The following is a 57,671-nucleotide window of genomic DNA, read 5'->3' as shown; positions in this document are numbered from 1 at the left end:
GTGCGTGCCCATATCCATGCTGTGTCGCCGGGCCTGGTATTCCATGGCCGCATTGCTTTGCAGGGGCGGCAGTTTTTTGGTTTTCCGGTAATCGTTTACAAGACTCAGGATCTCCCGCTCCAGGCCGGGCGCCAGGTTCGCCTGAACAACAGGCGTAGAAGGCGTGACCACCACTTTCTTCCCCGCGCCGGTACTCGCGGTGCCGCGCGAGCCGGCCGTACTGCCTCCTGTGCTGCTGCCGCTTGTACTCGTAGACGTTTTCGTGGAACTGCAAGCTGCTATTGTTAACAATATGTAAATGAAAAACGTATAAATACCGATAATTCTGCCCATATCCCTGTTCATGAAGTGTTAAAACCCCAGCGGTGCCAATACTATACCAGATTACAAGTTTTATACGGATTTACCATTCTTTTTAAGGCATTCATCCAGTTCGTTCATCATACCGCTGCTGCCGATGAACAAGGGGCTGCGCTGGTGCAGTTCTGTAGGCTGCACATCCAGGATCCTCTCTTTTCCATTGGTTGCCCGGCCACCAGCTACTTCTGCAATAAATGCAAAGGGATTGCACTCATATAGTAAACGCAGTTTGCCGTTGGGTTTGTCAACCGTACCGGGATACATGAAAATGCCGCCCTTGATCAGGTTGCGGTGCACATCTGCCACCATACTGCCGATATACCGCTGCGTATACGGACCACCGGTATCCTTGTTCTTTTTCTGGCAAATATTGATGTATTTCTGAACAGCTGCTTCGTACTGAAAGAAATTACCATGATTCACCGAATAGATCTTCCCAAACTCAGGGCATTTGATATTCGGGTGGCTCAAACAGAATTCGCCGATGGAAGGATCGAGGGTAAAGCCATTCACCCCGCGCCGCGTAGCATACACCAGCATGGTAGAGCTTCCATAAACGATATAGCCCGCTGCTACCTGGTTTCTGCCCGGCTGCAAGAAATCTTCCTGTTTGGCAATAGTGCCTTTTTCGGATACCCGGCGATAGACGCTGAAAATAGTTCCTATAGAAACATTCACATCGATATTACCACTGCCATCCAACGGATCGTACAGGCAAACATATTTGGAGTTCTTACTTACCGCATCATCAAAGGCAACATATTCATCCAACTCTTCACTCGCAATACCAGCGCAGCTGATGCCATGCTGCAACACGCCGGTGAACTGGTTATTGGCGAATACATCCAGTTTTTTCACATCCTCACCCTGTACATTAATGGTGCCTGCATCGCCGAGGATATCTACCAGTCCGGCTTTATTCACTTCCACATTTACCCGTTTGGCTGCCAGTCCAATATCGCGTAACAGGCCGCTTAATTCACCGGTTGCATGGGGAAATTCTCTTAACTGTTGAATAGTAAACTCATCAAGGGTTAATACATTTCTGTTGATAGTGGTCATATTTTGAATCCGTTGTTTGGTTAACAGTTGTTAGCTGGCGAAGGTAGGGAAAACAGCAGCAATTTCTGATTTTGCGATTTGGTGATTTTGCGATCTGACCAGCTTCGAAACATCCAAAAAATTGGTTGATGCCCTAAGCCCGGGATCTTGCAATGCCGAAATCTCAAAATCTCAAAATCCTGAAATCTCAAGACCCTGCAAGCGCAAAATCTCAAAATCTCCTCCCTTAGTTTCATTATTTTGCACCCTTATCAGAAAAGTTAACACAATACCTAACCATGAAAGTCTTCAAATTCGGCGGCGCCAGTGTAAACAGTACGGAAAGGATCCAGCAGGTAGGGGCTATACTAAAATCATACCACGGCGAGCAACTGCTCATTGTTATCTCGGCGATGGGTAAAACCACCAATGCGCTCGAAAAAGTCGTGGAAGCGTTTTATGATAATAAGAAAGAAGAGGCGCTGCGACTGTTTGAAGCCATAAAACAAAGTCACCTCACCACCGCCAAATATCTTTTGGTGAAAACATACAATCCGGCGCTCGAACAGCTCAGCAATTTTTTTACCGAAGTAGAATGGTTGCTGCACGATAAACCGGTACAGGGTTTCGATTATTATTACGACCAGGTGGTATGTATCGGCGAACTGCTGTCTACCGTTATTGTAAGTGCATACCTCAACGAAATTGGGTTTACCAATCACTGGATCGATGTACGGGATATTATTCGTACTGATGATAATTTCCGTGATGCCAATATCGACTGGTTCTATTCGAGCAATAAAGTGGAAAATGTGGTATTGCCATTATTGAAAGAGCACAATGTGATCGTAACGCAGGGTTTTATCGGTTCTACCGATGAAAATGAAAGTACCACGCTGGGCCGTGAAGGAAGCGATTATACCGCCGCGGTATTTGCGAATCTGTTGAACGCAGAAGGACAATATATCTGGAAAGATGTGGAAGGTGTGATGAATGCCGACCCCAAATTGTTCCCCGATGCGCAGTTAATGAGCGAACTGAACTACGATGAGGTCATAGAGATGGCTTATTATGGCGCACAGGTGATTCACCCCAAGACCATAAAGCCGCTGCAGAATAAAGGCATTCCGCTTTATGTAAAATGTTTTCTTAATAAAGACCTGCCCGGGACTGTCATTCATTCGAAACAGCTGAAGGGGCTGCCGCCGATCGTTGTGCTCAAAGAGAACCAGGCCTTGATACAACTGCATTCTAAAGATTTTTCTTTCGTGGGTGAAAAGCCGGTGGCCGATCTGTATCAATTGCTGGCCGATACTAAAATTAAACCCAATCTCATGCAAACCGGTGCGGTTACGATCCAGGTCTGCCTGGATAATCAAACCGAAAAGATCGAGAAGCTGGCCCTTGCTGCCGCCAGTATTTTTGAGGTGCAGGTAGAAAAAGGACTTACCATGCTCACCATAAGGCACTATAATGAAGAATTGTTGCAGAAAATGATCGCAGGCCGTTCCGTAGAATTAATGCAGCGAACGCCCAGTACCGTGCAGGTTGTTTTAAAGTAGTTGCCGGTTACCGGTTAGCGGTTCCCGGTTTCCGGCGAAAAGAATCGCAAACGGTGACTAACACAAAACTGATCGATGCATAAGAACTGGACGTCTGGTAACCCGTAACAGGGATCTATTTGAGATCTTCCAGATCATTTTTCTTAAACCTTGTCTCTCGCAAATTGCGTTTTACTATGGCGATAACCATTGCTTTTTACGAAGAAAAAGTGCAGTTCTATAATAATGCATTGAGGCGGATAAAACCCCTTACCACCGGCGTGGCGCTTTTGCGGCTGGCCTGTTTTCTGCTCTTTGCCTGGGCAGTTTACCAGTGGGTCGCCGGTAGCAGCACCTGGATGGTCATCAGCCTCCTGATGGCAGCCGCTTTTGCCATACTCGTGCGGGTGGCCTGGCGCTTGAACGACCGCAAAGCCCTGCTTGAAAAACTGCTCTTCATCAATAACAACGAGCTGGCGGTATTGCGGCAGCAAGCCAATCAGTTCAGTGATGGTGCTTCTTTTTTAGCCCATGACGGTATTTCGGGTGACCTTGATATTTTCGGCACCGGTTCTTTATATCATTTATTGAACCGTACTACTACCTGGCATGGCACCAGGCAGCTCGCGGCATTTTTACAGGAACCATTGCTTGAAAAAAAGGCAATTGAACAACAACAGCAGGCCGTGCAGGCATTGGCCCCGCAACATGAGTTGCGGCAGCTGTTGACGGCGCATGGACTGCTCAACCAGGAAAAGGAAGGCAACCTGCATAATATCGCCGACTGGCTGCAAATGCCGGCGATCATTCATGGTAAAATGCCCATCAATATCCTGCGCATGCTGAGCTCCCTGTACAGTGCAGTGTTCTTACTCGTTTATCTGTTTACAGGAAATTATGTTCTACTGATACCGGTTGTGTTCCTTAATTGGGGCGTTATAAGCATTTATGCAAAACGCATCCAGGAACAGCATACCATGCTGGGTAAAAAGCAATCCATCTTTCAACAATATGCAACCATCTTGTCGCTGTTCAGCAAGGTGGAAACCGGCCGGTCATCCCTGTTGGAAAAGGAAAAAGCCATGGCGGCGGCGGCCTTTGGTTCTGTTAAACAGTTATCCCGCTTATCGGCCATGTTCGATCAGCGGCTGAACCTGATCGTAAATATATTTCTGAACAGCTTTTTTATGTATGATATCCAGTGCCTGTGGTCATTGGAGAGTTGGAAAAAGGAACATAAAGACCATTTTAACGATTGGATCCATTGTGTTGGCATGATCGAAAGCCTCAATGCACTGGCTACTTTCGCCTATAATTACCCGCAGTACCGGTATCCGGTGGTAAATACCAGCGGGGTGTCTGTTGCAGCAACGCAACTGGCCCATCCGTTGATCGCAGCGGAAGAACGCGTGGCCAATGACTGTACATTCGGCGTGGAAGAAAAGCTGGTGCTGCTCACCGGCTCCAATATGTCGGGCAAAACCACGTTCCTGCGTACACTGGGAGTAAATCTTCTCCTGGCGCAAAGCGGCGCCCCGGTATGTGCTGCATCCTTTGCTTTTACGCCCATGGTCATCCGGAGCTCCATCAGGGTGAGTGATTCCCTGCAGGAGCATACCTCCTACTTTATGGCGGAATTAAAACGGTTGCAGCAGATCATTCATTATCTGCAACAGCAAACCGCGCCAGTGCTTATTCTTATCGATGAGATTTTACGCGGCACCAATTCGGAAGATAAAACGCATGGATCGGAACAATTCATAAAAAAGTTATTGCAGTATAATTGTTTGACCCTGTTTGCCACGCACGACCTGGCCCTTAGCCGGCTGGAAGAGGAATTGCGTGGTAAGGTGAACAATTATTGTTTTGAAAGCATCATCCGTGATGGCGAGCTGCTCTTTGATTATACCCTGCAGCGCGGCGTTGCCAAGAACCGGAATGCCTCTTTTTTAATGGCGAAAATGGAGATAATTTGAATAACGGGTTAATGTCTAATTAATATGCTAATGCAAACTGATTAAATGGAAATTCGTTAAATTTGAGAAAAGCATGATTATGGACTTGCCAATAAAAAAAGAGCTGCATGAACTCATTGATAAATGTGACAATCAGTCAATCCTAGAACAGGTAAAGGCATTGCTGGAGTCAGACAAGGTGGTGGACTGGTGGGATGAATTATATGACGGTGATAAGAAACCGGGAAGGGAATAGAATAGCGCATTTTGATCAGTCCCGTTTTTATCAGCCACCTGAAATTTGCAGAGCAGTTGTCTGCAGTTAATGGAAGCATATACAATTAACCGTTTTAACAACGTACGGTATAGCAAAAGCCCCATGCGGGGCTTTTGCTATGTTAAACAGTTTACTTGGTGTAGAAGTATTTTATCATACCACTAACTAAAGTTCCGCTTACCTCGCATTCAACCGGCAGGCCCGCTGTGTTGTATTGGTAACTATAATTAGTTTTTGATTGCTCTATAAAACCAAGCGTACCAGATAGTGGATATGACCCGAACCTGCTTTCGATGATATTGTTTTTACTGTATCCGGGTGAAACCAGTCCACCTATTCCTCTTAATGCTGTTACAGCACGTATATTTAATGTATTTAACGGGTTGTTTTTATTGTCATATACGTTAATAAAACCGGTCATTCCCAGGCCAATGGGGCCTGTAGTGCCGAATTGTGCGGTAATATTATTATTCGTTATGAAAGATGAATCACTGCTTATGGCAACTCCATTTGATACCGGCAATGCGGTGCTTGTCAGGATCCTGGTATCTGACCAGTTATATCTTGTTAAAGCATAGGTGTTGAGACCAACAGATATGCCAAATATAGAGTCGGTTACTATCCTTCCGTTAGTATCATAACTATAATAAGTTTCTTTGGTGGGATTTGAAGTACTGTCAACACATTTATAAGGTCGTTGTTGATTATTATTATAAAAGTACTTTATGCTTTTAACGGAATCAAAAGCAGACGCTGTGATCTCAATTACCCGGTTCAGGCTATCATAGTAAAATTGGTATATGTTTGTGTATTCGGCGCTGCCCCGGAACGAATAGGTAGTGATTACTTTTGATAATTTGGTGCCGTTTGGATCAAACGCTGAAGTTGTATCTTTTTTGCAGGAAGTTATGGCTGTAATGATCAGTGCCAGGGTAAGGCTAGATAAATATGATCTCACAATTGCCGGATTCATAAATAGGGTTTATTGTTTTTTGGTACTGCAAGATATAAACAGCCGTCTGGAATTGGAAGCAAATGCATTTACTTTCCGCCCGGTTTGCATATAAAGAAAAATCCCCTCCCGATCACTCGAAAGGGGACCTTCGTCTTTTATAATCTCCGTCCTCTTATTTCACTTCTTCGTATTCGGCATCGGTTACATTTTCACCGCCACCGCCGTTATTGCCGCCTTGTTGCTGGCCACCGGTTTGTTGTTGACCACCGGCTTGTGTACCCTGGCTGGCTTTGTACAATTCTTCGCTGGCCGCGGTCCACGCATTGTTCATTTCAGCGGTTGCCGCATCGATGGCGCCAACGTCCTGCGATTTGTGCGCTTCTTTCAATTTGTTCAGCGCTGTTTCAATAGGCGCTTTTTTATCGGCCGGGATCTTATCGCCGTATTCTTTCAATTGTTTTTCGGTTTGGAAGATCAGGCTGTCGGCCTGGTTGATCTTATCCACTTTTTCACGGGCAGCCTTGTCAGTGGCTTCATTGGCCCTGGCTTCGGCTTTCATTTTTTCGATCTCATCTTTGCTGAGACCGCTACCGGCTTCGATCCTTATCTTTTGTTCTTTACCAGTGCCTTTATCTTTAGCGGTAACATGCAGGATACCGTTGGCATCGATATCGAAGGTTACTTCGATCTGCGGAACACCGCGGGGTGCAGGTGGAATGTCGGTCAGCTGGAAGCGGCCGAGGCTCTTGTTCTGGTTGGCCATCGGACGTTCGCCCTGCAGTACATGGATCTCAACACCGGGCTGGTTATCGCTGGCGGTTGAGAACACTTCCGATTTTTTGGTCGGGATCGTCGTATTGGAATCGATCAGGCGGGTCATTACACCACCCATGGTTTCAATACCCAGGCTCAGCGGTGTTACGTCGAGCAAGAGTACGTCTTTTACTTCACCGGTGAGTACGGCGCCCTGGATAGCAGCGCCAACGGCTACCACTTCATCGGGGTTCACCCCTTTATTCGGTTTCCTGCCAAAGAATTTCTCGACAATTTCCTGTACTTTGGGAATACGGGTACTACCACCTACCAGGATCACTTCGTCGATTTGCGAAGCTGATAAGCCGGCATCTTTCAGCGCCTGTTCGCAAGGACGCAGACAGCGCTCAAATAATTTATCGCTTAATTGTTCGAATTTGCTACGGCTCAGCTTTTTGACCAGGTGTTTAGGTACCCCGTCAACAGCTGTGATATAAGGCAGGTTGATCTCTGTTTCGGCAGAAGAAGACAATTCGATCTTTGCTTTTTCAGCCGCTTCTTTCAACCGCTGCAAGGCCATGGGATCTTTGCGCAGGTCAACGGATTCGTCGTTCTTAAATTCGTTGGCCAGCCAGTCCATGATCACTTTATCGAAGTCGTCACCACCCAGGTGGGTATCACCATTGGTTGATTTCACTTCGAAGACACCATCACCCAGTTCCAGTACAGAAATATCGAATGTACCGCCACCGAGGTCAAATACAGCGATCTTCTGGTCGTGTTTGCCTTTATCGAGTCCATAGGCCAGAGCAGCTGCCGTTGGCTCGTTCACGATCCGGCGAACATTCAAACCGGCGATCTCACCAGCCTCTTTGGTAGCCTGACGCTGCGCGTCGTTAAAATAAGCCGGAACGGTAATTACGGCCTCATTAACTTCCTGACCCAGGTAATCTTCAGCCGTTTTCTTCATTTTCTGAAGGATCATGGCAGATAATTCCTGGGGTGTATATAAACGGCCGTCTATGTCAATACGTACCGTATTATTGTCACCTTTTGCCACTTTATAGCTCCAGTGGCTGATCTCTTCTGTCACCTCATCGAACCGGCGGCCCATGAAACGTTTAACGCTCATGATGGTATTGTGCGGGTTCGTGATGGCCTGGCGTTTAGCCGGGTCACCTACTTTACGTTCGCCGTTTTTCAGAAAAGCCACTACAGACGGGGTGGTACGGCGTCCCTCGTCATTGGCAATCACCACCGGTTCATTTCCTTCCATGACTGCAACGCAGCTATTGGTGGTACCGAGGTCAATTCCTATTATCTTTCCCATATATGCTGAATTTAATGTTCCCTTATGGTTATCAATGATTATGCCGTGGGGATATTGGGTGCAAAAATGTCAGTCGGGGTGGCAGAAGGAAACCAATGTGCTGATGTGCTGATGTGCTGATGTGCTGATTTGCTGATGTGATAATTCGATAAGGTGATAATAGGATAATGGAATACAGGTTCCAAAATTCGTGTGAGAACAGAGCAATGAGATTCCAAAAATGAGAGCGATTGAAGCAGAAGCATTATTACATTATTAAAATCCCTAATTAACTGATTTTTAAAATCCGGCATTCCCTTTGAAAGTAAAGCGATTGTCTTAATAATGTCCCTTAAAACAATCCTTATGGTTTTTCAGTTCTGGGCCCTATTCGCAATCCTGACTGCCGGCGTTCTTGTTTGCGACCGAAAATTCAATATGCTGCGGGATCTTAGTAAAGCCAGTCCCCGGCCCTTCAGCTGGTCGAGGGTTCAGCTGGCCTGGTGGTCGGTGATCATTCTCACAGCTTTTACCACCATCATGCTGCAAACCGGCCATGCTCCCAATTTGCATACTTCTACCCTGGTCTTACTCGGCATCAGCGCCGGCACCATGACCGCCGCCCGCGTTATCGACCTGGCAGATCAGCAGGATCCGCTGGTTTTCCGCCACCAGGATATCAAGACCAGCAACTTTTTTCTCGACATCCTTTCCGATCAGAACGGCGTAAGCATTCAACGGTTCCAGGCTGTTGTATTCAATGCGGTATTTGGGATCTGGTTCATTGCATCGGTGCTTGGTAATCTCGGCGATCCTAATTTTTGCGTGGCCGACTTCGCAAAAGGGGATCCCAACCTCGCCCAATGCCTGCTGCATTCTACCGATTTCTTAATTCCCATTGTAAGTGACAATAACCTGATACTGCTGGGTTTGAGCTCGGCTACCTATGCTGCTTTAAAGATCACCGAAAACAAAGGAACCGCTTCAGAAACCCATACTGAAAAAGTGGTGGATGAAGCTTTGAACACACCTGCACAGGGTTAAAACATTTATATGAACATCACATCTGTTTTAAGTCCCAACTTTACCCAGGGAAGAAGAACCTACCGCCCCGAAGCCATTGTCATTCATATTATGGATGGTACATTGGCCGGAACCGATAGCTGGTTCCGCAGCCCCTTGTCGCAGGTTTCGGCGCATTACGGTATTGGCAAAAATGGCGAAGTACACCAATACGTTGAAGAAACCGATACGGCCTGGCATGCCGGCCGTATTCATGACCCAACCTGGCCGCTGATCAAAAAAACATCCGACGGTATGTTCATTAACCCTAACTATTACACGATCGGGGTGAAACACGAAGGCAATGAACTCAGCGACTGGACGGATGCCATGTATGCCACGAGTGCCGAACTGATCAGGAAAATGTGTCAGCGCTGGAGCATTCCTGCCGACCGTTTGCATATCATCGGCCACCATGAAATTTATTCATTGAAGAGTTGTCCGGGTTTTAAAGTAGATCTTGATAAACTGATCGCCCTGGTAAATGGCAGCACCCAGGTGGTGAACGGGCAGATCAGCAAAACCGAAAAATTTGGCAAGGTAACTACCTTAACGCGCCTCAACCTGCGGGCAGGCCCTGGTAAGGTGTATAAGATAACCAATATGGTGAATGCCGGTATTCAACTGGCCTATGACGGCTTTACCATGCAGGGCGAAACCGTGAATGGAAATGGAAAATGGTATTATACCGAAGAAGGGAACTGGTTCTGGAGTGGCGGGGTGAAATAATCACCCACCTTATACCTCCACTTCCTTTTCCTTGCGCATAGGCTCATTGCCTGGCGGAACAGCTTCTTTCGGTGTTTCCGCCGCAGGATCTATCTTAAAAGTAAAATTCTTCTGGCTGATAAAACTGAAGGCCACCACGATGATGGTGGTTAATACTTTTGATAAGGTGGGATACAAGCCACATTGCTCAACAAAAAGTTTGATGAAGATATAGTTGAGCGCAATACAGCTTATTACCAGCAATGAGTACCGGAACAACTGGATGCGGCCCCGCAGCGTTGAGCCGGGAAACACAATCGTGCGGCTCATATAAAAGCCCAATGGAAAGGTAATGGTAAATGAGACCAGGAAAGCGGCGATATATGGACTGATCGAAATTCCGATCGGCGTATGCACCATCTGCTTTCTGAAAAGAAAATTATAACTGAGTGCGTACAGGGTTATATCCAATATTGTATTACCGCCTCCACACGCTGCATACCTGAAAGTTTGCAAAGGCATTAACCGGCGAAAAAAAGGATAAAAAAAGTTTATTACGGCATTGATCAGGTTCTTCACATACGGTATTTTATACCTGACAAAGGTAGTTGAATATCAATAAAGACCGGTGCGGTTATGCAAATCGTGCATATTTTCCCGGGTTTCAACTGTTCCTCCGCGTTTTTCTCCACTGAATTTTGCCAGAATAGCGTTTACATGGGAGGTTTAAGGCCTTTTTCATTGACCTGGGTCAAGAAAATTTAACATTGTTTTTAAGTCTGCCAAAAACCTACATATTTGACACGTTTTAATCCCTAGACAACTAATCAGGAGCTGCCTCACGGGGTGGCTCTTTGAGTTTTATCTGCTCAAACAGCTTTACCTGCTGCGCTTTATCATGCAGCTTGAAGCCGTTTTCTTAACTTTGCAGGCTCAAAATCAATGCATGGCAATAGTTCCTGTTATTCAGAAGGCAGTTAGCGCACAGATCAACCATTTGTACCAGGTAGATATTGAACCGGCCGATATCACCGTGAATGAAACGAAGCCCGAATTTGAGGGCGATTATACTGTGGTGATTTTTGCCCTGCTTAAGACCCTGAAAAAACAACCCGAAGCCCTGGGAAATGAACTGGGTCAGGCTTTGTTGGCCGGAAACACCAGTCTTTTTAGTGGTTTTAATGTGATCAAAGGCTTTCTAAATCTCACCGTGAGCGATAGCTGGTGGCTGCAATTCTTAAAAGATCAGTACAATGAGCCCGATTATGGCAGGCTGCCGCGCAACGGCAAACGGGTAATGGTAGAGTATTCCTCCCCCAACACCAACAAACCCCTGCACCTGGGGCACTTAAGAAATAATTTCCTGGGCTGGAGCGTGGCGGAGATCTATAAAGCGAATGGCTATGAAGTGGTTAAGACCTGTATCGCCAACGACCGGGGTATTCACATCTGCAAAAGCATGATCGCCTGGCAACTGTTTGGCAATGGCGCTACCCCCGAAAGCACCGGCATTAAAGGTGATCACCTCGTAGGTGATTATTATGTGATGTTCGGTACCGAGTTGAAGAAACAAATGGAACCCATAAAGGAAAAGAAACTGGCGGAATTGATAGCATGTGGGAAAACACAGGAAGAGGCGCTCAAATTCATGGATGACAAAAAGGAGGAGTTGGAAAAGGAAGCCCCGATCATGAAAGCCGCCCAGCAAATGCTGGTTGACTGGGAAGCGGGTAAACCCGATGTGGTAGAGCTTTGGCGCACCATGAACAGCTGGGTGTACAAAGGTTTTGATGAAACCTATAAACGCATTGGCAGCGACTTCGATAAAGTGTATTATGAAAGTGAGACGTACCTGTTGGGTAAGAACCTGGTAGAAGAAGGGCTGCGCAGAAAAGTATTCTTCCAGAAAGACGATGGCAGCGTTTGGGTGGATCTTACCAAAGAAGGGCTCGATGAAAAGATCGTTCGCCGCCGCGATGGTACAGCGGTGTACATCACACAGGATATTGGACTGGCTGAAGTCAAACAGAACGAATTCAACTGTGATCTCAGTGTTTATGTAGTGGGCGATGAACAGAATTATCACTTTAAGGTATTGAAGTTGATCTGTCAGAAACTGGGCATCGCCGGGGCTGACGGCATTTTCCATTTAAGCTATGGCATGGTGGAACTGCCTACCGGCAGAATGAAGACCCGGGAAGGTACCGTGGTAGATGCTGATGATATCCTGGAGGAAATGATGAAAGAAGCCGAGCGAAAAACAATTGAGCTTGGTAAAACAGAAGGATTGACGGAAGCAGCAAAAAAGGAATTGTATGAGATCATCGGTACCGGTGGACTGAAGTTCTTCCTGGTGCGCGTGGATCCTAAAAAACGCATGATCTTTAATCCGGAAGAATCGATAGACCTGCATGGTTTTACGGCCACTTTTGTGCAATATGCATATGCACGTATGCAGAGTATGCTTCGGAAAGAAAAACCAACAGGCGGCGACATTGGCACCGATCTTTTACCGCTTGAAAAAGAGATGATCCTTACACTGGAGAGATACAGCACGGTGCTTCAACAGGCCTGTGTGGAAATGAATCCCAGCGTAATTGCCAATTATGTATTCCTGCTGGCTAAGACCTTCAACTCATTTTACGATAAACATTCCGTGCTGAAAGCAGAATCACCGGCTAAAATGGAATTGCGTTTACAAACGACCCAGATGACTGCCCAGGTCCTTAAATCGGGTATGGCGTTGCTGGGGATCCGGGTTCCTGAACGAATGTAAAATAACCAATGGTGTGCGGGTTTCAAACCTTGCCACCGTTAACCGCGGAGCGTTACAAGTTCCAGGTTTCACTGTTCCAGGGGGACGGACAAAGTCATAGTGATCTAAAGCTTAGATGCTACATATAACAGGGAGGCTTTGCGAATGCGGGCCTCCCTGTAACTTGTATCTTGTAACCTGTAACTGTTAAATTGTAATCAGGAGTGCCCGGTAACCGGCGTCCGGTAACGGGTAACAATTAAATACCACCCGGCATTTTCTTCTCCTCTTTCAGTTTCTTTAAAGAGGGATCCATTTCAATGGCTCTGTCACAGAGCTGCTGGCCTTTTTCCTTCTCCCCTTTTTTCTGGTATGATAAACCGATCATGTATAATGAATTGGCGTTTTGTTTATCGATCGCCAGGATCTTGTCCCAGTAACTGATGGCATCGTCATATTTCCCCATCTGGTAATAGGCGTCGGCAACATTGTATAACAGTTCCTGGTCCTGCGGTTTGCGAACCAGCACTTCCTGTAACAGTCCCAATCCTTTTTCGTAATTCTTGATATTCAGGTAAGCATTGGCGAGGTTCTCGATATAATCGTTGCTGCGCGTATATCCTTTGGCGGCAGCCCTTTCGAACCAGTAAATGGCTTTTTTATCGTCGGGAATGGCGTAGTAAACCAGTCCCGCCTCATACATCCAATTGGCTTTGGTGCTGTCGCGTTCGATGGCCTGCTCAAAACAACCGGCTGCTTTTTTGTAATTGCTCATTTCCACCAGGCTGCGGCCGGCGATATAGGGCGTTTCAGCGCGTTTGGGATCATCTTTAAAGGCCAGCTCACAGTATTTCAGGCATTCGCCATAATTCTGCTGTTCGTAATAACTTTTGGCGATAATGAAGTTGGCGGAATTGCCGATCCTGGCTTCCTGCATCTTTTTAGCGTATGTAATGGCATCATTCCACTGGCGGGTATTTAAAGAGATGGTAGCCAGGTTCTCAATCACCTCAGGGTTTTTACTGTCCACGGCATAGGCTGCCTTATATTTTTCGCGGGCTTCCATGTAGCGTTTCTGCTCCAGCAATGCCTGTCCCCAGCCTGCCAGCACTTTGGCATCATTGGGCGAGAACTGTGCGGCTTTGGCAAAATTCTTTTCCGCTTCGCGAAAGCGGCGGGCTTCTTTTTCGGCCGTCGCTTTTTTTAAATAAAGATCGGTGCTGTCGCTTTGTGCATAGGTCATGTTGGAAATAAGTCCCAACATTAAAATCCAATTAATGTTTTTCATAGATATCCTGTTTTCTTTCGTCGGAGATTCCAGTTACTTCAATACTATAGCTCCCAACGGTGGCAGGTGCACATTTATTTCATACATATTATTATTTTTATCGATCAGCGTTGTTGTTATGTCGGGATTGAACACATCTCCGGTTCCCCAATAGCGTTTGTCGTCTGAATTAAAGATCTCGCGCCACTGCGATTTGCCGTACGTATATACCTTCCAGTCGTATCGAACCACCGGCGTAAGGTTTAAAATGATCAGCAGGTCATTGTCCGGGTCTTTTCCTTTGCGGCGGTATACTACTACACATTCCGCAGGATGATTCAGGTCAACCCATTCAAACCCATAAATATTGAACTGATTTTCATACATCGCCGGTTCATTGCGCAATAAAAAGTTGAGGTCTCGTACGCAGTCTTTCAGCAGGCGGTGCGAATCGTATTGCAGCAGGTCCCATTGCAGTTCGCTTTTGTAATTCCATTCATTCGTGTCGCCGAACTCATTGCCCATAAATAAGAGTTTGCCCCCCGGATGCGTAAACATATACGTGTATAGGGTACGCAGGTTTGCGAATTTCTGCCAGTGATCCCCCGGCATTTTAAAGATCATCGGGCTTTTGCCATGTACCACTTCGTCATGACTTAATGGTAGTAAAAAGTTTTCATCATAGTAGTACATCATGCTGAAGGAAAACTTGTTCTGGTAATGCCGCCGGTGAATGGGATCCATTTTGAAGTAGTCGAGGGTGTCGTGCATCCAGCCCATCATCCATTTCATGCCGAAGCCCAGGCCGTTCTGCCAGGTAGGCCGGGAAACGCCGGGCCAGTCCGTCGCTTCTTCGGCAATGGTTTGCACATCATGAAAATCCCGGAATATGGTCTCGTTCAGGTCTTTGATAAAGTTAATGGCTTCAATATTGCCATCCCCGCCGTATTCATTAGGTTCCCACTGACCGTGGGTACGCGAATAATTCAGTTTCAGCATGGAACTTACGGCATCTACGCGAATGCCATCGATATGGTATTTATCGAACCAGAAGCGGGCGCTGCTGATGAGAAAAGATTTTACTTCTCCCCTTTTATAATTGAAAACATAGCTGTTCCAGTCGGGATGAAATCCTTTACGCATGTCGGCATATTCGTAGGTGTTGGTGCCATCGAACATGAAGAGGCCGTGGGCATCGTAAGGAAAATGACTGGGCACCCAGTCGAGGATAACGCCGATGCCTGCCTCATGAAAAGCATTGACGAGCTCCATAAAACTTTGCGGATCGCCAAACCTGGAGGTAGGTGCAAAATAACCGGTTCCCTGGTAACCCCAGCTGCCGTCGAACGGATGTTCCATCACCGGCATGAATTCCACATGGGTGAAGCCCATTTCCTTCACATAAGGCACGAGCAGCTCCCGGAGCTGGTCATACGTATTATACGATTCCTCATCATATTTATTCGGCCGCATCCAGCTGGCCAGGTGCACTTCATATATACTGCAGGGACTTTTCAGTGAATTGTGCCCGCCGCGGTGCTGCATCCAGTCATCATCTTTCCAGGTATAGTTCAGGTCCCAGGTAATAGAGGCGGTATGCGGGCGTTTCTCCCAAAAATTGGCATAGGGGTCGCCTTTGTCGGTTTTAATACCGTTAAATCCGTTGATATGATATTTATACACTTCCCCTTTTGGCAGCTCAGGTATAAAGCCTTCCCAGATCCCTGATCTGTCGAGCCGCACGAACAATGGATGGCTGCCCGGGTTCCAGTCATTGAAATTACCGATCACGGAAACATAGGTGGCATTGGGCGCCCATACGGCAAAGTAATAACCCTTTTTTCCCAATACCTCCATTTCGTGTGAGCCAAACAGCTCGTAGAGGCGATAATGAGTACCATGCTGAAAATTACGGATATCGTCTTCCGTGAAAAGAGAATAGTTCCATACAGGTTTGGTACTGTCTACAAAATGGATCTCTTCATATTTTTTTGTAATATTCATTTGCCTTGCTGTTTGTTTTAGTCCGTTCGTGATAACTATAAGGTTGCTTTAACGATTAATTAAGACATCGATTGGTGAATTACCAAATTCATTACAGAATTTCGTTTAATCCAGAAAGGCATACAGGGATTGATTCCTTAAACATATTAACCAGCTAATATGGCTCTATGCCTTTGTCCTGTATTGACTGCCGTGAAGAAAACAGCCGCCCTCTTCGTTGTTTTGTTCCTCCTTTCCTTTCCCGTATTTTCCCAGCATGCTGCTATTAAAGGTACAGTAATTGACACTTTGGAAAAAAGAAACCTTTCAAATACGGTGATCGCCTTATTGCGGCCAGCCGACTCAGTATTGGTATCTTTTACCCGCAGCAACAAGGATGGTAATTTTTCTATGCAAAATTTATCCCCGGGTAAATTCATTGTTTTGATGACCCGCCCCGCCTATGCCGATTATTACGACCGCATTGAGATAACCGCTGGCGGCACGCTTGATCTTGGTAAAATTTCCATGATCCTGAAAAGCCAGTTATTGCAGGAAGTTGTAGTTCAGCACAAATTAGGCGCTATTCGCATCAAGGGCGATACCACGGAATATATTGCCGATAGCTTCAAGCTGAGCGCCGGTGCTACGGTGGAAGATCTGTTGAAAAAATTACCCGGTATACAGGTAGATAAAGATGGTAAGATAACCGCCCAGGGTGAAACCGTGCAGAAAGTGCTGGTAGATGGCGAAGAGTTCTTCAGCGACGACCCCACGATCGCTACCCGCGGTTTAACAGCCGATGCGGTGGAGAAAGTGCAGAGTTTTGACAAGAAAAGTGATCAGGCCACTTTCACCGGCATCGATGATGGTGAGAAAACCAAGACCATTAACCTGCAGTTGAAAGAAGATAAAAAGCGCGGCTATTTTGGCAAGCTGGAGGCCGGAAGCGATGGGGACCGGTTCTGGAACAATAACCTCATGTTGAATGCATTTAAAGGAAAACGGAAATTATCCGCTTTTGGCATTATGTCGAATACCGGTAAAACGGGGCTCGACTGGCAGGAAGGTATGAACTATGGCGCCAACAATGTGGAAATGGGCGATGATGGTGCGGGTGGTACCTATGTATATATCGACGGCGGTGACGATGAATTTGGCTCCGGCAACTATTGGGGCGAAGGATTGCCTAAAGGCTGGAGTGCCGGCCTGCATTACTCCAATAAATGGAACGCCGATAAGATCCATTTGAACAGCGGTTATCAATATAATAAATTGAATACCGAGGCCCGGGGAAATACCTTCAGCCAGTATATTGTGAACGACAGCACCAATTTATTTGTGAATGAAACAGGCAATAGTTTCCGCAGCCGCGACAGGAACCGCATCAATGGTTTGTATGAGATTAAGATCGATTCTTTTTCGAGCGTGAAAATAACTGCGCAGGGATCCATCGGAAATAATTACAGTCATAATATTTACCGCAAGGAATCTTTGAACGACAATTACGACACCCTGAGCATTATCGACCGCGAAACCACCGTTGATGCGAACAACAAGAATTTCAATTCCTCTTTGTTATGGAAGCAAAGGTTCAAAAAAGCCGGCAGGACCCTGTCGGTATCGGCCCGGCAGCATTATACAGAGAATGCGGCCAGTGGTATCTACGCCTCAGATAACTATTTTTTCTCGAATGGCAGGCTCGATAGTCTTAAAGTGCTGGACCAGCATAAACGTACCGATAACATCACTTCGGCGATCAATGCACGGGCTACGTATACAGAACCGCTGTCGAAAAGGGCCTTGCTGGAATTCAATTACAGCATCGATAACAATCACCGGCAATCGCGCATTTCTACGCGGGAAAAGGCCAATCCGAATCTCAAAGAGTATGACCAGTATATTGATTCGTTAAGCAATGACTATAGCTTTAATGTGCTTACCCAATCGGGCGGTATCAATTACCGGTATGCAAAGCCTAAAAAGATAAGTTTTTCATTCGGGATGAATATTTCCAATGCCGTTTTCACCCGGAAGGACCTGAAAGCAGATTCGGCCATCGATTACAGCTTTACGAATTTCTACCCGCAGGCCAACCTGGTGTGGACCATGGGAAGTAATGGCAATCTGCGCTTCAATTATAACGGAAGCACCCAGGCGCCTTCCATTGACCAGATCCAACCGATTCAGGACATCACCGACCAGTTGAACATTCGCAGCGGTAATCCTGACCTGGAACAGGCTTTCCGGCATAATTTCAGCGTAACGTATAATAGTTACAAATTCCTGTCGGAACGCAGCATTTATGCGAATCTGAACTTTACGGCTATACAAAATGATTTCAGCACCCGGAACTTACTCGATACCAGAACCGGGCGTAACATTGCTATACCGGTGAATGTAGATGGCAATTACCGTGCGAATGGATGGTTTGGTTATTGGCAAAAAATTAAAAAATGGAATATCCGCACAGGCTTTAACGGGCGTTTTAATATTAATCACAATACCAATTTTATAAGAGATCAGGAGAATGAGAACGATAGTTATACGTTCGGCGGTGGTCCCAGGATCGGTTATGATAAAGAAAAGAAATTTGAGCTGTGGATCGGCACCGGTTTCTATCGCAATATCTCTAAAACATCATTGAGCAGCGGCCAGGTTACCCGCTACTGGACGCAGGAGCACAATGTGGACCTGCTGGTATTTCTGCCCTGGAAATTGGAGATCGGTACAAACTGCAATTTCAACTTCCGGCAAAAGACGAGTACGTTCGACAGGAACAATAATTCCATCCGGTGGAATGCCCGGCTCGACCGCAAGCTGTTTAAAAATAATGTAGCCCGGATACGCTTTTCAGCTAATGATATTTTGGATCAGAACATCGGTTTTAACCGGAATATCAACAGCAACTTTATTTCAGAAAGAACATACGACACTATAAGGCGGTATTTCATGCTCACATTCATCTGGAACTTCAGTAAAAACGGAAAACCGGCGGAATGGTAATATTGGTTAGCTAATGTGCTGATTAGCTAATGTGCTAATGAAATACAAATCACAAACTGAACAACTGAATAGTATATAAAAAATGAGAACATTCATATATTTCATAACGTTGTTGCTTCCTGGTATTTTACCTGCGCAGCAACAACAGTTCATAACCCGAGGAAAAATAGAGTATGAACGCAAGACCAATCAGCATGCTTTTATGGAAGAAGGCAGTGTATGGGATGAAGCGGCCAAAAAGAACATGCCCAAATTTGTAACTTATTATTATGACCTCACCTTCAGCGGCCATCGTACCTTGTTTCAAACGGGGCGCGACCCGGAAGTAAAACAGATGAAGTTCTGGGGCCTTTTTGAATCGGATAATACGATTGCCACCCAGCTGGACAGCAATTCCTCTGTGACGCAGCGAACTATTTTTGGCGATATCTACCTGGTGGCTGATTCGCTGCGGCATATAGACTGGAAAATAACCACCGAAATAAGAAAGATAGCGGGCTTCGATTGCCGCAAAGCGGTAGGCCGCGTAATGGACTCTGTTGTGGTGATCGCTTTTTACACGGATGACATCGTTACTCCGGGCGGCCCCGAATCTTTTAATGGATTGCCAGGCATGATCCTTGGCCTGGCTATCCCGAGATTACACACCACCTGGTACGCTACCAAACTGCAATTGGTTGAAGTAACCGATAAAGACCTGGTGGCGCCGAAAAAAGGAAAAAAAATGACCGGTGATAGCTACCGGTCAGAAATTAAAAAAGTATTGAAACAATGGGGCGAAGAAGGCGCCAAGCGCCAATTTCAGTTTTTGCTTTGACTACTTTGCCCATACGTCACTATATATAATGCCTTTCAAGAGTAGGCCGGAAATTTGACATTCGTACATATTTGCCAATCATGTGCCGGTTCTCAAGAAAAACCTGCGTCTGATCGACTTAGGTGGAAGGTCTCCCGCAGGCGGGTCACTTAGTTCTTGGTTTCATTATTATGGCTGCCCAGCACTTCATCGATCATGCCGAATGCCTGGGCTTCTGTTGCTTTCATCCAGTGATCGCGGTCACTGGCATCATGCACTTTCTGATAGGGCTGGCCGCTGTGTTTGGCAATGATGGTATACAATTCCTGCTGTAATTTTTTGATCTCATTCACGGTGATCTCTATATCGGAAGCGTTGCCCTGGATGCCCCCCGATGGTTGATGGATCATGACCCGCGCATGTTGTAATGCGGCACGTTTACCCCTGGCGCCGGCACACAGTAATACCGCACTCATAGACAAAGCGGTGCCTGTACAAATGGTGGCCACATCAGGGGTAATATATTGCATGGTATCGTAAATGCCCAGGCCGGCATATACCGATCCGCCGGGAGAATTGATATATAGCTGAATGTCGCGTTTGGCGTCGGCCGATTGCAGGAAGAGCAACTGCGCCTGAATGATATTGGCGATCTTATCGTCAACGGCATCGCCCAGAAATATGATGCGGTCCATCATGAGGCGGGAGAATACATCCATTTGCGCAACGTTCAATTGCCGTTCTTCGGTAATATAAGGGGTCATGGCCATGGGAATAAAGCGGTTCTGCATACGCGCAATGAAGCCATCTACATGCTGGCTGCCAATGCGGTGGTGGTGTACAGCATAGGCACGAAAATCCTGATGAATACTATTCATAGTTGATGTTTGTTTATTTATTTGAAAGTTCCAGGTTACAAGTTTCAGGCTACAGGGAGCCCCTGTTTCCGGATGCCGGTTTACTGGTTTCAAGCAGCCAACAGTCAGGTGCTTGCAATGAAGCCCTGCAACATGTAACCTGTAACTTGTAACGGTATTTTTTACCTGGCGGCAGAGTCCGCAGGTCAGAACAGTGACATTATTTTCCGGCGGAAAGAACTATGTTCAGGTTCCGTGAACAATTGTTGATGTACCGATTCAATTTCTGCTTTTAACTGGCGGCGGCAGTACTGGCGAATGATGGCGTAGGTTTTCTGCTGCCATAACAATTGCTCTTGCAGGGCGGGTTGCAGGATCAGCCTTGCTTCAAATAGTGCGCGATCTGCTTCACCGGCATATTTCAACAGATAATCGTCTATTTGTTTTATATCATTCAAGGAAGTCCTCATACGTTAATGATTTTTCTTTTACAAGATCTCTTACTTTTTCCAGGCATTTGTATTTCTGAACAGTGGCAGAGCGCTCACTGGAGAAGCCGAACCGGTTGGCAATTTTAGACATTGAGAGTTTGTCGTAATAAAAAGCCCGCAGCAATTCCATGCATTTTTTGCCGGAGCTCTGTAACAGATCGAGTAAGCGGTCGCCCGCTTTCAGATCGCCGGCTTCTTCGATAGCCAAACCCGCCATCGATCCGTCGAGGGCAATATGATGTTCTGTATGTTTTTTGGCCCAGAGATGTTTTGCAATGCCAAGGATATACGACCGTTCGCTGTACGACAATGTCAGATCCGACGTGGTGATCTTTTCATAATAGATCAGCAGCGCATCCTGGAAAAGATCCCTGGCTTCATCAAAGGAGCCGCCGCGGTTGCGCACATACTTTGCGACGAGCGGAAAAGCCTGCTGGTACAGCTGCATAAACAGGGCTCTTCGCTCAGTTGCATGATCTTCTATCACGGTTGATTGGAACATAGGCAAACGCTTTATATATATGTGCCCGTTTTCAGACAGATATCACCCAGAATTTACCAATTTATTTTCAGAAATACGCTAATTACGAACATAAAGAAGCATAAAAAAAGGGGCGCGCCGGCGTCCCCTTTTTATTATTGTATTTTAGATAATAAGAAACTCAGGCTCGTTTCCTCATTTCTTCCTGCAGTAACCTTTCAATTTCATTTCGAAGCCTGGTAAAGTATTTTGGGAAAGTGAATGCCGTGAGGCCATAAGCGCTGCCGGAAAATACTATAAAGATGGCAAGGGCAAATAGAAAAATAGCCCAGTTGAAACTTCCCATGATCCAGAAGCTCAGGCAGATCAATGCAGCGAACAAACCGGCTTTGATCAGCAGCCGCGACATATCTGCCTGCAAGCATACCACATAGTCGTTTTGCGTTTCTTCTATCGTAATTTTCCCAATGAGAAAATTCGAAAATCTATTGGTGAGCTTGTTCTGAAAAAAATTATACGGGTTATTTAAAAAGTATAGCGTGTTGTATTCCCTGGAGATATCGCTGATCTCCTGGTATTCCAGCTCCTGTTTGTAGATATCAATAAGCAAGGGCATGGAAATGTTAGGGAATTGCGCTTTGCTGAAAGTTGTGGTTGTCGTAAACATGGGGCCAGTTTTTGTCTTTTAATAAGACTAAAAAACTTGTGCCCGTGTTTGCTGACCAGGCAATTTTGGCTTTTTGTTATACATTACAAAGCGCCGGCTGCCCCTACTCCATTTTCAAATAGTTATTTACCTGATTGCCTATTTCATTGATCGTTAATAAGACCGCTTCTGTTTGTACCCGGTTGCGGGCTTCGGTAACATCCAGTTCCTCTTTCTTTTTGGCTGCCAGGAAATCGCGGGTAACAATGGTTGAAAAAGGGACCAGTCCCGTTCTTACATCCATTATGATCAGCTGCGTGGTCGCATAGGCTTTTATATTCGGACTCTTAAAGCTCCGGTATTTGGTGTAAATATCACTGTTAATAGCGTAGGCGACCACGATATCGGCCTGCATTCGAACAGCTGATTCCCGTATGGAGGTAAGCGATTGAGGAGATTTGGATACGAGCAGATCCGGGATGGCCATCATTTTAGCGATTCTCGGCGATTGTTTGAACCTGGCCGTAAAAGAATCGAGGAAAGCCTGTTGGCTTCTTAAATAGGCCTCATCACCCCAGGAATTCCAATAATATCTTCTTTGTGAGCTTTCGAGTTTGAGAATGGCTACCCGCAATTGCTGCGGCATTTTATAGGTGCCGTCGAGTATTTTTTGAATATTTTCTTCAGAAATGGTAGATGATTTGTCTGAGAACAGAGATTCCGTAATGGGTGGGCCGCCCGCTTCGTCACGGGAAAGATAACCGGAAGGACTGCAGGAGGAAATGGTAAGCGCAAGTACAATTACCGCCATTATGTTTTTCATGTTATAAGGGTTTGGCGTGTAAAATATAAAAAGGCCCAGGGAAATCAAAGGGTGAAACGAAAATGATTTAATATGAAAGCCAAAGCCTGCCGGAATGGTGGGCTTTGTAACTGCCAATGATATTTGAAAAAGGATTATTCAGCTTTTATCGATAGTGCATGGTAAAAGATATTCAACGGATCCCATTTGGCTTTCACCTGCTGCAGGCGCGGATAATTCTCTTTGTAATAGAACGTAGACCATGGAATGCCTGATTGGTTCCATTGAGCCTCAGTAAGGTCTGTATCGGGATGGTTGATCATGCAGCCATCGGTTTGTTCATTCGGAACGGGTACGCCGCCCCTATCGGCAAAAAGGTCTTTATAAAAATTACGAACCCAGTCAAGGCTGGCTGCTGCCCCTTGCGGACCAAGCCAACCTGTATTACAGGCAACATCCAGGATACTATCGCGTTGCGGAGATGCGGTGGCATCAGGCGCCAGGGAATTCACTTTACCACCATACGTTGCCATTGCCAGCATGCCGCCTATGCTCAGGTCTGCAGTCAGGTATTTCCAGGCAGTAGCAATCTGGCTCTCGGTAAATGGTTGGCGAAAGAAAGCGTCCTTTCCTTTCATGTGCACTTTGTCGAACCCTGTTTGAAACAATTCAGGAAAGGGATTTAACGCAAATTGTAACCAGGCGCTTATCTCAATCTGTTGGGTGTAGGGTAAACCAATGGGGCCTGCGATGTCGGCCAGGTGCTCGGTTATAAGGTGGGTGGCATTGGGTCCGGTAGCAAGTCCTTTGATCTCTATGCTGCCGAGGTTGCGATGATGTAAAAAGATCAGGCTGAACAAGCGCGAGAAAGGAGAATCCGGATGACTGTTCTCTAAAGCCCATGCACCAAAATTTTTCACGAGGTGGGTGAACGATGCTTCATCTATATGCTTCCAGTCCCACGACACGCGGAAGGTGGTAACAGATGTGGGTGCTTTTGGTAATGCAGCTGTTGGCTCAACGCCGGACGCATCGGGAGACCGTAACCAATAACGTGTAACAATGCCGAAGTTACCGCCGCCGCCGCCTGTATGAGCCCACCAAAGCGCACGGTTAGGATCATCTGTTTCCCTGGTAGCCACAACGCTATGGGCTTTGCCAGCGGCATCAACGGTCACCACTTCCACACCATACAGGTGATCTGCCGCCAGGCCATATTCGCGGCATAAAAAACCGAAAGCCCCACCCAAAATATGTCCGCCAACACCTATGCCCGGGTATTCACCGGCGGGGAGCAGCACACCCCAACCCAGGAACAAACGCCGGTAAAGTTCGCCCACCGTAGCGCCGGCTTCTACGGCAAAGGCTGACTTTTCGGTATCATAAGAGATCCGGGTCATCAGCGACATATCGATAAGCACCTGTACGGTTGGATCTGCCACAAAACCTTCGAGGCAATGGCCGCCACTGCGTACAACTGGCCGCCGTTTGGTGTTAACCGCATCCTGTACTGCTTCTATAACTTCATTCGTAGATTGAGGGAGAAAGATATACTCAGGGTTTCCTGCATAGCGTTTATTGAATCTTTTTTCCGCGAGGTCGGGATAACGTATGTCGTCGGGTGTGATCTTTTCCATGTGATAAATTTATAGAAAATCATATCACTATGGACAGGTTTATGCAACGCTCGCAACCGGGATCATTGTAGGAGCCAAATATTTCTACCTCAAGCAAAGCACTGCTTCTTCTATGACAAATGAATCGGCGGAACATTTCTCAGGGAACCGCCTGCCATTTTCTTTGCATTTGCTTCCTGCAGATCAATAGCAGGCTGTATCATTGTCCTGAACCTTTCTACTATTTCTGCCTGGGTTAATTGTGCTGCCAATTCTTTTGAAAAGACCAGCACTTCCACGTAGTTGTTTATGTCTTTCATACAATATAAACGTTTTAAAGAACACAAAGTTTACACTGAGATTCGGGGCAATTGCGTGAGCTACATCACTTTTGCAGGATACGCCATAACGCTAACGTATTATTAACAATTGAACGGAAGATCAACAGGCGATCCTTACTTATTGTAAGGCAATTAATTTAACGGCTCCGCCCAGCCCGGCCGGTTGCACTTTCCAATGGCTGGCATCGAAGTTCTTATAATTGATATTAACAAAGTTTATTTCATGATAATTGCGCCACACCTCCCCTTTGCGATCCATATCGCGGATGCGGTTGGCCATGAGATTACTTACTTCTATACGTAGCGTGTTGCTGCCTTCTTTCAGATAGTTGCCGACGCGCATTTCATAGGGCAGGCTCCAGATCAGTCCGGCGTCCTTGCCGTTGATGATCACCCTGGCTGATTCGTACAGTTTATCTAATTGCAGTAAATAATCAGCTGCTTTCTTTTTAATGGTAAAAGTGGTGGTGTATACACCGGTGCCGGAAAACGCCTGGGTGCTTGAATCGCTGGTGAGATCTGTCCAGGGTTGAATGTTGCTCAGTTCTTTGGGTGCAGGTAATTTCGGGCCGCCTTCTTTAAAATCAAGTGTCCAGCTGTTCTTTTCGAGATCGATGACTTCCCCTGCTGGTCTTTCATATTTATACAAAGGCGCTGATTCTATTTTGTTGCTCAAATTTATGATGATCGATTGTCCTGATTTTAACTGAAGCCTGAGAGCAGTTGTATTCGCTTTTGGCGTATGGGAAAGCCGATTGATGTCCCCGTTCAGGGGATCCATGCGCAACACCGTTCTGGCTGGCGCCTGTAAGGTTAGGGTTTCATCCAGATCATTTGCGGTATTATTCACGATGAAATAAAACTTACCTTCTGCTGATTGCCTGCGGATAAATTTTAAATCGCTGGCGGCCATTGGTTCGGGGGAAATTTGCAGATAGTGTAAAGCGCTGGTAACGTCCCCTACGATCAATTTGCCTTTTCCAACAGTAACTATCTGTGGCTGTGGTTTGGTTTCCGACATTTTCAAGCCGGTTATCAACGCTTTCAGCTCCTGTCTGCCTTTTTCTACTTCATGGAATCCGGGAATATCTTTGGGAAATGCTTCTACGATAACGGAAGCGCCTTCCCCGGCCAGCCGCAGTATATTCCGGAAAGTTGCTACCGGCATTTTTTCGCAGGCAGGAATAAGTAATACTTTGTGTTTGGCGCCTTTGTTCACCACCCTGAGCATGCCATTTTGAGCCTTTGCCTGGCCCAGCATGTTGTCGGAAGCAAAATCCAGGGAATAACCGGCGTTTTGCAAATGCACCACATGTTTGTAAAAATTGGTAGGATGCAGCCAGTGATCTACATCATGCACTTTCAGGGGCATATCCATGCCCTTTGCATCGTGCCAGGCATCGTATACCGGCCAGTAGATCAGGATCTCATTATCGGGTTCGCCCGACTGTAATACAGCCTGACAACGGGCTATATAATCATTCAATCCTTTTATATGTGGCCATAAACTGTTATAAGGCACAAAATTCACGGATGCATAGAATAACCAGCCTGGCCATTTTACATCATCCGGCGTGTATGTAGTTCCATGATAAAATACATGATTGATACCCGATAGAAAAACCTGGTCTACTTCTGGTTTACACTGGCTCCAGGAGGTTTTAAAATGTTCGGTGAGCCAGGTAAAGGTTTCACAGCTCGTCAGGGGTTTGCCATAGGCATGGGCAGCTGAAGAAGCAAACTTCAACATATTAGGATCCGGATCTACATTGCGAATATCGCCGCTGTCCCTTCTTAAACCACGAATCGGAAAGTAGCTGCTGCCAAAGGTTTCTGTCTCGGGAATATCAAAGGCGCCATAGAGGTCGAGCAGGTTGCCGGGCGAACCATGCGCCTGGTTTACGGAAAGGGTATTGCGTTTATTGGTCCATTGTGTAAACACGTTTGAAAAATTCTCCCGCATGAGATCGGCCAGTGTTTCCCGGTAATCTGATTTTAGTCTGGCAGTGGCATCATTCGTTGAATCGCCAGCCAGGAACTGGTTTAGATGATCCCGCAGATCATAACCGCGGCGTTTTAAAAACTCATTAAAGAAGCCGGGCGTCCAATCGGCGTTATACACTTCATAGCTGTCGTTAAAAAATGCTTTAACCCCATGTGATGAGTTGCCGAAGGCGGTATCGAAGATCCTGAAATAATTCGCGGTTGCTTCTGTAGAAAAATGGTCGATGGTATAACCTTCCCCGCCCGGCGCGGCTCTTTTTACCGCCTGCCTGGTTTTACCCGTGAACAATGCATAGAGTTTCAGATCGCCGGTGGTATTGAATTGTAAATTGCCATTGGCATCTACTTTATCGGTTAAGTGAATGGCCTGGCCATTTTTATTGAATCCCACGAGGGCGCTCAGTTTGGCAAAGCCCTGCTGCTTCGGGTCTTTTATACTGATCTTTTCCGCAAAAGGTGTATTGGCTTTCCAGTCGTATTGCTGCACAAATAATTTGGATGCTGCGTCTTCTATGGTAACGTGGCTGCCGCCAATCGGCCAGCCTGACCCTACAGAGATATACACCCCCATGTTCAGGGCATTTGATCGCTGAACGGTGTGGTCGAGCATTTTCATCCATTGCGGCGATAAATATTTTATATAGCGGTCTTCGTATCCTTTGGCGCCATAAATGGGAACGATCTCTACGCCGCCAAAACCTGTTTCGTTCATTTGCTGTAAAGAGGAGCTGATGCTTTTTTCGTCAACAGCGCTGCCCATCCACCACCATCGTGTCCAGGGTTTGGTTTGCTGGTTAATAACAGGCCATTTTGTTTGTGCTGAAAGAGGTGATGCCAGTGCGATCACACAGCAGGCAAGTATCGTATGCTTCAACATCCGGCTAATTTAATGGAATTAGCTGTGCATGCCATCCTATACTGTCGGGTTACACCGGCTTGGAGTCGTTCCTGAATGAATTTAGCGTATGGTACGCTACTTTTTTTAAATTATACATTAGTTTGTTGAAGTTTGGTTGCTTGTTTTTAGCATTTCATCTTACTTTTCTTACTTTTCATGCTCAATTTGTAAAATTAGACATTCCGTTTACCGGGTTCGGGTTTGGCTGGAAGCATTCAGTTTTACTCTTTTGATCTTCGCTGTTCAATTTGTAAGAATGAGTATTCCTATATTAATGTTCGGCTTTTATGGCAGCATTCCATTTGACTTTTTTTATTTTGGCTGCTCCATTGGTTCAATGAAACAATACTATATTCGGATCATACTGTTCTTTAGTAGAATGGTATTACCGTTTTTTATGATCCGGTATATCCATTGACGAATGATGAGCAACTTTTTTTAATGTACGCCGCTCTTTTGTTGAATAGCGGCGCACTTTGCCTTAAGTAAGCCGTCAGTTTGTTGAAGTACGCGCTACTTTGCGTAATTGCATATAGAAACCGGCAAATAAGCTGCTGCATTTGACCATTGATCAAGAGAAAATGAAAAATAATTACTAAACCTGACCAATGTTTAATAGCATCCTGTTAATTAAACAAGGAAATTGAAAAAAGTGCAATAGGATCTGCAAAAAGCACTAGGGAAGAATGAAAAAGCAGCAAGCAACATTAACTAAATAAATTGCAGGTACTCGTTTTCAGAGTATTCCAGAGCGCTGCGGCCGTTTTAATTAGTCGCTTATTTGCCTTTACCGCGGCTTCAGCTCCGCCACCCACAGCGTTTTGCCCGGCACTTTCAGCTTGTTCGTGATATCCTTTTGGGTACTGTCGATTACGCTGCGTGCTTTGGTAAATGGCTTCGTTCTTTCTTCAAACCGGCGCATATCAAGTTCCTTTTCCTGATCAGCGGCATTCATAATACACATGATCGTTTGCTGGGTATCATACCTGAAATATACATACACCCCATCTTCGGGCACATACTGCATCAATTTGCCGGTTTTAAGGGCGCTGGAATTTTTGCGAAAATTAGCGAGTGTTCTTACATAGTGGTGAACGTCGTTTTCTGCGTCTGTTCTGCCGCCTGGCTCAAATTTGTTGGACGCATCGCCCGGCCAGCCACCAGGAAAATCAAGCCGTACGAGGCCATCGGGATTGGCAAAATTCTTCATGAGAATTTCTGTTCCATAATACAATTGCGGAATACCACGAAAAGTAAGCAACCAGGCCAATCCCATTTTTAGTTTGGCAATGTCCTCCCCTACTATGCTGAAGAAACGGCTCAGGTCGTGGTTGTCTAAAAACAACACGTTCTTCATGGCATCGGTATAAACAAAATCATTGGTGGCGGTTAAGTACAGCCGGTTCACCCCTTCCGTCCAGCCAAAGCCCTGGGTCAGGGCCGGCACAATGCCATACAGATTGAGTTGAAAATCGGTTACCCCGGGCAGATTGCTTTTATACGGCATATTGTACCGGTTACGGACAAAGAAACTTTGGTTGGGAATGCCATGCACCCAGGTTTCGCCAAACAGATGCAGTTGCGGATATTCGTCCAGCAAAGCTTTGTTGCAACGGTTCATGAAATCAAGGTCATTATAGGCATAGGTATCGATTCGCCAGCCATCGAGGCCGAATTCTTCGGTGCACCAGATAGCATGTTGAATGAGAAAACTGGCTGCGTATGGATTGCCCTGGTTCAGATCGGGCATCACCTGGGTAAACCAGCCATCGCTCATTCTCTTTTTATCAATAAGTGCGGCATAAGGGTCCATCAGCACCTGGTCTTTGTACGTGGTATTGGTGTAGGCGGGCCACCAGTGAAACCAGCTGCTGTCGGGCATATCGCGGTATAAAAAATGTTCAATGCCTATATGGTTATACACGGCGTCCTGGATGATCTTCATGCCGCGTTTGTGTATACTGTCGATCAATTCATGGTAGGCTTTGGCGCCGCCCAACCTTGGGTCGATGGTATAATGATCGGTGAATGCATAACCGTGTTCGGTGCGGTCGGGCATATCGTTGAGCAACACGGGGTTCAACCAGATAGCGGTCACCCCTAATTGCTGCAGGTAGCCGAGGTGGTTCTGAATGCCTTTCAGATCGCCGCCATGGCGTTTAAAATAATCTGACCGGTCAAGGCTTTGATCGCGCAATCCTGTAATGCGGTCATTGTTTGCATCGCCATTGCTGAAGCGGTCGGGCATTATAAGGTAAATAAAGTCTTCAGAAGTAATGCCCTGAATGCGGGTCTTTCCATTCTGGGTGCTGCGCGGCTTCAAGGTATACGGCATTTGCGTCACCCGGGTAGCACCGTTATTAAAATTGAATATTAATTTACCGGGCGCGGCTGTTCTGCTGATCTCAAGGTAAATGCTCAGGTAATTGGGATTTTTGTAGGTATGTATGCTGGTGAGTTTAACACCTGCATAGGGCTTGAGCGTTACCTGCCGGGCCGACCGGATATCAGGCGCCCGCACCAGCAATTGCAATTTGGTCTGTTTCATGCCCACCCACCAATGCGATGGGTATACCTGCAGGCTATCCTGTGCCGAGACATGTACTACCCATAAAAAAGAGATAAACCAAAGCAGTTGTTGCTTACAGCAAGTCTTCATGTGTTTTTTCTTTTACAATGAATGCGCAAATAATTCCTGCTATGATCAGTAAGCCGCCACCGATCTGCACGGCCAATAAGCGGTCATTATGTAAGAACGATTGCATGATCTTGCCAAAGAAGAGGGAGGCAATGATCTCTGGCAGCACGATAAAGAAATTAAAGATGCCCATGTAGATGCCGATCTTGTTCGCGGGCAAGTGGCCGGCCAGCATGGAATATGGCATCGACAAAATAGAGGCCCAGGCAATACCAACCATACTCATAGATATATATAGCATTCCCGGGTCACTGATATATTTGACGGTGGTTAAGCCGATACCGCCAATGATGAGGCAAAAAGTATGGGTCATTTTTTTGCCCAGTTTAGCCACCCAGAAGGAAAGGGTCAGCGAAAACAAAAAGGTCACCAGGTTGAGCACCGAGGAAGTGGCATTGGCATGCTCGATACCGCGCGTATATATTTCGTTGGAGGTCTCCGGATCGCCTTGGAAGATATCGCGCGCCACACCGGTTGTGTAGTAAAACCACATGAGGAAAAGGCCCGGCCATGTAAGGAACTGTACCAGCGCCAGCTTTTTCATTTGGGCGGGCATATGCATTACCGATGCCGTGATCTCTTTTACAGCGCCGCTGAAGCCGCTGCCATGTTCGGCATTCAGTTGTTGGCGCCAGTTGGGATCGGCAGGCGGATATTCCTTACTGCGCAGCACGGTGTATAATACCGCCACGAGGAACATAATGCCCCCTATGTAAAAGGACCACATGATATTTTGGGGAATGCCACCGGCTGCTTTTTCCCTCGACACACCAAACCAGTTTACCAGCAAGCCGGGTAAGAATCCGGCAATGAAAGCGGCTGCGCCTATAAACATACTTTGCATGGCATAACCAAAGGGCCGCTGCCTTTCATTGAGGTTATCGGCAACGAAGGCCCGAAACGGTTCCATACTAACATTGATGCATGAGTCCAGGATCCACAGGGTGCCGGCAGCCATCCAAACGGCCGAGGAGTTGGGCATGATAAAGAGGGCGATGGAACTTAAAATGGCGCCGATCAAAAAATAGGGTCTTCTTCTACCCCAGGTAGGATGCCAGGTGCGATCGCTGAGGTAACCGATAATGGGTTGAACAATGAGCCCGGTCATGGGGGCTGCCAGCCATAAGCCGGGGATCTGTTCGGCTGACGCGCCCAGGTATTCATAAATGGCGCTCATGTTATTCATTTGTAACGACCAGCCAAACTGTATTCCAAAGAAGCCGAAACACATATTCCAGATCTGCCAGAAATTAAAATGGGGTTTTGCCTGTACGGCCTGTTCGGTGTCCAATACAATGGGGGATGGTTCCATATGCAATCGCTTTGAGTGGGTACAAGTTACAAGAAAAAAACACATTGTTCATAGTTCTCAGTTCATAGTTCTCAGTTCATCCTTCACAGTTCCCGGGCCATAGGTCCCCCGGGTAAAGCGCCTGCCGATTGGCCATTGCCTATTGTTTCCGGACAGTGATCGTATCGAAATCGTACAGTTGCCGAAAGGCCCTGGGGATAGCGCATTGATTATTACCGGAATATTTTCCGGCACCGGCTTGGATACCTTAATGGGGAATGATTAACGTGTAGTGTTAAACGCATTATGCGGAGGCCGTGTTGGCGAACGGTGAATAGCGTAATAAGCAACAGCGCACATGAGTCTTATATAGGTTATCAGTAGTTATTGGGAAAAGCCCGATCTGTTGTGTGGTCGGGCTTATTTGTGCCCACCAGCCCCCTAAAGGAGGAGAGCTGCCAAGTTTTAAAAAGCATAATAAATTGTCAACCTGCTGGCCAAGCTGAGATCAAAACAAAAAGGCATGTTACCATCAGATAACATGCCTTTTTATTAAAGACAGTGTAGTTTTAATAAACACTTTCCAAAGTGCGCCAGCAGCTCCCCTTCAGGGGGGCTGTTATATCACAAACCCATCAGGTAAAATAGAACCTTTTTTCACTACGACAATTCCGTCTTTTATGGTGTATAACGAATGATCAGTATTCTCGAGGTGATTGCTGCCATTGATACGTACGTCGTTCCCGATGCGGCAGTTCTTGTCTACAATGGCATTGCGGATATAACAACGTTCGCCGATACCGAGTTTTGGCAATCCCCGCTCAACGGAATGCTGCATTTCTTCAATGGTCTCAAAGTAATCGGAGCCCATAATGTAGCTGCTGACCACTGTTGTGCCATGCCCAATGCGGCTGCGGATGCCGATCACGCTGTTCTCAATGCGGCTGGCATTGATGATGCTGCCTTCTGCAATGATGGTTTTTTCAAGCGTGGTGCCGCTTATTTTGGCCGGTGGCAGCATGCGGGCGCGGGTATATACGGCATTGCTGTTATCGAATAAGTTGAAGGGCGGTATATCCTGGGTGAGCGCCAGGTTGGCCTCAAAGAACGAATAGATATTTCCAATATCGGTCCAGTACCCGTCGTACTCGTAACTCATTATTTTATGCACACCGATCGATTTGGGGAGGATCTCCTTACCAAAGTCGGTAGCATTTTTATGTTCATCGAGCAACTGATCAAACATCAGTTTGCGGTTGAAAATATAGATGCCCATGGACGCCAGGTACACCCGGCCCTGCTTTTGCATTTCTTCGCTGGTTTCGCTTTTCCAGCTGGGCAACAGGTCCTGTTTGGGTTTTTCAATAAAAGAAGTAATGTGGCCATCGGGATCGGCTTTCAGGATACCAAAGTCAGATGCTTCCTTGGCAGGCACCGGAATAGTGGCAACGGAAATGTCGGCACCAGACTCGCGGTGTTTGTTGATCATGTCCTGGAAGTCCATCTGGTATAACTGATCGCCTGATAATATTAAAACATATTCGAAGTCGTGCTGGCTGAGGTGACGTAGAGATTTCCGTACAGCATCGGCTGTGCCCTGGTACCACGAGGGGTTATCGGGTGTTTGCTCTGCCGCCAGGATATCCACGAAGGCGCTGCTGAAGATACTGAAGTGATAGGTGTTTTTAATGTGTTTGTTCAACGATGCCGAGTTAAACTGCGTTAAAACGAACATGCGGTTGATACCGGAGTTAATACAGTTTGAAATGGGAATGTCTACCAAACGATACTTTCCGGCAATAGGCACAGCGGGTTTTGAACGGCTGGCGGTCAGGGGATACAGCCTTGTACCGGCTCCACCTCCCAGAATGACAGCAATCACTTGTTTGCTCATCTGATGTTTTTTTTCGAGTTCTTAATTCTCAGGTCACAGTTCTTAGTTCCTTAGCTATTGGGTCATTAAGTTATTATCCGCCTGAACAACCTGATAACTAATGAACTTAATAACTTGAAATCTTACTTCTTTCTTAAAGTTATACAATAATTATATTACTAGCGCAGCATACACATCAATATAATGTTTGACACTTGTCTCCCAGCTAAAATCAAGCTTCATCATATGTTGCCGGATGCGATGCATTTTTTCTTTATCGTGGTATAATTCAGCTGCCCGCCATACCGCATGCGTTATATCCTGAACGCTTGCATGATTGTAACAGATGCCGTAACCGTTTACATCACCAATATCAATAACGGTATCTCTTAGTCCACCTGTACGGCGTACCATTGGTATGGTACCATACCGCATCGAATACATCTGGTTCAGTCCGCATGGTTCTACCCGTGAAGGCATTAACAAAAAATCAAGCCCGGCATACATGGTATGACTTAACCCTTCGTTATAACCGATAAATACATTATAATCGTATTGCGATAAAGGTTTTAGCGCATTCAATCCGGCTTCAACTTCGGGGAAGCCACTGCCCAATACGAGGAAATTCATGCGCCTGCCAATGTAGTAAAATGAATCGCCGATCACCTGTGGCAAGAGGTCGGCTCCTTTCTCGCCAACCAGCCGCCCGATAAAACCGATGAGCGGTTTATCAAAATCAAGGCTGAACTGGTCGCACAATAACATTTTATTTTTTGCCTTGCCGGCTTCGAGGTCTGCTATAGAATAATGGTGTTGCAAATAGGTATCTTCCCTTGGGTCCCATACTTTGTCGTCGATGCCATTGAGGATGCCTATGCATTTGCCTTTTTCATACTCGAACAGGGCTTCCAGCCCATTGCTCATGTATCTAAGTTCGGCCAGATAGCTGGGACTTACCGTGGTCACTATATCGGCGCATTTAATGGCGCTGGCAAGGGGGTTGATGGTATTGTTCCAGTCGAGCATGCCCCATTTCCACATATCCCATTGGGGGATCAGGATACTGCGGCTCCAGGGCATCCAACCCTGGTATTGAGCATTATGAATGGTAAGCACTGTTTTTATGCCTGCGAGTGACCTGTACTTCAGGCAATGCCTTACCATAAATGGTATTAATCCGGTATGATGATCGTGCACATGGAGAATATCGGGTTTTTGTGCCCAGGCATTCAGCCAGTCGAGCACACAGATCTGAAAAGCGGTAAAACGTTCGGTGTCGTCATTATAGCCATACACTTTTTCGCGATCGAGCAAACCGTTCACATCTACGAGGTAGAGCTCAAAGCCCAGTTTATCGGACTTTTCTTTTATGATGGTAAATTCAAACCACCAGTTGCCCATGTTGGTGTGGCCTTTATGCACTACGTCCCAATCATTGGCATATAAAAATTTCGTCCGGTACATAGGCATTACCACCCGGGCCGTATGGCCCAGCTCATTCATGTACTTTGGTAAGGCCCCTACTACATCTCCCAACCCTCCTGCCTTAGCTACTGGGTAACATTCCGCGCTTACATGTAAAATATCCATTCGTGACAGCCATTTTAAATAATGATTCCAGTTGGTTGTATTGGCTCTAAGCTACTGAATAAATTATGAAAGTATATCACAACCGACACAGATATAAAAAAAATGATTACAAACAGAACTGCGTATGACACCGGTATGTGTGCTGGTTTGCACCAGGTATAAACAGGGAGAATATAAAAATTTGTGCCTGCAAGCTGCTAAAGCGGTAACTTGGCAATTTGAATTGCAACAAAGCTAAAACAGTCGCTGCCGGCATTGGCAAAAATCTTATTACTTTTAAAAAAATCTTTTGACTAAAACCAACCTTTAAATGAGCCAACAAACCAAATGGTCGCAATTTGCTGTACTGATCTCTGTATTCTTTTTCTGGGGATTCGTTGCTGCCAGTAACGATATTCTGATCCCGGTTTTCCGGGAAAAACTGAACCTGGCGCCCTGGCAATCGCAAATGATCTCCTTTGCATTTTATGTAGCGTATACTGTTGGTTCTGTTATTTACTACCTGATCAGTAGAGCTACCGGCGGCGATATTCTTAATAAAATTGGCTATAAGAATGGTATTGCCCTCGGACTGGTGGTTTCTGCATTGGGTACCCTGCTCTTTTACCCTGCTGCTGAAACCGAATCCTTCCTGATCATGATCACGGGTTTATTTATCGTGGGACTGGGCTTTTCCCTGCAACAAACGGCTGCCAATCCACTAGCCATTGTAATGGGAGATCCCAAAACCGGCTCGCAGCGTTTAAGCATGGCTGGCGGTATCAATAACCTGGGTACTACCCTGGGACCGGTGATCGTAAGTTTGGCGATCTTTGGTTCGGTAACCGGCGGTGCTGCTGCAAAAGTGGCCGATATTGGCGCCGTAAAAGTGCCCTACCTGGTCTTGGGCGCCGCCTTTATCCTGGTAGCCATCATATTTAAGATCTCTCCTATTCCCAATAAGATCGAACATGCCGATGATACCAGTAAGGTGGCTACGCCTACTGATATTGCCAGCCCTATGGTTGCCACAAAAAGAAGTGCACTGAACTATTCCCAATTGTGGCTGGGTATGATCGGCATTTTTATCTATGTAGGGGTAGAAGTGGCTACGGCCAGTAACCTGCCGCAGTTCATGAGCGAACACCTGAAAGATGAGAATGGCAATCCTTTTCCTACGGAAAGTATTGCACCCTGGGTTTCGTTGTACTGGGCCAGCCTGATGATGGGCCGCTGGACTTCCTCCATTGGTGCATTTCCCATTGGCGCCAGTATGAAATCTGTGCTTCGTTTTGTTATGCCTTACCTGGCATTTGGCGTTTTCCTGCTCATCAATAAGATCGCGAATCACGATGTAACGCCATTTTATATATACGCTGCCGTGATCGTTGCCCTGATCATTGGCGATCTCTTGAGCCGCGGTAACCCCGCCCGGCAATTGCTGATCTTCTCAGCCCTCGGAATGGCCGGTTTGATCATCGGGATGCTGGCTGATGGCTGGATCAGTGTATATGCCTTCACCAGCGTAGGTTTGTTCTGTTCTACCCTGTGGCCCTGTATCTTTACCCTGGCCATTGCCGGGCTTGGACGGCATACCAACGAAGGCGCCAGCTTCCTGATCATGATGATCATGGGTGGTGGATTCATCAGTTTGTTGCAGGGTTGGCTGGCCGGCCCCGAAGTGATCGGTATCCAGGCTTCCTTCATCGTAGGCGTGCTTTGTTTTGCTTACCTCGCTTTCTATGCGATTCGCGCCAAAGCGATCCTGAAAAGACAAGGCATTGATTATGACAAACTAGAGAGTGCAGGAGGCCATTAATTACATAAATAGATGGTATCTTCACGCCGCAAAAACAATTGGCAAAGGGCAATTGGCAATTTGCAGTCCGGCAGAGACATGTTGGATAAAGACTGAAACTAAAGAAACTGATTAAATGCAATGAGACAACAAGAGTATGCCATCGGAATAGACATTGGCGGCACCAACACCGTATTCGGGATCGTAGATCACCGGGGGGATATTTCCTACCGGGGAGCCATTTCAACCCGCAAACACAAGGATGTAAACGATTATATTGATGAACTGGCCGCCGCCCTGGCTCCGGCCATCGATCAAATTGGCGGCATCAATGCCGTGCGTGGTATCGGTATAGGTGCGCCCAACGGCAACTATTACAAAGGCACGATTGAATATGCCCCGAATTTACCGTGGAAAGGACTGGTTCCCCTGATCCAGCTGATGAACGATAAATTCGGCATTCCCTGTTCCCTCACCAATGACGCCAATGCGGCTGCGGTGGGTGAAATGATGTATGGCGTGGCCCGCGGTATGCGCGATTTTATAATGATCACGCTGGGTACCGGCGTAGGCAGCGGCATCGTGGCCAATGGTCAGCTGATCTATGGGCATGATGGTTTTGCCGGCGAACTGGGGCATACCACCATTATCCCCGGCGGCCGTTTGCACAAAGGCACCGGCTTACGGGGCTCGCTCGAATCCTATGCTTCAGCAACCGGTGTATCACTCACTGCCATCGAGTTCCTGGAGCGTGACCTGAAACGCGACAGCCTGTTGCGCAATTATGCGAAGGAAGAGATCGATTCCCGCATCGTGTATGAATGTGCCATGCAGGGCGACGAAATAGCCAAAGAAGTGTATGAATATACCGGTGAGGTACTGGGACTGGCGCTGGCCAATTTTGTGATGTTCTCTTCTCCCGAGGCCATCATTTTATTCGGTGGAATGACCAAGGCCGGCGATCTGATCCTGAAGCCCACCCGCGAGCATATGGAAAAGAACCTGCTGCCGATCTTCCAGAACAAAGTGAAACTCTTGTTCTCTGAACTGCGCGAGGCGGATGCAGCGGTGCTGGGGGCAAGCGCTTTGGTATGGGAAGTAAAAACCGACAAGGTTGTTTAAATGATAATTTTCGTTCTTCGTACACGGCTTGAACCAGAGAAGTAAGACCTAAGAGTTACGAAGATTGTATGGTTTATAATGTTAAAGGGACAAAGCCGGATTCCTGAAATTTGCTTTGTCCCTTTTTTATTTTCTTATAAACTTTCCGGTTTTTCTTACTTCCTGCCTCCTACTTCTTACTTCGGGGCTGCTTTTTCTTCACTATGAACACACTGGCTACCGGGCGTTGGCCTTCTTTATCTGCCGGCTGAATGGTTTCCTTTCCATTGACGAGCATACAGCTGCTGCCGCCGCCATCGAGATTAATCGCTTCCACACAACCCAAGTCAACCAGTATCCGCGCTTCCTCATCGAGGGTAGCGCCTTCGGCAATACCGGGCGCACGGCCCTGTATAACCAGGATGATCAGGCGGTTATTGCGGGTGTACCCCATCGCCGTACGCGGATGCCGGTCGTTCCTTTCAAAGGCATATAGTTGTTCTTCTTTATTGGTAATTAAAACAGCCCCTTCCTGCACCAGGACCGGACCGCCGCCAACGGCGGTATGCATTTTCCACCAGTTCCAGTGTTCAATGGTATGCAGGTCGGCAAATGTTGGATCGGGATTGCTTCCTTTGGCAATAATGGGATGCGTTTGAAAGCCATAAGGCCATCGCGTAGCCGTGTCGGTAAAGACCCAGGCTACATCCGCCTGCCGGTTTTTGGAAATGCCAAAAGCGCTGCGGGTGGCATAATAAAAAGAATCACTGAACAGGCTTTTGAGGGCAGGAACATTATAGGCTACTATTTTTCCTTCGCGAATGATCAGGCTTAAGTTCTGATGGGTTTGCGGGGAAAAATAACCGCCGTTTACGACGATATATGGCTTTCCTTCGTTGTTGAAGAATTGCGCCGGTGTATAGCAGTTGCCATCGCCTGTCTGCGTCGAAAAATCGAGTCGTTTGTCTTTCAGTTTTACTTCCGCGCACCAGGCTTTAAAAGGCCGGCCGTTCAAAGAATCGCTTGTTTTAAAAATGCGAATGGACGGAGGCAGGCTGTCGAATTCGTTGTTCGCTTTTACCCATTTCAGTTGGGTAAACCCAAACGCGGGTAAAAGACCAAGCAATGTTAATATTGAATATTGAGTAAGCAATATGAACAGGAAAGTGAATAATGAAATCGTAAGATCCGAATCCTTACTTCATTTTCATTATTGAACCATCATTTCTTTCTGCTTCAACCACTGCTCTTTTCCGTATCCAGGGATCACGTGGCGTTCGCTGTGATAAGAAGAACGAACGAGCGGACCGCTTTCAACATAGTCAAAGCCCATATTGTAACCGGCTTCGCGATACTCAGCAAATTCATCGGGATGTACAAACCGCAATACCGGCAAATGTTTTTTGGTAGGTTGCAGGTATTGTCCCAGGGTGATCACATCAACTCCGCTATTGCGCAGGTCCTGCATGGTTTGCAGCACTTCTTCCCTGGTTTCGCCCAGGCCGCACATAATGCCGCTTTTGGTGCGCATGCCGCCCTGTTTCAGGATCTTCAGCACTTCCATACTGCGGCGGTATTTGGCCTGAATGCGTACCTGGCGGGTAAGGCGTTCTACCGTTTCAATATTATGGGATACTACTTCCGGTGCGGCGTCAATGACGCGTTGGATGTCTTCTGCCTTTCCCTTAAAATCAGGTATTAGGGTTTCGAGTGTAGTATCGGGATTTAATGCTTTAACGGCTTTGATGGTATTATACCAGATGGTGCTGCCGCCGTCTTTCAGTTCATCGCGGTCAACGGAAGTGAGTACCGCGTGTTTCACTTTCATCAGGTGAATGGCTTCCGCCACCCGCTGGGGTTCGTCCCAATCAACGGCATCGGGCCGGCCGGTAGCTACGGCGCAGAAGCCGCAGCTGCGGGTACATACATTCCCCAGGATCATAAAAGTGGCCGTTCCTTCGCCCCAGCATTCGCCCATGTTTGGACAATTGCCGCTTTCACAAATGGTGTGTAGTTTATGCGTGTCAACCAGATTGCGTACATGCCGGTAATTTTCGCCGGTGGGTAATTTTACGCGCAACCAGTTAGGCTTTTTAACAACAGAAGTCGATTCGTTTACATTACTAATAACGGGTAATTCCTGCATAAGTCTTTTTATTCTGATTAAACCTTAGGGTGTTCACGGTCCAGGTATAATAACACACCAAAACCCAAAAGGTTGCTGAGTCTGATTATAACACTTTGATACATAGCCAACTACTGGAATGGCCTTTATTTATCGTTCACAAAAATAACATAAAACTGCGGAAATCTATTGGGAATCAGGGGGAAGGCGCAAGGCGGTTGCCGGTTGCCGGGTTACCAGTTGCCGGTTACCAGTCGGTTTCCAGTTACCGGTTACCGGTTGCCAGTTACCGGTTACCGGTCGCCCGGTTACCGGTTTCCGGTTGCGGTTACCAGTCGGTTTCCAGTTGCCGGTTGCCCAGTTACCGGTTACCGGTTTCCAGTTACCGGTTGCCCGGTTACCGGTTGCCCGGTTACCGGTTGCCGGTTACCGGGTGCCGGTTACCAGTCGGTTTCCAGTTGCCGGTTACCGGGTGCCGGTTGCCAGTTACCAGTCGGTTTTCAGTTGCCAGTTGCTGGTTGCCATTTGCCAGTTGCCAGTTGCCGGTTGCCGGTTACCAGTCGGTTTCCAGTTGCCGGTTACCGGTTACCAGTTGCCAGTTACCGGTTACCAGTCGGTTTCCAGTTGCAGGTTGCCGGGTGCCGGATACAGGCTTATCGATCAGGGCCCGCGGTTCCGGGTTCATGTTCTCAGTTTCCATATAAAAAAGAGGACCTTCTGTTTAGAAGATCCTCCATTCGAATGTTTTTTCTTCCCCTTTAGACCTGTGGCCGGGGATATGGCTGCGGGGCATCACTTTCTCCGCCCCAGTAACAAGGAGATATAGGCATTGAAGAAAAAGTTCTTCTCCGGATTATAAGCCATTTGCGATACTTTCTGAATATAATATTCGGCATTCAAACCTACTTCAATGGCAGCTACGGTTTCATTGAACCGGCCATAGTCAAACCGAAGGGCTCCTTTGGCGTGTACGCCATATTTGGGTTGCACCCTGTCCCACCCTACCGTAAAACCGGAAGCGCCCTGTTCGAAATAATTGCTGTCGATGATTTCGGGGTATGTTTTCCGGTAGCGCTGGTTTGCCTGGTCAACCACATCTACAAAATAGGGTTTTTGCAATCCCACGGCAACGCCCCCGGTATAAACGGCCATAACCGCTACCCCGTTCTTATTGCCTTTTCCTCCAATAATACGTTGTTGACCGGCGCCCAGTTTTACCTGGTAGAAATTATTCAGCTTCCCGTAAATGACGCTGTTGAAGTTGAAGCCATTCAGCAGGGATGTGCGTTTTTCTTTCTTGTGCTTTTTCTCATTTATTTCCAGCTGGAAAATATTAGCCACACGTGCGCTCTTAAACCGCCCTATTTCGTAGGAAAGTCCATAGCCATCGGTATTCAACTTTATTCCGAAAGCGTTTTGCCTGGCGAAAATGATCTCTCCTTCTTCTTCCTGCTTCAGCAGGTTGTTGATTCTCTCACGTTTTGCGGCCTGTCTGTCTTTTCTTGCTGTTGGTGATTTGGGAGTTGGATTATCTTGCGCCCATAATTGAGTAGCAAGCGTACCAGCCAAAAGGAACAAAACAAATTTCTTCACTGGCTATGATTTGATTATTAAACGTAAATTTAAGGTAAAAATATACATAATGACCTCAACAGTAGTTTACGAAGGAAATCTGAGAACGGTTTGTACCCATTTAAAATCCGGATCCGTTATTGAAACCGATGCGCCGCCAGATAACCAGGGTATGGGCGAACGTTTTTCCCCGACCGATATGGTGGCAACTGCCCTGGGAACCTGCATGCTTACGATCATGGGCATCAAAGCAAGGGATATGGATCTCGATATCAAAGGCATTAAGATCGATGTAGAAAAGATCATGAAGGCTGATCCCCGCCGGATCGGTGGTATAAATTTAACATTTCATTTCCCCGATACCCTGCAGGTTGATGACAAACAAAAGACCATCCTCGAACGTGCGGCTAATACCTGCCCCGTTATGTACAGCATTCATCCCGATATTGAAGTGAACGTGACTTTCAACTGGAAGCCTGTAGCAATAGGCAATTGACAATAGCAATAGGCAATACCCGCCGATTATCGCGGATTCCAAATTTTTTTAATTGCTTCCTGCCTATTGTCTTATGCCAATTGATTCAGCCGGTGGACATCCATCGGCTTTTTTTATAATGCAAACAACCTTTTCAATTTGGATTGCTTCTTCTTGTCATTATATTGCTATTTAATATGAAGCCCGTCTTACCGGTCGCCCCGACGGGCCCGGCCAATTTGAAAAAATAAATAAATCACCAATGAAAAAATGGTCTTCGTTCCTTTTCTTATGTTCATTTGCAATTGCTTCCCATGCCGCCATCCGTTTACCCGCGGTCATCAGCAGTAATATGGTGCTGCAGCAACAATCATCCGTAAAATTATGGGGCTGGGCCGGCCCCGGCGAAAAGATCGCCATCACCACTTCCTGGAATAATAGATCCGATACCTTAAAGGCTACCCGTGATGCGAACTGGCAGTTTTCTGTGCAAACGCCTGCTGCCGGCGGTCCGTATACCATCACCATCTGGGGCAGCAACACACCCGCGCCCATCGTGCTCGAAAATGTAATGATCGGTGAAGTATGGGTTTGCTCGGGCCAGTCGAATATGGAATGGAACTATTATAATAAACTGCCTGATATAGCTGCGGAATTACCTACCTGTTATAATAAGAATATCCGTTTCTTTCATATCCCCAAAACCACGGCAGTATATCCACAGGATGATTGCGCTGCCAAATGGACGATCTGCGATTCCAATACCCTGAAATTTTTCAGCGCTGTTGGCTATTTCTTTGGCAAGAAACTGAACCAGCAGCTGAACGTTCCCATCGGTTTGATCAATGCCAGCTGGGGAGGTACACCCGCTGAAGTGTGGACGCCCGAAGAAAAAGTGAACAATGATGCCGAGCTGAAAGCTGCCGCGGCCAAACAAAAGAACGATGCGCGTTGGCCCATTACCCCCGGTTATACTTATAATGCCATGATTGCCCCCATTACCAGGTATGGCATTGCTGGTTCTATCTGGTACCAGGGCGAAAGCAATACAGAAACGGCCGCTACCTACGGCAAATTATTCACCACCATGATCGACAGCTGGCGCAAAGCATGGAATAAAGAGTTCCCTTTTTATTATGTGCAGATCGCTCCTTACAAGTATAACAGTCCGCTCATCGGGGCCTTATTACGCGAACAGCAAACAAAGTCAATGTCCTTCCCGCATACAGGCATGGTAGTTATTACGGACCTGGTAGCCGATACCAATAATATTCACCCAATCAATAAACATGATGTAGGCGCCCGCCTCGCCAACTGGGCTTTGCATGACACATACAAGAAAGAAGGCATCGTTTATAAAAGCCCTGTGTTTAAAAATATGGAAGTGAAGAAGGGTAAAGCATATATCTCCTTTGATAATGCGCCTGCCGGTTTGATGGTTAAAGGAAAAACAGTTACCGAACTGTATGTGGCGGGCAGCGACCGTCAGTTTTACCCGGCTGATGGGAAGATCGAGAACGATCAATTGGTTGTTTCAAGCAAGCAGGTGAAAGAGCCGGTGGCTGTGCGCTATGGTTTCACCAATACCGCCATGGGTAATTTATTTGGTAAGGAAGGCTTACCGGTGGATCCGTTCAGAACTGATAATTGGTAGTTATATTAACCGTGCCACGATTTTTAAACCGTGGCACGGTTACTTAATAGCCTGAACAAATGAATGATGAACTAGTAAATGCGTCCCGGTCCTTCGTTTATATCTATCAGCTTCTTCGTGATCGCATCGTCGAAGGCTTCCGCTTTATTGGCTAAGATCAACCTAAGCAGATCGTGAATAGTGATAATACCCATGAACTGGTCGCTATCCAGCGCTACCAGGTAACGGGCTTTGTTCCTGGTCATCAGGGTCATGCAATGTTCCACCGTGTCCTGGGGCGATACTACCGGCAGATCGGTGGTCATTACTTCCTTCACAAGGGCCGAACTGCTGCTGCGGCCTTTTAAAACTACATTCCGACTGTAATCACGTTCGGAAAAAATACCCTTGTACGTCTTTCCCTCCATCACGATCAGGTAACTTAAATTCACCTGGTCGAGCTGGCGCAGGGCATCAATCACCAATGCATCTGGCTGAATGAAATTTTCCGGACGGGGTTTACTGGCAATAAGATCGTCTACCGTTCTCATGAATGACTTTTCTTTTAAAGTTCGTATATTATTTAATATAACAAATGATATAAATCATTTTCCGAATAACATATTCGCGATAAATTTATTACAAAATAAATGCGAGCTTTCATGAACTGTCCTGTTACAGCCGACATGGGCCGGTAAACGGCGGCTGTTTTACAGCCGGGAGTGCCCGGAAACGCCTATTTTCGCAGCAGGCAAAATAAATAAGTATCATATGAATATCCAGGAACAATTCGATCAGGCGGTAGCCCGTAGTAAAACCTTAACCGAAAAACCGGGAAACGATATCCTGCTACAATTATACGCCTTGTATAAGCAGGCTACCGAAGGCGATATTAATTTAGAACCGCCGGCCAATGCCTTCGATTTTGTTGCCAAAGCCAAATTCAATGCATGGGAAGGGGTAAAGGGAAAGACAAAGGAATCTGCTATGCAGGAATATGTGGAACTGGTTTCAAAACTGAAATAATCCGCTAACCACTTATGTGAAGGACTACATGATACATCGAACTTTCCTCTACCAGGTATGGCATCACAACAAAAGATTGTGTTATATTTTAACTGTTTTCACAGCCCTCACCCTAATGGCCAACTTATTGGGCGATGAAGTGACGCCTTTTTTTGTTTGGGGTATGTACTCTGAAAAGGAAAAGCCTGTTCAACAATATGAGATCCTGCGAACCACTATTAACGACTCTACAGTTGTTAATATTTATGATCATCCCAATACCGATACGCGGTTTTACCTCTCTACTCCCCTCGCCTATTATAAAAGAATAAAAGACAATAATAACCAGGATCCTACCATCAGTTTCCTGCAAAGCAAATTGCAGCATCGCTATGCGCAGATCCGGTTCCTCGAAAGATCGTTGTTCAATACCGGACCGCAACAAGCGGCTTTTTTAAACTGGTATGCCCGGTACCTGCAACAGGTAACCGGTCAGCCCGTTCGTTCGCTTCAAATTGATGTTGTAAAAGCTCATTATACGGATAAGGCATTGGTGACAGACGCCGTTTACCCCTTCGAAAAATGGGAAAGGCCGTGACCCATATTAACTTTTATACACCCTGGCAGCAAACCCGCATCGCCCGGGTAGTGTTTGCGTTGTTATTAACCTCGCTCATCTGGTCTTTTTTTTCCGGCAACCTGGTACATCAGCTGCAGCAACCTGTTTTAAAATATCCATATGTAGATCTTACCTATTGGGTAATGCACTGGTTTGGTATTCCTGAATTTATTACCACACATTTTTGGGTTGCCTGCCTTTTCGATCTGGCGCTTTTTACCTTCTGCATCCTGCCGCTTTTGTATCCCGGAAAACGAGTGTTTATTTGGGCGTTCATTATATTGTACTTCATTTATTTTATTACCTTCAATACATTCGGCGCCCATCATACCAATCACAAGATCGGGTGGCTGATGATTGCCGTTCCCTTTACAGCCGCCAATTACAAAACCTTTAATTTTCTCTGGCGGGGCTTGCGTTATTTTCTACTATTTATCTGGGCCGATGCTTTTTTGTGGAAATTCTTCCGGTTCTCCTGGTTACATCCCGATCAGGCTTTGCTTATTCTGAAAAAGAATGCAGCTGCTTTATTATATTATGAACCCAATTCCTGGAAGGCTGGCTTATACCAATGGGCTTTACAACATCCGGGGTGGATAAATGCGGCTTACCTGAGCGGGATTGTTATGGAAGGATTGTTCTTAATTGGTTTTTTTACCTATAAATATGATCGCTACCTGTTATTGTTGTCAATCTTACTCCCCGTTGGTTTCTGGTTAATTGCTGATGCGAATTTTGTGGAATTGATGGTGCTCAATTGCACACTCGTTAACTTTCATAAATTTTTCGTTCGAGTTCAGTGAGCGCTTTTTTAAGAAAATAACCCTCGCTAATTTGTGCAGCTAAGGGCCGCGTATTGTCGACCATCTTTTGATACGCACTATCACTTACACTTTTGATCAGGTCGCTTATCTCCGACAGGCGCTCGATCGTACAGCCGATACGGTATTCTTTTACCAGTATGGCGCTGGCAGATGTGGCCGGTACGATCAGGGGTATGCCCGCCATGATGAACAATGAAAGTTTATGTGGAGTAATTGCCGTAAGATAACTGCTATAATTTCCAGTGAAATTGTCGATGTCTGAACCATACCAGATCAGTCCGAATGAACCTTCGAGGTGATGCACGAGTTCATAGGGCGGAAACACCCCTTTATACAACACATTTGGCGGAAACTCATTATTAGCTGCATAACCGCCGCCGTAGATGGAAAATGACAGCTGCGGAACCTGTCCCAGCTTTTGAATAAAAGCGGTTTTTTGCAGGTCACCCGCAATAATAATGCGGTTGTCTTTTGGCCGGTGCCGGTAAGCGGGTGTGGCCAGGAAATCGAAGAATGGCAACTGGGCAATCGTGGCGTTTGGTACGATGGCCTGTAACCATTTTTGCATTCGTTCATTGTGTACAATAAAGTACCTGAACCGGCGAAATGCTTTCTTCTCTTTTTCAAGGATCATTTCGTTGCCATTACGCCATCCATCAATATCGAGGATCATACAAATGATGTGTACCCCTTTAAAACGCAGCAATCGTATCAGGAGCTCATGGATCTTTGCATATAAGGGAAATTGAAAAACCACCAGGTCACCGGCGCCAATGCTGAAAAAAAGCCTGATCAATTGCTGCAGCCTTTTCCATTTTGACTTTAATGAAAAATCAAAGGTGCCGGGAAACTCGATAGCCTCATAGCCCTGCGCTATCATTATTTTTTCTGCATCTACATTACCGATGCCGCCGTGAAATACTTCCCGGTGTAAATGTTCTTTTATAAAATATCTTTTTGCGGCTGGCATTTCCGGATAATGATTATTGGGTATTTGCGGTGGCTTTTTTCAGTGCGCTGATGGCGCTTGTATATAAATGGCGCACCAGTTTATTTTTCATCAGCCATAGTTGTGTAACAAAATAAACCGGTATACAGGTGGCCAGGGCCGACAGAATGATCAAAACAGGTGATAGAAGGAACATTTTCAAAAGCCATATTACCGGGATAAATAAAAGGGAGGCCAGCACAGATTGTAAGAAAGTAACTTTATCGAATATCTGCATACCCGGAAAGTATTTTTTTACATACCGGTAACCCATGGCGAGTACAATCGATTCGCCTAGGATCATCGCTAAACAGGCGCCCCGGTCCTGCAGGTAATACGACAGTCCAACCATTAATAACAGATATACCATACTGCCAATGACCAGGCCGTACAATTGAAGTTTTTCTTTACCGTGGGCCACCAATATCTGTTTATTGAGGAAAAAGCCGTAGGTCTTTATTAAGGGCAGTAATGCCAGTAGCTGAACATTGACCGATGCACGTATAAAACGCCCGGCCAGTATAGCGTTTACCAATGGTTCAGCCAGCAGGAATAAACCTGCCGATGCGGGAATGGTAATGATAAACACCAGTTGTACCGATCGTAGGATGGTCTGCTCCAGTTCTTTGTCCTTTTCCTCGTGTAATAAAGTGGAGGTGCGGGGATATAATACCAGGAACATATCGGTAAAAAGGCTAACGCTTACCCGTATCATTTTTATCGACATTGAATAAATGCCTACCACTGCCGCTGTGGTCATGATCCCCAACAGTACATTATCGAGCCAAACCATAACACTGTACAGCAGACTGATAAAATAGGTGGTTAAAGCATGTTTTACATGGCGTTTCCATTGCAGGGCCTGAAAACGCAAAGGTATTTCCCTGAATACATTCAACAGGTTGGTAAGCAGGTTTGCAATGGCCACTGTTGTAATAATACCATAATAAATATAATAATCCGCTGGCGCTTTTACCAGCACAAACATGGCAATAAGCCCCAGTAAGCGGCTGAGAAAAGAGCGGATGGTGATATAGCGGAATTTCTCCAGTCCCCAGAAATACCATTCGCAGGCAAAACTATTGGTGAGTAAAAAGGCCACCGAAAAAAAGACCAGCCGGATATCCTCTATCTTCTGCCAAAGTATAAAAACTGTAATGCTATACAAAACAAGGGTAATGCCCGAGGTGATGCAATGCAGGGCCAGCAGCTCCGATACCGTCTTTTCTAATTTCTCTTTATCGTGTTTTACGCGGGTGATCTCCCGGATACCATATACTACAATACCAAATTCGGCAATGGCAACAAAGCAGTAGCTTAATGAATCGATGAAACTTATTTTCCCAATCCCTTCCGGGTCCAGTACCCTCGAAATATAGGGGATCGAAACAAGCGGCAGCAACACCTGGCTGCAGGAGAGTAAAAAATTATAGAGTAAATTTTTTTTTAAGTTTGCCAAGTTTTGACGGGTAATGGGTGCGCCCTTTATGTACGTTGCAAACATAATATATTCATCATTATGAAAACAGGCATTTTTGAAATGGAGCATTTTGAGGGCGCTTACCCCGTCATTCAATTGTTTGATATGCCTGCCAATCAGCTTGTGATCTTTACCGATGCCGATACATATGGCCGGTTCGCCGACCTGTTTAAGGAAGGGGTGCACCGCTTTCAATGGGAAATACTGGATCCTGCCGGCGGTAAATGGCGCTTTTTCCGCCAATTGTACAAAGCGGCCAAAAAACATAAACTCGATATCTTTTACCTCAATACCATCAGCAATAACCATCTGTTCTACGCCTGGGTCATTGGCGCCCTGCGGATCGCGCGGGTGGTGATCACTGTGCACGACATTAATTGCCTGTTTAGGTCGCGCTGGTCGTATCAATTCCGGCAATTGATGCATCATATCGGCAAAAAGGCCCTCATTAAACGTGTAACTGAATACAATGTGGTTTCTGATACCATGATCGGTTACCTGCGTGAAACTACGGGCGGACAAATGCAGATCCACAATGTGCCGGGGGCTGTTTTTGAAAGCGAACAACATAGGCTCACCATTCATGAATACCTGCACCTCGTGGTGCCGGGGTCGCTCGACAAAAAACGGCGCGATTACCGTGAGGCCTTTGAATTGCTGAAGATGGCGGAAGCCCGGAAACTGCGGTTGCATATTACCCTTCTGGGCGGACATACCGATGCCTATGGCAAAGCCATTATTCAGCGGGCAGCCGCCCTGAAAACGGAGTATGCTACAATAACGGTTTATGATACCCGCATCGTGCACCAGGATGAGTTTGACAGGCAGCTGAACAGCGCTCATTTTATTTATATACCCTCCGTCATCAATACGGCAATATGTTACGCTATCCCTGAAACCTATGGCCTCACCAAATCATCGGGCAATATGTTCGATGTAATAAAACATGCCCGCCCCTTCATTGCGCCACAGGCTTTACGTATTTCGGCCAACCTCGAAAGCAGTTGTTTCAGGTACACTTCTATTGAACACCTGGTGAATTTTCTGGCGGGAATCATGCAGAATAAAACGGCGTACAAGGCCTGGGAAGAACAGGCGCTGCTGAATTCAGGGGAATATACGATTGCAAAAGTGCGCGAACGGAACCCTACACTTTTTGCAATGGGTTAACCCCTTTAAGTTGCAGAAATGCTGCATATACTTCTTCCGGCGATATAGAATCGATAACAGCCTGTGAAAAGCTGGTCTTGTAAAAAGCTTGCATCAGCATGGGACTTACGATCTTTTTAAGCGTGCCATAATCGTAGATCTCGGCGGCACTGGTACAATTAAAGACAGCAATGGAAGGAATATGATAGGCCATGGCTACATGCATTGCCAGGGTATCGCCTGAAATGATACAACCACAAGCGGCAATATCATCGAGGTATTCTGTAATGGTCTTGCGTTCCTGCAGCAGCCGGCATTCATAGCCCAGTTGCTCGAGTTTGTTCATCAGTGCCGGATAACCGCTCCAGCCTTTATTGGGCCAGCGGGCCCCCACCCTGGTTTCAATACCAACCACCCGCTGATCGGGCCTGATCTGATGATTGCGGTAAATGCTATAGGCTTCGCCGTTGAAGGGTAGTGCGAACATATTCAGCAACAATTGCTGAAAGCTGGCTTTATTTTGCTTTTTGGCCTCGTTGGCGGCTGCATGGCCCAGCGTTGATAGCAGGCTCAGGTCGTACCAGCCGGCTGAATCAGGCGTATAGGTAAGCCGTTTGTTCTCGAGATAAATGCCGGTTAGTTTTTTGGTAGGTACCCTGCAGGCGAGCAGGGCGCAGGTATGATCTTCTTCAAGGGAAATCGTATGATCAAAGATCTCGTGCTGTAAGGTTTCGAACGCATTGTCGAGGGTTACTACGCGGTGTAAATGGGGATGCCTTATTGGTAAAATAGGTTCATACCTGCTGTCGATAACCCAGGTAACGGACCCTTGCAGCGCATTCAACAATACGGTAGTACGAACAACATCACCGGCTGCTCCTGTTTTAATTAGCAGAATCTTTGTCATTATGTAATTTTTTCTCCGGCACTAGCGGGAGCTAAACTACATAATTTTACGCAAAACGCTTGAGGCTGAACACTGAACGCAATTCTTTTTAATGGGTAATTCCCTAAAAACTAAAAACGTTTCAATGCGGCTAAGCGTTTGGCGTTCTGCGTTGGGCGTTCAGCGTGCTGCAGCCATTGACGTATTTAGCTGACTTAGTTCCTGTTGGGGAATCAATTCTTCCATTTTTCTGAAGATGATCTCATCTTCAAAGCGGCTATGCTGGTCAACCAGTTTGATAAAGGCTTTATACAGATAATAATCCTCGTCGTGCCGGTTAAGGCGTTCGGCCAGCAGGCGAATGGTATCGTGCTCCCGCTTGAGAATATTCACGAAGTTGAAAGGGAAATGATGTTTCTGCAAAAAAGGGAATAATATCGCTTCTTCAGCCTCCACATGCTTCTGCAGCTCGTTCTTCCAGAATTGAAGGATCCGTTGCCGGATACTGGTCTTATCGCGCTGCTGCTGGATATCTTTTAAAAACTCACGGCACTTTAACCTGTCTTCCTTGTGTTGCCAGGATAGCACCTGTAATGCCTTTGAATGTTCCATAACAATTCCTCCCGGGAAAGGAAAACAATAATCAATCCATAAGCGGTTTCTGGGGAAAAATTGTTAAGGCTTTTAACAATCAATTGGCAAAGGGGAAGAAGTAAGAAATTGAAAGTAAGAAGTACGAAGTCTGGGGTAAAAGTTAAGAAGGTTACCTCATACTTCATACTTCTTCGCATCCTGCCGGAAGGCGCTATTTTAAACTCTTGATTATAGTTATGAATTCTGACGCATTCAGTGAAGCGCCGCCTACCAGTCCGCCATCAACGTCCGGGCAGCTGAACAATTCTTTCGCATTATTGGCTTTTACACTGCCGCCATAGAGGATAGAAATGGCATCGGCCGTAGCAGCGCCATATTGTTTGGCCAGTACACTGCGCAGGTAGGCATGCATTTCCTGGGCCTGTTCAGAACTGGCTGTTTTTCCTGTTCCAATGGCCCAAATGGGTTCATAAGCGATCACGATGCGTTTGATATCTGTATCTGATAAATGGAAAAGAGATTCCTTTAACTGCGTTTCTACAAAGCTGTTTTGTGTGTTGGCTTCGCGAATGTTCAGCGGCTCACCGCAGCAAAATATGGGGGTGATATTGTGCTGCAGGCAGAGATCCAGTTTTTCGGCCAGCATCTTGTTCGACTCCTGAAAATATTCACGGCGCTCACTGTGACCCAGCACACAGAATTGGATACCGATCGACTGCAACATTTCGGCTGATACCTCACCGGTGTAAGCACCTGATTTTTTGTTATAACAGTTCTGAGCAGCAACAAAATAATTGTTCTCTTCCTCGGTCTCACTTTTTGCCATGATCAGGTAGGGGAAAGGAACGGCAAAAATGGTTTGCTGATGTTCTTTTAATGCAATTTTGGCTGAAAGGATCTCATTGAGTAACTGTTCGCCTTGTTGGTAGGTACAATTCATCTTCCAGTTAGCCGCAGCAATTTGTTTGCGCATAAGTAGTCGTCTTTTTTAGTAATGAAGGCTTTTTATGATTGCCCAAAAATATGTTTCAATTGAGTTATTTCGGCTTCTGTAAGTAGCTGATTTTTTAATTTTTTCCAATTGCCTATATCTGTGAGCGCTTTCTCAAATTCATACAGGCTTAGCCCCTTGTTGCCCCAGGTAAAACTGGGTACGAACTTGGGTGGCATGCCTTCGCCAAAGATATTGGCGCAAATGCCTACCACCGTTCCGGTATTGAAAGAAGTATTGATGGCCGCACGGGAATAATCGCCCATCAGCAACCCGCATTTCAGGCCTGCACGAAGGTATTCGCGGGTAGGGTGATGCCAGACATTCACTTCGCTGGCCGTATTTTTAATGTTGGAATTGGAGGTGCCGGCGCCCAGGTTGCACCACTCGCCTATTACCGAGTCGCCCAGGTAGCCGTCGTGGGCTTTGTTGGAATACCCAAAGAGGATGGAATTTTTGATCTCGCCCCCAACGACGCAGTGCGGACCGATGGTGGTCGCTCCATATATTTTCGTTCCCATTTTTACTACCGAACCTTCGCCCAGGGCAAAAGGGCCTCTGATCAGCGATCCTTCCATGACCTCGGCATTAGGGCCGATATAAATGGGGCCGGTTGAGGCATTCAGCAGGCAATGGTTTAAAACGGCGCCCGGCTCAATAAACAGGTTACCGGCATTTACCACCTGCACGCTCTCCGGGATGGGCGCTGAAACCCGGTGTTGCGTAAGCAGTTGATAATCTTCGCGCAAAGCCCAGTCATTCCACAGAAATATATGCCAGGGATATTGCAACACCTTTACCGAACTGTAATCGGGCTGCAGGGCAGGCGCTCCCCCGGCATCGAGCATAGAATGGATGAATTGGGCAGTAGGTATAATGTTAGCGGCAAAAACAATAGCATCTGCAGCTGCTTCTTCGTCTTTTCTCAGTACGGTCACCGGTTCACCCAGGAGCCGTTCCCATTTTTGGCGGATGGTGAGAATGCCGATGCGGATATCGGCCACAGAGCGGGTTTGCGTAAAGGGAAATAAATGATCAGCCACTTCTTTATCGGAAAGAAATACCCTTTTGTTCATAATACTTAGTGCTTATTTCTTGATTCGGTGCTAATGATAGTGCTGGGCAGTCAAACTTAATTCATTTTTTATATACCGGTCAAAGTTCAGGGTTTTAAGTTCCTGTGAATCCTGGTTTGCTTGCCTGCAAATTCCTGCATTTATATAAGTAACCGCCAGAAATTCAAAAGGATCAGGAAGCTATCCGGAACATCGAGATCGCTTGCTGGGGGTGTATCGTTATACAACGATGCCAGCATGGGTATAAAAACTACAGCAAAGTATTAACAAAGCAGGGATACTTCCTGGAAAGCATGCAACGTTACACCTTCTGCAGGTGTATTATTTCATGAAGTGTAAGGACAGGAATCAAAACCAGCGCCATTAATGTATAAATGACACCTTAACATTGTTGTTACCTGAACAATTGGTATAAACTAACGAACGGAAGTAAAATGTTCTTTAAAACAGTGTGTAAGTTGAAGACAGGGATCATTTGATCTGTATTGAATAGATCCGTATAAAAAGAAAAATCCCCTTCCTGAGAACAGGAAAGGGAAAGTATAGCCATGAAAAACAAAAATGTTTGTATTGAAATTACGCTTTTTATTTTTTCTTTTCGTAACGTTTCTTGAATTTATCAATCCTACCCGCTGTATCAACCAGTACGTTTTGACCGGTGAAGAAGGGGTGAGATGTATTAGAAATTTCTAATTTGATGAGAGGGTATTCATTACCATCTTCCCATTTGATAGTTTCTTTTGAAGGTGAAGTAGAACGGCTGAGGAAACTGTACCCGTTACTCATATCTTTAAAAACTACGAACCGATAATTTTCGGGATGAAGTCCCTTTTTCATAACTCTTTGATTTTAAATTGTGCACCGATTTTGCGGTACTAGCTGTTTAATGATTTGTTATGCTGGTTTTATCAGCAAAGCCGCAAAATTAGCTCTCCCGTATAACTCCGCCAAATTAAATTTTATTCCTGACTTCTTTAAATATTTAATAAAGATAAATGGAAAATTAATAAACTGGTAGGTAAAAGTAATTTTTTAAGGCAAGAAATAAAAAAGAAAGCACCGGATCCATTTTATACCTGCTACGAGCACGTATAACCTGTATACCCAATGCTTTCCGCTAATCGCATTGAACCATTTTACCAGTCTACTGCGATTTTCTATACCTAAGTTACTTATTATATTACTTCTTTCCCAAATTTCAGCCGGTTATCTTTTACACCTGTTCTGCACTTAATTATCCACAGGGGCCGGTTCCCGGCTTTCCTGTGCCAAGAGCTGTTACAGGTTACAAGTTACATGGCTATCGGTGCAGGATGCTAAACCGGGAAGCATTCACAACTGGAGGGCGCCCTGAAACCTGGAACTTGTAACTCTTGGCTATATACAACGGTGCTTTAACTTCTCATATTCTCAAATTGCAGGGGAATGCCCAGGGAGGCATTGCGGCAGAGCTGGATCACTTCCTGCAGGTCATCGATCTTTTTACCGGTAACGCGAACGATATCGTCGTTGATCTGAGCCTGTACTTTCAGGCCGGAATCTTTAATGAGTTTCACGATCTTTTTGGCATCTTCCTGTTTCAGGCCGTTTCTTACAAGAACCTCCTGCTTTACCAGTTTGCCGCTTTGATACGACTCTTTCGAGAGGTCAAAGGCTTCCGGTGAAATGTTCTGTTTGTGCGCCCGGTTGATCAATACGTCTATCAGTTGACGCATTTTCATGTCATCCTCGGCCTCAATGTTGATCTTGAATTCTTTTTTGTCGAGATTGATCACCACATGCGACCCTTTAAAATCGAAGCGGTTGGTGATTTCCTTAGTGGTTACATTCACTGCATTGTCCAGTGCCTGTCCGTCCACTTTACTAACAATGTCAAACGAAGGCATAGCGTTAATTTAAAGTACTGAATAGTATCAGGGCACGAATGTACTTAATTAGATAGTATAAGTGAAAATGCCGTCATAAAAATGCCCCGACGCGATCGTCAGGGCTTAGTGTTGCACATGAAACGGAGAGAACAAAGGTTAATGTGATAATGTGATAATTTGCTGATGTGCTAATTATGAAATTAGACGGTACCCAACTTATTGGGAGCTCGTGTTACCTGGACGTTTGCGTATTCCACCAACAACAATCATTATATCTTGGATCCTGTATTCCACTAGCACATTAGCACATCAGCAAATTCTGACTGTATTCCATTAATACATCAGCACATTAGCACATCAGCAAATTCTGACTGTATTCCATTAGCACATCAGCACATTAGCACATTAGCTAATTCTGACTGTATTCCATTAGCACATCAGCACATCAGCACATCAGCAAATTCTAACTGTATTCCATTAGCACATCAGCATATTAGCACATTAGCTAATTCTGACTGTATTCCATTAGCACATCAGCAAATTAGCACATTAGCTAATTCTGACTTCCTCCTGCCCTGTTCTGTTCTTCGGCGGCGCCGGTATTCCTGCGACGGGCCTGGGCCACGGAGCTTTTACCGAAGCGGTAACTGAAGGTTGCCGTAATATTTCGATTATCCCAGCGGTTAAAGATCTTCACATCTATATCGCTGTACAGCGTACGCCCCCTGAATTGCTGCCAGTGGAACGGGTCGCGCACATTCAGCCGCAGGGTGCCTTTCCCCCTGATCACCATTTTTTGCACTCCCAGGTTCAGGAAGAACATCGGGTCGGCGATCGTTAACTGCTCAATGGCCTTGCCCCGGTACCAACCACTCACTTCCCCACTCCATCCTTTTTTGAAGGTAAATGTGTTACTAACGTTTACCAGCGCCGAGGTATAACTTATGTCAATAGGATCGTTATTGCCGGTGAATGAATTGAAGTATATGCCTTCATACCGGTTATTGAATACGTTTACAAAAAGGTTCACATTCCAGTTCTTTACCGGTGAAAAAGGAGCGTTGATGGCCAGACCGATATTCTTGAACTTCGCTACATTATCGGTTGTGAGAAAGGTGATCCTTTTTTCGGTGTTTTGTTTCAGGAGCTGCGATATCACATCGTCGGTAAGCGTATAATTGATCGTCGTGGTGAATCGCCCTTTCCAGGTATGCCGGAACTCAATATTGTTGGCATATTGAGGCAGCAGGTATGGATTGCCCTGGCGGTATTGTAAGGAATCCAAGAACCAGATGAAAGGGTTCAGGTCCTGGTAATTAGGCCTTTCTATACGGCGGCCATAGGTTAACGTGAAAGCATGATTTTTACTGGCTTCGTAATTGATATATGCCGTAGGGAACAGGCTGGTATAATTGCGGGTAAAGCTGGAATCATTGGTGACCTGTTTTCCCTTGGCAATGGTATTTTCAATACGCAGGCCTGCCTGTCCGCTCCATTTCTTCCACTTCTTATTAAAGCTTATATAACCTGCATTTATGTTTTCTCTATAAATAAAGTGGTTCGAGCGGTTGTCTGGTTTCCAGGTGCCGTTGTCGTTGCGTTCGTATTTTACTTCGTTGTCATTCTTTACGTAGCTTACCTTAAAGCCGGCATCGAAGCGCAAATTATTTTTAAGCGGGCGTACATAGTCGGCTTTGGCCGAATAGATATTGATCAACCCGGGAATATCTCCTGACAGGGTAAGGCCGCCCAGGGCTCCGCCGTTATTGTCGTAAATGGAAGTGTACAAGGTGTTCCTGGCACTGTTCAGGTAACCGATATAATCAATATCGGCAGTGAGCTCATGCCCGGTTGAATCGAATGTATGCTTGTAATTTATATTCGCAGAATAATTAAAGAAGTTATTCCTGTTGGCGATCCTGGATTCCAGTACCGATTCAATGCTTCCATCGGGCCTGAATATCGTCTGGGAACTGGTTGGATAAGGGCGCCCAAAAAATCCGAACCCGGTAAGCGCTACGCCGATAACGTTCTTTTTATTGGCGTAATAATCGAAGCCTGCCTTTATCGTTTGATTGTTGTTGCGGCCGATGAATTGGGTATTGGTAAACGAGGTGGAATTCAACGAACCGTCCTTTTCGAAAAAGCGGCG

At 46.1% G+C, this 57,671-nt stretch carries 49 protein-coding genes (2 of these 49 running past the window's edge); 16 read left to right on the top strand and 33 right to left on the bottom strand.

Annotated features, from left to right (window positions below; genetic code table 11):
- Positions 1 to 333: the 5' portion of a CAP domain-containing protein gene (locus tag JT717_RS15440; RefSeq protein ID WP_205511393.1), read on the bottom strand. It extends 246 nt beyond the left edge of the window; the window shows 333 of its 579 coding nt (coding positions 1–333); the start codon lies at positions 331 to 333; its stop codon lies off the left edge, out of view.
- A gap of 60 nt (positions 334 to 393) precedes the next feature.
- Entirely contained in the window at positions 394 to 1,422 is a 1,029-nt protein-coding gene (fbp, locus tag JT717_RS15435) for a class 1 fructose-bisphosphatase (protein ID WP_205511392.1), read from the bottom strand.
- A 278-nt stretch (positions 1,423 to 1,700) separates the two neighbouring features.
- Here fbp and JT717_RS15430 point away from each other — a divergent pair, with 278 nt between their 5' ends.
- The 3 genes from JT717_RS15430 (at position 1,701) to JT717_RS15420 (ending at position 5,153) form a co-directional block, all read left to right on the top strand.
- Entirely contained in the window at positions 1,701 to 2,963 is a 1,263-nt protein-coding gene (locus tag JT717_RS15430) for an aspartate kinase (RefSeq protein WP_205511391.1), read from the top strand.
- Positions 2,964 to 3,139: 176 nt separating this feature from the next.
- The gene (locus JT717_RS15425; protein WP_205511390.1) at positions 3,140 to 4,918 is read left to right on the top strand and encodes a MutS-related protein; all 1,779 of its coding nucleotides are present in this window, start codon (positions 3,140 to 3,142) and stop codon (positions 4,916 to 4,918) included.
- Between the two features lie 79 nt (positions 4,919 to 4,997).
- Positions 4,998 to 5,153, top strand: coding sequence for a hypothetical protein (locus JT717_RS15420; protein ID WP_205511389.1), 156 nt, complete (start codon positions 4,998 to 5,000; stop codon positions 5,151 to 5,153).
- Between the two features lie 151 nt (positions 5,154 to 5,304).
- Here JT717_RS15420 and JT717_RS15415 read toward each other — a convergent pair whose 3' ends face one another.
- Positions 5,305 to 6,147 (bottom strand): hypothetical protein, encoded by an 843-nt coding sequence (locus JT717_RS15415; RefSeq protein WP_205511388.1) that lies wholly within the window; start codon positions 6,145 to 6,147, stop codon positions 5,305 to 5,307.
- 154 nt (positions 6,148 to 6,301) lie between these two features.
- The gene (gene dnaK / locus JT717_RS15410; RefSeq protein WP_205511387.1) at positions 6,302 to 8,212 is read right to left on the bottom strand and encodes a molecular chaperone DnaK; all 1,911 of its coding nucleotides are present in this window, start codon (positions 8,210 to 8,212) and stop codon (positions 6,302 to 6,304) included.
- Positions 8,213 to 8,629: 417 nt separating this feature from the next.
- Between dnaK and JT717_RS15405 the strand changes: the two genes are divergently transcribed.
- Positions 8,630 to 9,235, top strand: coding sequence for a hypothetical protein (locus JT717_RS15405; RefSeq protein WP_205511386.1), 606 nt, complete (start codon positions 8,630 to 8,632; stop codon positions 9,233 to 9,235).
- 9 nt (positions 9,236 to 9,244) lie between these two features.
- Positions 9,245 to 9,982: an N-acetylmuramoyl-L-alanine amidase gene (locus tag JT717_RS15400; protein ID WP_205511385.1), complete on the top strand. Its 738-nt coding sequence runs from the start codon at positions 9,245 to 9,247 to the stop codon at positions 9,980 to 9,982.
- 9 nt (positions 9,983 to 9,991) lie between these two features.
- Here JT717_RS15400 and JT717_RS15395 read toward each other — a convergent pair whose 3' ends face one another.
- Positions 9,992 to 10,540, bottom strand: coding sequence for a GtrA family protein (locus JT717_RS15395; RefSeq protein ID WP_205511384.1), 549 nt, complete (start codon positions 10,538 to 10,540; stop codon positions 9,992 to 9,994).
- 367 nt (positions 10,541 to 10,907) lie between these two features.
- Here JT717_RS15395 and argS point away from each other — a divergent pair, with 367 nt between their 5' ends.
- Positions 10,908 to 12,737, top strand: coding sequence for an arginine--tRNA ligase (gene argS, locus JT717_RS15390; RefSeq protein WP_205511383.1), 1,830 nt, complete (start codon positions 10,908 to 10,910; stop codon positions 12,735 to 12,737).
- 238 nt (positions 12,738 to 12,975) lie between these two features.
- Here the strand turns inward: argS and JT717_RS15385 are convergent, their stop codons facing one another.
- Entirely contained in the window at positions 12,976 to 14,004 is a 1,029-nt protein-coding gene (locus tag JT717_RS15385) for a tetratricopeptide repeat protein (protein ID WP_205511382.1), read from the bottom strand.
- Between the two features lie 33 nt (positions 14,005 to 14,037).
- Entirely contained in the window at positions 14,038 to 15,987 is a 1,950-nt protein-coding gene (gene glgB / locus JT717_RS15380; RefSeq protein WP_205511381.1) for a 1,4-alpha-glucan branching protein GlgB, read from the bottom strand.
- A 159-nt stretch (positions 15,988 to 16,146) separates the two neighbouring features.
- Here glgB and JT717_RS15375 point away from each other — a divergent pair, with 159 nt between their 5' ends.
- Together JT717_RS15375 and JT717_RS15370 are read left to right on the top strand one after the other, a co-directional pair.
- Complete coding sequence (locus JT717_RS15375; protein ID WP_205511380.1) at positions 16,147 to 18,972, top strand: TonB-dependent receptor; 2,826 nt, start codon at positions 16,147 to 16,149, stop codon at positions 18,970 to 18,972.
- Positions 18,973 to 19,054: 82 nt separating this feature from the next.
- Positions 19,055 to 19,789, top strand: coding sequence for a GLPGLI family protein (locus JT717_RS15370; protein ID WP_205511379.1), 735 nt, complete (start codon positions 19,055 to 19,057; stop codon positions 19,787 to 19,789).
- Between the two features lie 149 nt (positions 19,790 to 19,938).
- Here the strand turns inward: JT717_RS15370 and JT717_RS15365 are convergent, their stop codons facing one another.
- From JT717_RS15365 to JT717_RS15310, 12 genes are all read right to left on the bottom strand, one after another.
- Entirely contained in the window at positions 19,939 to 20,646 is a 708-nt protein-coding gene (locus JT717_RS15365; RefSeq protein WP_240348128.1) for an ATP-dependent Clp protease proteolytic subunit, read from the bottom strand.
- Positions 20,647 to 20,831: 185 nt separating this feature from the next.
- Complete coding sequence (locus JT717_RS15360) at positions 20,832 to 21,095, bottom strand: hypothetical protein (protein ID WP_205511378.1); 264 nt, start codon at positions 21,093 to 21,095, stop codon at positions 20,832 to 20,834.
- Positions 21,076 to 21,618 carry an RNA polymerase sigma factor gene (locus JT717_RS15355; protein WP_205511377.1) on the bottom strand — a complete coding sequence of 181 codons (543 nt, stop codon included), beginning with the start codon at positions 21,616 to 21,618 and terminating at the stop codon, positions 21,076 to 21,078. The genes JT717_RS15360 and JT717_RS15355 overlap by 20 nt, the downstream gene beginning before the upstream one ends.
- A 160-nt stretch (positions 21,619 to 21,778) precedes the next feature.
- On the bottom strand, positions 21,779 to 22,264 hold the full coding sequence (locus JT717_RS15350) for a hypothetical protein (protein ID WP_205511376.1): 486 nt from the start codon (positions 22,262 to 22,264) through the stop codon (positions 21,779 to 21,781).
- A 103-nt stretch (positions 22,265 to 22,367) separates the two neighbouring features.
- Positions 22,368 to 23,066 carry a hypothetical protein gene (locus tag JT717_RS15345; RefSeq protein WP_205511375.1) on the bottom strand — a complete coding sequence of 233 codons (699 nt, stop codon included), beginning with the start codon at positions 23,064 to 23,066 and terminating at the stop codon, positions 22,368 to 22,370.
- Between the two features lie 134 nt (positions 23,067 to 23,200).
- Positions 23,201 to 24,682 carry an FAD-binding oxidoreductase gene (locus JT717_RS15340; protein WP_205511374.1) on the bottom strand — a complete coding sequence of 494 codons (1,482 nt, stop codon included), beginning with the start codon at positions 24,680 to 24,682 and terminating at the stop codon, positions 23,201 to 23,203.
- A gap of 110 nt (positions 24,683 to 24,792) precedes the next feature.
- Complete coding sequence (locus JT717_RS15335) at positions 24,793 to 24,981, bottom strand: hypothetical protein (RefSeq protein ID WP_205511373.1); 189 nt, start codon at positions 24,979 to 24,981, stop codon at positions 24,793 to 24,795.
- A gap of 139 nt (positions 24,982 to 25,120) precedes the next feature.
- A complete protein-coding gene (locus JT717_RS15330) occupies positions 25,121 to 27,883 on the bottom strand; it encodes a glycosyl hydrolase (protein WP_205511372.1) in 2,763 nt (920 codons plus the stop codon).
- Positions 27,884 to 28,691: 808 nt separating this feature from the next.
- Entirely contained in the window at positions 28,692 to 30,563 is a 1,872-nt protein-coding gene (locus tag JT717_RS15325; RefSeq protein WP_205511371.1) for a glycoside hydrolase family 13 protein, read from the bottom strand.
- Positions 30,547 to 31,914 (bottom strand): MFS transporter, encoded by a 1,368-nt coding sequence (locus JT717_RS15320; RefSeq protein ID WP_205511370.1) that lies wholly within the window; start codon positions 31,912 to 31,914, stop codon positions 30,547 to 30,549. The genes JT717_RS15325 and JT717_RS15320 overlap by 17 nt, the downstream gene beginning before the upstream one ends.
- Positions 31,915 to 32,512: 598 nt before the next feature.
- Positions 32,513 to 33,787, bottom strand: coding sequence for a glucose-1-phosphate adenylyltransferase (locus tag JT717_RS15315; RefSeq protein ID WP_205511369.1), 1,275 nt, complete (start codon positions 33,785 to 33,787; stop codon positions 32,513 to 32,515).
- 150 nt (positions 33,788 to 33,937) lie between these two features.
- Positions 33,938 to 35,356, bottom strand: coding sequence for a glycogen synthase (locus JT717_RS15310; RefSeq protein WP_205511368.1), 1,419 nt, complete (start codon positions 35,354 to 35,356; stop codon positions 33,938 to 33,940).
- Positions 35,357 to 35,666: 310 nt separating this feature from the next.
- On the opposite strand from JT717_RS15310, the gene JT717_RS15305 reads away from it, so the two are divergent.
- Positions 35,667 to 37,154, top strand: coding sequence for an MFS transporter (locus JT717_RS15305; RefSeq protein ID WP_205511367.1), 1,488 nt, complete (start codon positions 35,667 to 35,669; stop codon positions 37,152 to 37,154).
- A 120-nt stretch (positions 37,155 to 37,274) separates the two neighbouring features.
- A complete protein-coding gene (locus JT717_RS15300) occupies positions 37,275 to 38,255 on the top strand; it encodes an ROK family protein (protein WP_205511366.1) in 981 nt (326 codons plus the stop codon).
- A gap of 169 nt (positions 38,256 to 38,424) precedes the next feature.
- Here JT717_RS15300 and JT717_RS15295 read toward each other — a convergent pair whose 3' ends face one another.
- The 4 genes from JT717_RS15295 to JT717_RS15285 all read right to left on the bottom strand — a co-directional run bounded on the left by JT717_RS15295 (position 38,425) and on the right by JT717_RS15285 (position 41,952).
- Positions 38,425 to 39,360: a phosphodiester glycosidase family protein gene (locus JT717_RS15295; RefSeq protein ID WP_205511365.1), complete on the bottom strand. Its 936-nt coding sequence runs from the start codon at positions 39,358 to 39,360 to the stop codon at positions 38,425 to 38,427.
- Between the two features lie 84 nt (positions 39,361 to 39,444).
- On the bottom strand, positions 39,445 to 40,380 hold the full coding sequence (gene lipA, locus JT717_RS15290; protein ID WP_205511364.1) for a lipoyl synthase: 936 nt from the start codon (positions 40,378 to 40,380) through the stop codon (positions 39,445 to 39,447).
- Between the two features lie 532 nt (positions 40,381 to 40,912).
- Entirely contained in the window at positions 40,913 to 41,044 is a 132-nt protein-coding gene (locus JT717_RS28635) for a hypothetical protein (protein ID WP_255552994.1), read from the bottom strand.
- A gap of 107 nt (positions 41,045 to 41,151) precedes the next feature.
- Positions 41,152 to 41,952 carry a hypothetical protein gene (locus JT717_RS15285; RefSeq protein ID WP_205511363.1) on the bottom strand — a complete coding sequence of 267 codons (801 nt, stop codon included), beginning with the start codon at positions 41,950 to 41,952 and terminating at the stop codon, positions 41,152 to 41,154.
- Between the two features lie 49 nt (positions 41,953 to 42,001).
- On the opposite strand from JT717_RS15285, the gene JT717_RS15280 reads away from it, so the two are divergent.
- Together JT717_RS15280 and JT717_RS15275 are read left to right on the top strand one after the other, a co-directional pair.
- Complete coding sequence (locus tag JT717_RS15280) at positions 42,002 to 42,427, top strand: OsmC family protein (RefSeq protein WP_205511362.1); 426 nt, start codon at positions 42,002 to 42,004, stop codon at positions 42,425 to 42,427.
- Positions 42,428 to 42,668: 241 nt separating this feature from the next.
- Complete coding sequence (locus JT717_RS15275; protein ID WP_205511361.1) at positions 42,669 to 44,060, top strand: sialate O-acetylesterase; 1,392 nt, start codon at positions 42,669 to 42,671, stop codon at positions 44,058 to 44,060.
- Positions 44,061 to 44,131: 71 nt separating this feature from the next.
- Here the strand turns inward: JT717_RS15275 and JT717_RS15270 are convergent, their stop codons facing one another.
- A complete protein-coding gene (locus tag JT717_RS15270) occupies positions 44,132 to 44,590 on the bottom strand; it encodes a CBS domain-containing protein (protein ID WP_205511360.1) in 459 nt (152 codons plus the stop codon).
- A gap of 220 nt (positions 44,591 to 44,810) precedes the next feature.
- Here JT717_RS15270 and JT717_RS15265 point away from each other — a divergent pair, with 220 nt between their 5' ends.
- Genes JT717_RS15265 through JT717_RS15255 form a run of 3 tightly spaced genes read left to right on the top strand, consistent with a single transcriptional unit; the run spans position 44,811 to position 46,466 of the window.
- Positions 44,811 to 45,065: an acyl-CoA-binding protein gene (locus JT717_RS15265; protein ID WP_205511359.1), complete on the top strand. Its 255-nt coding sequence runs from the start codon at positions 44,811 to 44,813 to the stop codon at positions 45,063 to 45,065.
- 28 nt (positions 45,066 to 45,093) lie between these two features.
- On the top strand, positions 45,094 to 45,642 hold the full coding sequence (locus JT717_RS15260; RefSeq protein WP_205511358.1) for a hypothetical protein: 549 nt from the start codon (positions 45,094 to 45,096) through the stop codon (positions 45,640 to 45,642).
- A complete protein-coding gene (locus JT717_RS15255) occupies positions 45,639 to 46,466 on the top strand; it encodes a hypothetical protein (RefSeq protein WP_205511357.1) in 828 nt (275 codons plus the stop codon). Before JT717_RS15260 ends, JT717_RS15255 begins: the two co-directional genes overlap by 4 nt.
- Here JT717_RS15255 and JT717_RS15250 read toward each other — a convergent pair.
- Both JT717_RS15250 and JT717_RS15245 read right to left on the bottom strand, forming a co-directional pair.
- Positions 46,432 to 47,457, bottom strand: coding sequence for a glycosyltransferase (locus tag JT717_RS15250; RefSeq protein WP_205511356.1), 1,026 nt, complete (start codon positions 47,455 to 47,457; stop codon positions 46,432 to 46,434). The genes JT717_RS15255 and JT717_RS15250 overlap by 35 nt on opposite strands.
- A 13-nt stretch (positions 47,458 to 47,470) precedes the next feature.
- The gene (locus tag JT717_RS15245; RefSeq protein ID WP_205511355.1) at positions 47,471 to 48,934 is read right to left on the bottom strand and encodes a flippase; all 1,464 of its coding nucleotides are present in this window, start codon (positions 48,932 to 48,934) and stop codon (positions 47,471 to 47,473) included.
- Positions 48,935 to 48,994: 60 nt separating this feature from the next.
- Between JT717_RS15245 and JT717_RS15240 the strand changes: the two genes are divergently transcribed.
- Positions 48,995 to 50,125 carry a glycosyltransferase family protein gene (locus JT717_RS15240; protein ID WP_205511354.1) on the top strand — a complete coding sequence of 377 codons (1,131 nt, stop codon included), beginning with the start codon at positions 48,995 to 48,997 and terminating at the stop codon, positions 50,123 to 50,125.
- On the opposite strand, the gene JT717_RS15235 is transcribed toward JT717_RS15240, so the two are convergent.
- The 7 genes from JT717_RS15235 to JT717_RS15205 form a co-directional block, all read right to left on the bottom strand.
- The gene (locus tag JT717_RS15235; protein WP_205511353.1) at positions 50,103 to 51,011 is read right to left on the bottom strand and encodes a glycosyltransferase family 9 protein; all 909 of its coding nucleotides are present in this window, start codon (positions 51,009 to 51,011) and stop codon (positions 50,103 to 50,105) included. The two genes, JT717_RS15240 and JT717_RS15235, sit on opposite strands and share 23 nt — an antisense overlap.
- 159 nt (positions 51,012 to 51,170) lie before the next feature.
- Positions 51,171 to 51,602 (bottom strand): hemerythrin domain-containing protein, encoded by a 432-nt coding sequence (locus JT717_RS15230; protein ID WP_205511352.1) that lies wholly within the window; start codon positions 51,600 to 51,602, stop codon positions 51,171 to 51,173.
- A 193-nt stretch (positions 51,603 to 51,795) separates the two neighbouring features.
- A complete protein-coding gene (gene tpiA, locus JT717_RS15225) occupies positions 51,796 to 52,557 on the bottom strand; it encodes a triose-phosphate isomerase (protein WP_205511351.1) in 762 nt (253 codons plus the stop codon).
- Positions 52,558 to 52,589: 32 nt separating this feature from the next.
- Positions 52,590 to 53,651 carry a putative sugar nucleotidyl transferase gene (locus JT717_RS15220; protein ID WP_205511350.1) on the bottom strand — a complete coding sequence of 354 codons (1,062 nt, stop codon included), beginning with the start codon at positions 53,649 to 53,651 and terminating at the stop codon, positions 52,590 to 52,592.
- A 585-nt stretch (positions 53,652 to 54,236) separates the two neighbouring features.
- On the bottom strand, positions 54,237 to 54,488 hold the full coding sequence (locus tag JT717_RS15215) for a type B 50S ribosomal protein L31 (protein ID WP_081148966.1): 252 nt from the start codon (positions 54,486 to 54,488) through the stop codon (positions 54,237 to 54,239).
- A 557-nt stretch (positions 54,489 to 55,045) separates the two neighbouring features.
- A complete protein-coding gene (locus tag JT717_RS15210; protein ID WP_205511349.1) occupies positions 55,046 to 55,537 on the bottom strand; it encodes a YajQ family cyclic di-GMP-binding protein in 492 nt (163 codons plus the stop codon).
- A gap of 535 nt (positions 55,538 to 56,072) precedes the next feature.
- A protein-coding gene (locus tag JT717_RS15205; RefSeq protein WP_205511348.1) for a TonB-dependent receptor crosses the window boundary here: on the bottom strand, positions 56,073 to 57,671 show its 3' portion. Its footprint extends 894 nt past the window's final position; 1,599 of the gene's 2,493 nt are visible here — the last part of the coding sequence; its start codon lies off the right edge, out of view; its stop codon occupies positions 56,073 to 56,075.

The sequence above is a fragment of the Longitalea arenae genome, from assembly GCF_016924755.1.
Classification (GTDB): domain Bacteria; phylum Bacteroidota; class Bacteroidia; order Chitinophagales; family Chitinophagaceae; genus Niastella; species Niastella arenae.
This window is presented reverse-complemented; position numbering and strand designations above follow the sequence as displayed.

Coding starts and splice junctions, on each gene's coding strand:
- fbp (WP_205511392.1), bottom strand. CDS start 1,422: ATGACCACTATCAACAGAAATGTATTAACCCTTGATGAGTTTACTATT.
- JT717_RS15430 (WP_205511391.1), top strand. CDS start 1,701: ATGAAAGTCTTCAAATTCGGCGGCGCCAGTGTAAACAGTACGGAAAGG.
- JT717_RS15425 (WP_205511390.1), top strand. CDS start 3,140: ATGGCGATAACCATTGCTTTTTACGAAGAAAAAGTGCAGTTCTATAAT.
- JT717_RS15420 (WP_205511389.1), top strand. CDS start 4,998: ATGGACTTGCCAATAAAAAAAGAGCTGCATGAACTCATTGATAAATGT.
- JT717_RS15415 (WP_205511388.1), bottom strand. CDS start 6,147: ATGAATCCGGCAATTGTGAGATCATATTTATCTAGCCTTACCCTGGCA.
- dnaK (WP_205511387.1), bottom strand. CDS start 8,212: ATGGGAAAGATAATAGGAATTGACCTCGGTACCACCAATAGCTGCGTT.
- JT717_RS15405 (WP_205511386.1), top strand. CDS start 8,630: ATGCTGCGGGATCTTAGTAAAGCCAGTCCCCGGCCCTTCAGCTGGTCG.
- JT717_RS15400 (WP_205511385.1), top strand. CDS start 9,245: ATGAACATCACATCTGTTTTAAGTCCCAACTTTACCCAGGGAAGAAGA.
- argS (WP_205511383.1), top strand. CDS start 10,908: ATGGCAATAGTTCCTGTTATTCAGAAGGCAGTTAGCGCACAGATCAAC.
- JT717_RS15385 (WP_205511382.1), bottom strand. CDS start 14,004: ATGAAAAACATTAATTGGATTTTAATGTTGGGACTTATTTCCAACATG.
- glgB (WP_205511381.1), bottom strand. CDS start 15,987: ATGAATATTACAAAAAAATATGAAGAGATCCATTTTGTAGACAGTACC.
- JT717_RS15375 (WP_205511380.1), top strand. CDS start 16,147: ATGGCTCTATGCCTTTGTCCTGTATTGACTGCCGTGAAGAAAACAGCC.
- JT717_RS15370 (WP_205511379.1), top strand. CDS start 19,055: ATGAGAACATTCATATATTTCATAACGTTGTTGCTTCCTGGTATTTTA.
- JT717_RS15365 (WP_240348128.1), bottom strand. CDS start 20,646: ATGAATAGTATTCATCAGGATTTTCGTGCCTATGCTGTACACCACCAC.
- JT717_RS15360 (WP_205511378.1), bottom strand. CDS start 21,095: ATGAGGACTTCCTTGAATGATATAAAACAAATAGACGATTATCTGTTG.
- JT717_RS15355 (WP_205511377.1), bottom strand. CDS start 21,618: ATGTTCCAATCAACCGTGATAGAAGATCATGCAACTGAGCGAAGAGCC.
- JT717_RS15350 (WP_205511376.1), bottom strand. CDS start 22,264: ATGTTTACGACAACCACAACTTTCAGCAAAGCGCAATTCCCTAACATT.
- JT717_RS15345 (WP_205511375.1), bottom strand. CDS start 23,066: ATGAAAAACATAATGGCGGTAATTGTACTTGCGCTTACCATTTCCTCC.
- JT717_RS15340 (WP_205511374.1), bottom strand. CDS start 24,682: ATGGAAAAGATCACACCCGACGACATACGTTATCCCGACCTCGCGGAA.
- JT717_RS15335 (WP_205511373.1), bottom strand. CDS start 24,981: ATGAAAGACATAAACAACTACGTGGAAGTGCTGGTCTTTTCAAAAGAA.
- JT717_RS15330 (WP_205511372.1), bottom strand. CDS start 27,883: ATGTTGAAGCATACGATACTTGCCTGCTGTGTGATCGCACTGGCATCA.
- JT717_RS15325 (WP_205511371.1), bottom strand. CDS start 30,563: ATGAAGACTTGCTGTAAGCAACAACTGCTTTGGTTTATCTCTTTTTTA.
- JT717_RS15320 (WP_205511370.1), bottom strand. CDS start 31,914: ATGGAACCATCCCCCATTGTATTGGACACCGAACAGGCCGTACAGGCA.
- JT717_RS15315 (WP_205511369.1), bottom strand. CDS start 33,787: ATGAGCAAACAAGTGATTGCTGTCATTCTGGGAGGTGGAGCCGGTACA.
- JT717_RS15310 (WP_205511368.1), bottom strand. CDS start 35,356: ATGGATATTTTACATGTAAGCGCGGAATGTTACCCAGTAGCTAAGGCA.
- JT717_RS15305 (WP_205511367.1), top strand. CDS start 35,667: ATGAGCCAACAAACCAAATGGTCGCAATTTGCTGTACTGATCTCTGTA.
- JT717_RS15300 (WP_205511366.1), top strand. CDS start 37,275: ATGAGACAACAAGAGTATGCCATCGGAATAGACATTGGCGGCACCAAC.
- lipA (WP_205511364.1), bottom strand. CDS start 40,380: ATGCAGGAATTACCCGTTATTAGTAATGTAAACGAATCGACTTCTGTT.
- JT717_RS28635 (WP_255552994.1), bottom strand. CDS start 41,044: ATGAACCCGGAACCGCGGGCCCTGATCGATAAGCCTGTATCCGGCACC.
- JT717_RS15280 (WP_205511362.1), top strand. CDS start 42,002: ATGACCTCAACAGTAGTTTACGAAGGAAATCTGAGAACGGTTTGTACC.
- JT717_RS15275 (WP_205511361.1), top strand. CDS start 42,669: ATGAAAAAATGGTCTTCGTTCCTTTTCTTATGTTCATTTGCAATTGCT.
- JT717_RS15270 (WP_205511360.1), bottom strand. CDS start 44,590: ATGAGAACGGTAGACGATCTTATTGCCAGTAAACCCCGTCCGGAAAAT.
- JT717_RS15265 (WP_205511359.1), top strand. CDS start 44,811: ATGAATATCCAGGAACAATTCGATCAGGCGGTAGCCCGTAGTAAAACC.
- JT717_RS15260 (WP_205511358.1), top strand. CDS start 45,094: ATGATACATCGAACTTTCCTCTACCAGGTATGGCATCACAACAAAAGA.
- JT717_RS15250 (WP_205511356.1), bottom strand. CDS start 47,457: ATGCCAGCCGCAAAAAGATATTTTATAAAAGAACATTTACACCGGGAA.
- JT717_RS15240 (WP_205511354.1), top strand. CDS start 48,995: ATGAAAACAGGCATTTTTGAAATGGAGCATTTTGAGGGCGCTTACCCC.
- JT717_RS15235 (WP_205511353.1), bottom strand. CDS start 51,011: ATGACAAAGATTCTGCTAATTAAAACAGGAGCAGCCGGTGATGTTGTT.
- JT717_RS15230 (WP_205511352.1), bottom strand. CDS start 51,602: ATGGAACATTCAAAGGCATTACAGGTGCTATCCTGGCAACACAAGGAA.
- tpiA (WP_205511351.1), bottom strand. CDS start 52,557: ATGCGCAAACAAATTGCTGCGGCTAACTGGAAGATGAATTGTACCTAC.
- JT717_RS15220 (WP_205511350.1), bottom strand. CDS start 53,651: ATGAACAAAAGGGTATTTCTTTCCGATAAAGAAGTGGCTGATCATTTA.
- JT717_RS15215 (WP_081148966.1), bottom strand. CDS start 54,488: ATGAAAAAGGGACTTCATCCCGAAAATTATCGGTTCGTAGTTTTTAAA.
- JT717_RS15210 (WP_205511349.1), bottom strand. CDS start 55,537: ATGCCTTCGTTTGACATTGTTAGTAAAGTGGACGGACAGGCACTGGAC.